Source organism: Tenacibaculum sp. 1B UA (assembly GCF_033978845.1).
Lineage (GTDB): Bacteria > Bacteroidota > Bacteroidia > Flavobacteriales > Flavobacteriaceae > Polaribacter.
Map to the genome: position 1 here is coordinate 1 of NZ_JAKVUA010000023.1, position 47356 is coordinate 47356.

Here is a 47356-nt window from a genome sequence, read left to right on the forward strand (position 1 = left end):
AACTAGAGTTAAATCATCTGTATTTATACGCATAACAAAATATAAGATTTTGTCAACGAATTAGTTAACCTTTACAACTTCGAGTGAAATTTACGAAACGTAGTGAAGGGAATTTTGTATCGAGAAGTATTTGATAACAACAAGGTTCTCGATACTATTTTGTTCCACTTAGTTACACAAAATCACTCGAACTGACACCTTAACGTCATTATGAACGAACACTGAGCACAATCAAAGCGGAAAGTGACGTAATCTCATAAATCTAAAACGGTCATTTCGAAGAAGCGATTTTATGAGCGACTGAGAAATCTCATAAAGCAGAGTTACTCATAACTTTAAGACCTCTCAACTTACTTCGTAAGCTATCTTCGTTCAAAATATATTTTGAACTCGATAATGTTCGAGGTGACGGTAGTAGAGAAAAAGATTACTTCGTCATACCTCCTCGAAATTACGATAATAAAAACGCCCTCAGAAAACAAGTCAAAAATTACACCCTACTGTCACTTCGAGTGAAATTCATTAAACATAATAAAAGGAGTTTTGTATCGAGAAATATTTGATAACAACAAGGTTCTCGATACTATTTTGTTCCACTTAGTTACACAAAATCACTCGAACTGACACCTTAACTTCATTATGAACGAAACGCAGTGAAGTCGAAGTGGAAAGTGGCGTAATCTCATGAATGGGAGTAACTCATAACTTTGAGATTTCTCGCTATCGCTCGAAATGACGGGAAGCGAGAAAAAGATTGCTTAACCAATAATGATTAAAAGTTATCAGCAAATTAGTTAACCTTTACAGTTATAACTTTTTTAAAACAATTTCACCTCAACAACAAACTAACGACTACCAGCTACAAAAACCTCCAACACACAATACGTGTTACTTTGTTTCCTTGGTGCATAGGAATTATTTTAAATTCTTTAACTCCTAGCTTTTTTCCTGAGTTTTGTAAACTTTCTACGTTTTCTTTTTTAGACACTAAACTCGTAAACCATTTACTCGCTTTTGGTAACTGAGAGCTTTCGTACAAGTAGGTGTGTAAAAAAGCTTTTTCTCCACCTATATACCATAATTCATTAGAGTTTCCTGCAAAATTACGTACCGCATTGTTTCCTAAGTTTCTTGATTTTCTTCGGTTGGCTCCTCTCGCCTCTTCTGCCGATTTATAAAATGGCGGATTGCACATCGTTATTGTAAACGCATCCTCTTCTTCTATAATTCCTTGTAAAATGTGCTCTTCTTTAAACTGTTGCCTTAATTCAACCTTATCCGTAAAACCATTATCATCTATAATGTCTTGAGCATAATCTAGTGAATCTAAATCGATATCAGTAGCTACAAAGTTCCAATTATATTCAGCGATTCCTAATAAAGGATAAATACAACTTGCCCCTGTACCAATGTCTAACACTGTTACATTTTCCTCATTCGCAACCAAATCAGCTAAATGATGGATATAGTCTACTCTTCCAGGAATTGGGGGGCATAAATTATTATCAGAAAAATTCCAATGTTCAATATTATAATAAGTAGCCAATAAAGCTTTATTAAACTCTTTTACAGCTATTGGGTCAGAAAAATCGATGGTTTCCTTCTCAAATTTTTCAATAACAAACTCTGCTATTTTTGGATACTTTTCTTTTAAGAGTTTAAAATCGTATCCGTTTTTGTGTTTGTTTTTTCTGTGTAATCCTTTTTTATCTGCCATTAAAGTGTAATAACTGTAAATTCTAGTTGTAACGGATGTAAATTTTCTTTTAGAATTGTAATAAAGTCAGCTCCATATTCTAAATAGAATTCTGAAAAGTTACGTTGACGTTCTTCTAAACTTTGATTAGGTAATAATTCGTTTTGCAAAGCTACGATTCTTTCTACTGTTTCTTTTTGACGTCTTTTTTCTGCACGAAGCCATCTTTTTTCAAGGTTTTCTAATCCTTTAACTTGCTTTCTTTCTTGTGCATTTACTGCTCCTACAAAAGAAACATCGGTTTTTTGAGCTAGTTTACGTAAGTCGTCAAACTGTTCTTGTAAAAATTGTTTCTGTTTGGTAAAGTCTACTTTAGCATCACCATTATCCAACACCTTTCTTGCCAACAAATCATCTTGTTTTAAAAACACTTCTTCTTCTGAAACGTTAAGATTTTCAAGCTTTTTTTGTTGCTTTTCTGAAAGTATTTGAGCCGAATTTCTCAATAACAAAATAGGAAACGGAACATTTACTTTATCAAAATATGCCTTTAACTCTAACCAATACGCTAACTCTCCTCCTCCACCTATGTAACAGAGGTTAGGTAAAATTACCTCTTGGTATAGTGGACGCATAATTACGTTTGGCGAAAAACATTCTGGTTCACTATGTAAATGGTTTAAGATTTCATCCTTTGTCCAAGAAATATCTGTATTATTCACTTTGTATATTCCGTTTTCAAGAATAATACGTTCACGAATCCTATCGGTAATATAAAATAAGTTTATCTCACGCGGATTTACTTGTATTTTATATGACTTTTCTAGTTCTGTAATTGTTTTCGATACTTCTTTATAAGAGGTTTCGTGCAATAAATCGTATTCTACATACGGTGTTAATGCTCTTTTCAACTCTCTTTCATCAGCATCTAAAATTACCAAACCATACTTTCCAAAAAGTTTATCAGCTATGTATCGAGTTGCATCTGCTAATTTTTTGTGTTGCAAATAACCTTTTTCAAATATCTCTTTTATTTGAACAGCATTTTTTGAACTTCCTAAATGCTCTGCAAATACCTCAAAAACATCTTGTAGCCCTTCCGTTGTAAAACGCCCTACTGGTCCTGTTTGATCTGAATTCCATTGTACTTTTTTCCCTTTGAAATTGAAAAAATTGATTTCTTCAAAATCGTGGTCTTCAGTTGCCATCCAATACACAGGTACAAAATTCTCATTCGGAAATTGCATTGACAAGTGCTCGCACATGTTTATAGTTGATATAATCTTGTATAAAAAGTATAACGGCCCTGTAAATAAGTTCAGCTGATGCCCTGTTGTAATTGTAAATGTATTCTCTTCTAGTAAACTTTCTATATTTTTTTGCGTGTCGAACGACAAATCAATGTCTTTGTATTGTTTTCTCAATACTTCAACCAACCTTTTTCTTTGAGTGCTTGAAATAGGATTTTCTTTCTTTTCTTCTAGTTGTTTTTCAAAGTTTCGCAAACTCGGATAACGGTTATAAAAAGGTTGAATATTTTCATCAGCCTTTAAATAATCCTCCATTGTTTTAGAAAAGAATCCTGTGTTTTTATAAGGGATATTGGTTACGTTCATTACTTGTGCGTTCTTTGAAATAAGGTGTAAACATACGGACGTTCTCCTCCGTACGGATTTACAAATGTGTGATTAAAACTATTGACTAAAACAAAATCGTTTCCTAATTTTTCTTGTAGCATTTCCGTATTGTAACGTTGTAATTGCAATCCACAACATTTTTCTGCTCCGTCTAAAGCAAAAACAGCTATAATTACGAATCCGTCAACTTTTACAAGCTTCTTTAATAAATTAAAATAGGCATTTTGTTCTTCGGTTTTTAAAAAGAAGTGTAGTACCGCTCTATCGTTCCAAACATCAACTTCATCAAGCTCATGTAATTTGGTTGGAATCACTAAATCATCAGCTATAAAATTAACTTTTGGGGCATTTTCTCCTAATCGATTTTGTATATCGGTTAGTGCTTTTTCAGATAAATCATTTGCTATTAAACCTGAATATCCATCAGCCACTAGCTCGTCAATTAACATGGATGAACCAACGCCTACATTTAAGATTTTGGCATTTTTTGGCACGTTAGATTCCTTTAATAATTCAATTATTTCTTTCGGATTTTTTTCGAACCATCCTAGTTTTTCTGTTGGATTTTTTACGTAGGCAGCATTCCAGTGTTTTTTATAATTAATTTCTTCCGGAATGTTACACTCACTCTCTTTTGTAGTCATAGTTCAAAAATAGGAAAATTTAATTCTTTGTCGAAAACTTACCAGACTTCTAACAGATTTTTAACTACATTCTTTTTTTTACCATCTATTTAGGTATTTTTACAGTTAGTAAATTATAATTATGCAGTTTAAACATCCTGAGATTTTATATTTCTTAGCTTTTTTACTCATTCCTATTTTGGTACACTTGTTCCAACTACAGCGATTTGTAAAAGTTCCGTTTACCAATGTAGCTTTTTTACAAAAGTTAGTGTTGCAAACACGTAAAAGTTCTCGTATAAAAAAATGGCTAATCTTAGCTACTCGCTTACTGCTACTTGCGGCTCTTATTTTTGCATTTGCTCAGCCTTATTTTAGCAATCACAAAGCAAATGAAGAGCAACATTTCTTTATATATCTTGATAATTCTTTAAGTACAAATGCTATTGGAGAAAAAGGTAATTTACTACAAATTGCTACCCAAGAAATTATTGAAAATTCTACAGAAAAAACAAGTTATTCTTTACTTACAAACGATCATTTTTACGCAAATAAAACAGCTACTGAACTAAAAGAAGAACTGTTGAAAACAACAAATACTGCAAAAAACAGAAACCTTGCTGATGTTTTTTTAAAAATGACTAGTGAGCATAAATCTGCTACTTCTCCTACCAAAAACATTGTGATTTCTGATTTTCAAAACACTAAAAAAGAAGAAATTAACAACGTTCCTAAAAATACTTCTTTTATAAAGTTAGTTCCTGAACAACAAAGTAATATTTCTATTGATAGTGTTTTTGTAGATGACAATGGTGGCTCTAATTTTAACGTACATATTGTTGTAAAAAATCAAGGAAATGCTAAAAATGATATTCCTATTGCTATATACAATAATGACAAGTTATTGAATAAACAAACCTTTAGCATTGGAAAAAACAAGACTTTAGAGGTTACTTTTTCTGTTGTAAAAGCACCTGTATTTTTAGGTAAAGTAATTATTAACTTTAATGACACCTACGGGTTTGATAATTCGTTTTATTTTACTATTAATGCTAACGAAAAAGTTAATGTACTAGCTATTGGAGAGCCTAACAACTTCCTACAGCGAATTTATACGAAAGAAGAGTTTAACTTTACTTCTTCTACCCTACAAAACACCAACTATAATTTGATAGATAAGCAGCATCTTATTGTTTTAAATGAGTTAAAAAATATTCCTGAAACACTCATAAATAGCTTGGCAAGTTATACAACAAAGGGTGGAAACATAGTTGTTATTCCGAGTAATAAAATAACTCTTTCTTCTTATAACAACCTTTTTAGCAAACTAAATACTGGAAAATTATTTCCACTAAAAAGTGACAGCTTAAAAATTACTACGATTAATTATAATCATCCTCTTTTAAAAAATGTTTTCGAAAAGAAAGTTGCTAACTTTCAATATCCGTTTGTAAAAAGCTCATTTAATACCGAGTTTACAAATACTAGTAACCTTGTTTCTTTTGAAAATAAACAAGGTTTTATTAAACAGATTCGCTTACCTAATGCTTCTATGTATTGGGTAGCGGGTTCTTTAAATAAAGACAATAGCAACTTTACGAACTCACCTTTAATTGTTCCTGTTTTTTATAACATTGGAAAACAGAGCTTACAACTTTCTAAGTTGTATTATACGATTGATAAACAGAATACTATTGATATTGATACCCAACTAGGAAAAGATGAAGTTTTAAATATTGCTACTAATAAAAGTTCTTTTATTCCTTTACAACAAACTTTTCAAAACAAAACACGTATTACAACTAAAGATCAACCTTTAGTAGATGGGTTCTATAAAGTACAGCAAGAAAATAATGTACTTAGAAATATTGCTTTTAATTACGACAAAAGTGAAAGTTGTTTAGATTTTTTAATGTTTTCTGAAACTAACGATATGACTATATCTACTTCAGTAAAAAACACCTTGGAAAATATTAATGATGAAAACAAAATTCAATGGCTTTGGAAATGGTTTTTGGGCTTAGCTATTGTATCTTTGCTTTTAGAAATTTTGATTTTAAAATTCTTTAAACCATGACAACGCTGCTTAAATCGGCAACAATAATAGATGCTTCTAGTCCTTATCACCAACAAACTAAAGATATTTTAATTACCGACGGTATTATTACCAAAATTGACAACAACATTGCTAGTGAAGAAACCTATACTGTTGTAGCGTTTGAGAACCTTCATGTATCTTCAGGTTGGTTTGATACAAGTGTTTCTTTTGGAGAACCTGGTTATGAAGAACGCGAAACCTTGCAACATGGTGTACAAGTAGCTGCTAAAAGCGGATTTACTCATGTAGCTATCAACCCTAATACACATCCTATTGTTGATAATAAATCGGCTATTGAATTTTTAATTAATAAAGTAAGTGGAGCTGCAACCAGCATTCATCCTATTGGGGCTTTAACGCAGCAAAGTAAAGGTGTTGAAATGTCTGAAATGTACGACATGCAACAATCGGGAGCTATTGCTTTTGGTGATTATAACAAACCTGTTAGCAACGATAATCTATTAAAAATAGCATTGTTGTATGCTCAAAACTTTAATGGGTTAGTATTAAGCTTTCCTAAAAATAATTTAATTGCTGGTGAAGGTGTTGCTAATGAAGGTAAAAATAGTACGCTTTTAGGCTTGAAAGGAGCTCCTGCACTTGCAGAAGAAATTCAAATTTCTCGCGATTTATTTTTACTAGAATATACTGGAGGAAAACTACATGTTCCTACAATCTCTACAGCTAAATCTGTTCAACTAATTAAAGAAGCAAAAGAGAAAGGATTAGATGTAACGTGTAGTGTTGCTGTACATAATTTAGTATTAACAGATGATGAATTACATGGCTTTGAAGCTAACAAAAAGGTAAATCCTCCCCTACGTACAGAAGAAGACAAGAGAGCTTTAATACAAGGTTTAAAAGAAGGTATTATTGATATAATTACTTCAGATCACAACCCTATTGATGTTGAACATAAAAAAGTAGAGTTTTCTACTGCAAAAGACGGAACCATAGGTTTAGAAAGTGCCTTTGGAGCTTTAAATACAGTATTAGATTTAGAAACTATTATAGGCTGTTTATCTAACAATCCAAGAAAACGTTTTAACGTTAAATTGGCTTCTATAAAAAAAGATGAAAAAGCTAGTTTATCTATTTTTAATCCTGATGGAGAATATACTTTTTCAGAGCAAAACATTGTGTCTACTTCAAAAAACAGTATCTTTCTAGGAAAAAAATTAAAGGGAAAAGTATATGGTATTTACAATAATAATCAACTAATTCTAAACTCATAAATTATGGAAAACCAAACAGTAAACGAAGGAAAAACTCCTGCAATTATCAGTCACTTTACAGTTATAGGACTTATCATTGCTTTTGTTTTAAACATGAACAATAAAAATGCTTTTGCTAGCTTTTATATTAGACAAATGCTTGGTTTAAACATATTGTACATGGCGAATATGTGGATTGTTTATAAATATTTAGGAAGCACAATAGGTTGGGTTGTTGGAGTATTATTATTTGTACTTTGGCTAATTAGCCTTTTAGCTGTTTTAAAAGGAGAAAAAAAACTCGTACCAGTTGTTGGAGAGCAATTTCAAAACTTATTTAAAGGAATTTAATACATGAGTTTACACTACGTTGTAAGAGAACCTAAAGTCTCAAATGCTACTCCTCCATTATTAATTTTATTACACGGGTATGGTAGTAACGAACAAGATTTATTTTCATTTGCTGAAGAATTGCCAGACGATTTATTAATTGTAAGCGCTAGAGCGCCTCATGATATGGGCTATGGTGGTTATGCTTGGTATGCTATAAATTTTGATTCAGTTAACGGTAAGTTTTCTGATTTAAAACAAGCAGCTAAATCTGTTGATAAGATTGCTTCATTTATTGATGAAATTAAAGAAAAATATAACACAAACCCTGATAAAACATTTTTATTAGGGTTTAGCCAAGGTGCTATTTTAAGTTATGCGCTAAGTTTTAAATACCCTAACAAGATAAAACACGTAGTAGCATTAAGCGGCTATATTAATGAAGAGTTATTACCTACTGAAATAGACAAATCTATTACAACAGATTATTATATTTCTCATGGAACAGTAGATCAAGTTCTTCCTATAGATTGGGCACGTAAAGCTCCTATTTTATTGAAAAATTTTAATTTAAATAATGAATATTCTGAATATCCTGTAGGTCATGGTGTAGCCCCTCAGAACTTTTATAGCTTTAAAAACTGGATTGAAGAAAGACTATAAAATTTAACAGTAAAATTGGGTAAAATTGAATATTTTTGTACTCTAAAAAAATAGTATGAGCAACATATTTAATCAAGATATATTATACTACTGGAGTGCTCCTTTTTTCATCTCAGTAATTTTTATCGAAATGTACTTTAGCTATAGAGCTAAAGCAAAAAATTACGATTTTAAAGATACTGCCACTAATGTTTATTTTGCCTTAGTTAATTTTAGCTTAGACCTATTAATGAAGGTAGCTTCATTTGCTATTATGGGCTTTTGTTATCAATACAGAATTATTGACTGGGAAGGTAATATGTCGTGGGCATATTGGTTATTAGCTTTTATTGGTCAAGACTTTTTGTACTATGTACACCATTATGTAGATCATCATTCACGATTTTTTTGGGCAGTACACGTAACTCACCATAATTCGGAGTATTACAATATTTCAACAGGTTTCAGGTCTCCTGTTTTACAACCTTTGTTTAGATACATGTTCTTTTTACCATTAGCTTTTCTTGGAGTTATGCCACTACATATTATGTTTGCATACGCTATGAATCAAAACTACGGAACATTATGTCATACTAATTTTATTAAAAGTAAATTAGGTTGGTGGGGATATATTTTTGTTACCCCATCTCACCATAGAGTTCACCATGCTTCCAACACGAAGTATTTAGATAAAAATATGGGAATGGTGTTGATTATTTGGGATCGTATTTTTGGTACTTTTCAGGCAGAAGAAGATGAAACTGAATATGAAAAGTTACGTTATGGTTTAACGAAACCTTTAGAGGATAAAGGTCCTATTAATATTATATTTCACGAGTGGAAAGAGATTTTTAAAGATTTCTTCAAACGAAAAAAAGAGTTACCGTTGGCAACACGCTTAAAATATGTATTTATGCCTCCCGGATGGAGTCATGATGGAAGTTCTAAAACTAGCAAAGAATTACAAAAAGAACTTAAAACTCCTCCTATAAAAGATTTAAAGTTACAAAAAATAAAAGTCGAGTAAATACTCGACTTTTATTTTTTTACTAGATATATTTAACTACTACTTTAATATCTGGTTAGCGTGTTCTTTAGTTTTTACTTTTGCAATCATATCTTCAATTACGCCATTTTCATCAATTACAAAAGTGGTGCGATGAATTCCGTCATACTCTCTACCCATAAACTTTTTAGGGCCCCAAACACCAAACGCATTGATTACATCTTTACTTTCATCGGCTAATAATGGAAAAGGCAATTCATTTTTATTAATGAAGTTTTGTTGACGTCTTGCTGAGTCTGCACTTACTCCTAAAACATCATACCCTTTTGCTAAAAACGTTTTATAATTATCACGTAAGTCACAGGCTTCCGCTGTACAACCTGGTGTACTCGCTTTAGGGTAAAAGAATAATACTAATTTCTTTCCTGAATAATCAGATAGTTTTACAGCGTTTCCTTTCTCATCTACCGATTCAAAATTTGGTGCTTTATCTCCTATTTTTAGTGTTGTCATATTATATTGTTTCAAAGTTATTATGTCAAAGTTACAAAGTTGATTTTGATTATCCATAAAACATACAAAGCTTCTTTGTACCTTTGATTTTTTCAAATTTTATAAAGCAATGACGAAAGCAGAAAAAGTTCAGTTTGTTATAGATACTTTAGAAGAATTATATCCTGAAACTCCCATCCCTTTAGATCATAAAGACCCATATACCTTGTTGATTGCTGTATTGATGTCTGCTCAAAGTACTGATGCACGTGTAAATACAATTACACCTTTATTATTTGAAAAAGCTGATACCCCGTATGATATGGTAAAACTTACCGTTGATGAAATTCGAGAAATTATCAAACCTGTTGGTTTATCACCTATGAAATCGAAAGGAATTCACGGTTTATCTAAAATCTTAATTGAAAAGCATCATGGTGAAGTTCCTGTTGATATGGAAGCTTTAGAAGAATTACCTGCAGTGGGACATAAAACTGCTAGCGTGGTAATGTCACAAGCTTTTAACATTCCTGCTTTTCCTGTAGACACACATATTCATAGATTGATGTATCGTTGGAACTTAACTAACGGAAAAAATGTTGCTCAAACCGAAAAAGATGCTAAGCGTTTATTTCCAAAAGAATTATGGAATAAACTTCACTTACAAATTATTTATTATGGGCGAGAATTCTCACCTGCGCGTGGTTGGAAGTTAGAGAACGACGTAATTACTAAAACGATTGGAAGAAAATCGATAATAGACGATTATAATAAAAAGAGAGTATAAAAAAAGCCCCAACCTTGTTGAAGCTTTTTCCACTCTTAATTCAAATTCAATTCAATGAGATAGTTTGATTTTGTTTTAACTACTGTTAGCGATTTAGAAAAATTAATCAAATATTGAACTGTTTCTTGTTTAGGTTTCATTTTAAAGTCAGGAGACCTCTTAGAGTAAACTTGCATCATATATTCCCTTATTATTACTTATTATCAATGATTTAACGATGCTTTTTTCTAAATATTGTCTAACTAACTAAGATAATTTTATTTTTCTCAATTATTTTTCTCAAATTAATTAAAGCGTAACGCATTCTACCAAGTGCTGTATTAATACTAACTCCTGTATTTTCTGATATTTCATTGAAGCTCATATCGTTATAAATACGCATTTTTAAAACTTCTCTTTGTTCTTCAGGTAGTTCTTCAACTAACTCTTTAACATCATTTAAAATCTGTTCTTTTATTATTTTTCCCTCTGCATTTAATGCTCCATCACTTAATACCGAAAAAATATCAAATTCTTCTGTATTATTAAATGTAGGCATACGATTATTCTTTCTAAAAAAATCAATAATCAAGTTATGAGCAATACGCATAACCCAAGGTAAAAATTTACCTTCCTCATTATAATTTCCTTTTTTTAGCGTTCGAATAACTTTTATAAAGGTATCTTGAAAAATATCTTCTGTAGTATCTCTATTTTGTACTTTACTATAAATAAAACTATAAAGTCGTTGTTGGTGGCGTTTAATCAATAATTCTATGGAATATTCATTACCATTTATGTAGTTCTTTACTAATACACTATCATCTACAATGTGTTGCATAATAATTACTTTTTTTGAAAACAACTTATTAATTGTCTTCTAGTTAGGGGATATTAAGTTAAAAAAGTAATTTTCTTACTATAAGCTTTTGTTTATTGATTAATAACGAGTTACAAATATGATGTATTTTATTAATAAATACAAAAAAACTATAAAAAAAGAGAAAAACACTAATGTTTGTTCATTAAAACCACTTGAATTTGGTACTTTTATCGCTTATTTTTTCGAGCATATGAAGACTGATATTTCAACTGTTAATCCTAAGGAAAATATTATAATAAAAGGGGCTAAACTGCACAATTTAAAAAACATTGATGTAGTTATTCCTCGTAATAAGTTAGTAGTAATTACCGGGCTTTCTGGATCGGGAAAGTCTTCTTTAGCTTTTGATACCTTGTATGCCGAAGGACAACGACGTTATGTTGAAAGTTTAAGCTCGTATGCACGTCAGTTTTTAGGAAAATTACACAAACCTAAGGTTGATTATATTAAAGGAATTGCTCCAGCCATTGCTATTGAACAAAAAGTAAACTCTACCAACCCACGTTCAACAGTGGGCACCTCCACTGAAATTTACGATTATATCAAGTTACTATTTGCCCGTATTGGTAAGACCTTCTCTCCTATTTCTGGTAATGAAGTAAAAAAACATACCGTTTCTGATGTTATTAAGCATGTAAAAACTTTTGAAGAACGTACGAAGTTATTATTACTCGCTCCAATACATATTAGTAAAGATAGAGACCTAAAAACTGTTTTGCAAGTATTAACTCAGCAAGGATATGCTCGTTTAAAATACCAAGATACTGTATACAGAATTGATGAATTTCCTATAAAAGACTTTAAAGGAAATGAATTACAGTTAGTTGTTGATAGAATTGTTGTAAAAGACGAAGAAGATTTCTACAACCGTTTAGGGGATGCCGTACAAACTGCTTTTTTTGAAGGGAAAGGAATTTGCTGTATTGAGAATTTATCAGATAATAGTATTGCTGGGTTCAGTAATAAATTTGAGTTAGACGGAATTTCTTTTTTAGAACCTAACACACATTTATTCAGTTTTAACAACCCTTACGGAGCTTGCCCTACTTGTGAAGGCTATGGAAATGTAATTGGTATTGATGAAGATTTAGTAATTCCAAACACAGGATTATCTATTTACGAAAATGCTATTTTTCCCTTTAAAACAGATAGTTACAAAAAATATAAAAATGATTTAATTCTGAATGCTGAGGAATTCGGAATTTCTATTCATAAACCATGGTTTGAACTTTCGGAAGAGCAAAAAAACCTAGTTTGGAACGGAACCAAAAAATTCAAAGGAATTAATCATCTATTCAAAAAGTTAGAAGAAAAAAGTTATAAAATTCAAAACCGTGTAATGCTATCTCGCTACCGCGGAAAAACAAAATGTACAGAGTGCAACGGAAAACGTTTACGTAAAGAGGCTAACTACGTTCAAGTATACGGTAAAACTATTGATGCGTTAGTTACCTTACCTTTAGATGAATTAGCAGTATTTTTTAACAGTATTCAATTAAATAAATACGAAGAAAAAATTGGTAAACGTTTACTTACCGAAATTAATAATCGCTTACAATTTTTAACGGATGTTGGTTTAAATTATCTTACGTTAAATAGAACTTCTAACACATTATCAGGCGGAGAAAGTCAACGAATTAATTTGGCTACTTCCTTAGGAAGTTCACTTGTGGGTTCTATGTATATTTTGGATGAACCTAGTATAGGATTGCATCCAAAAGATACAGAAAGACTGATTGGTGTCTTAAAAAATTTACGTGATTTAGGTAACACCGTAATTGTGGTAGAACATGATGAAGACATTATGAAAGAAGCCGATTATATTATTGATATCGGTCCTGAAGCAGGAACTTATGGTGGAAATGTTGTTGCCGAAGGAACTTTTGAAGATATCCTACAATCTGAGTCTCTTACAGCTAAATATTTATCAGAAGAATTAAAAATTGAAATCCCTACAAGTAGAAGAATTTCAAAAAACTCTATTGATATTATTGGAGCGCGTGAGAATAACTTAAAAAACATCGATGTTTCTTTTCCTCTTAATAATTTAACCGTTATTACTGGTGTTTCAGGTAGTGGTAAAAGTACCTTAGTTAAAAAAATCCTGTATCCTGCGATGCAAAAGAAACTAATTGGATATGGTGAAAAATTGGGGCAACATACAGATGTTACAGGTAGTTTTGACTTGTTAAAGCATGTAGAGTTTATCGATCAAAATCCAATTGGTCGTTCCTCACGTTCTAACCCTGTAACGTATATCAAAGCGTATGACGATATTCGTAAGTTACTTTCATCTCAAAAACTATCAAAAATAAGAAACTACCAACCAAAACACTTTTCTTTTAATGTTGATGGTGGTCGTTGTGAAGTTTGTAAAGGTGAAGGAGAGGTTACAATTGAAATGCAGTTTATGGCAGATGTGCATTTAGAATGTGAAACCTGTGGTGGTAAACGCTTTAAAAAAGAGGTACTGGAAGTAACTTTTGAAGGAAAATCTATTGACGATGTTTTAAACTTTACTATTGATGATGCTGTTGCTTTTTTCACAGAGCATCAACAAACCAAAATAGCTCGAAAATTAAAACCTTTACAAGATGTTGGATTAGGGTATGTACAGTTAGGGCAATCGTCCTCAACTCTTTCTGGTGGTGAAGCACAGCGTATAAAATTGGCTTCTTTTTTAGTAAAAGGAAATACAAAAGACAAAGCTTTATTTATTTTTGATGAACCTACTACCGGATTACACTTTCACGATATTAAAAAGTTACTAGCTTCTTTTAATGCACTAATTGAAAGAGGACATTCTATTATTGTTATTGAACACAATATTGAATTAATTAAATGTGCTGATTACATAATCGACCTTGGTTTAGAAGGTGGTAAAAAAGGCGGAAATTTAATTTTTGCGGGTACACCTGAAGAGTTAGCCAAAAATAAAGAATCCTATACATCTAAATATCTGGCAGAGAAACTCATTAACTAAACCTTTTTTCAACTAGAAAAGCCACCCAACCTCTCGGTTAGATAGCCTTTCACAACAAAAATTAACAAAATTTAATAAATAAATCTTTACTTTAATAAGCTATATACAAACTCAGGATAACCTCTTTCTCCTGCATCATTTGTTAATGCTAAAAACTTTAACTTATATAAATTTCCATCAGTATCTTCTATTACATAAAAAACATTGTCTTTACGAGAAGGTAAAGAACTAGGACCTCCTCCTGCTCTCCAACTACTACCGATAGCTGTTTGAGTATTACCAAAATTTTCTACTTTTACATCTGTTAAGGTAAAATCATTATATGTATAACTTTCTTCTTCTGTATCTATCATATATCCTTTTACATTTGATTTTATATTATTTACTACAAAATCTGGAAATACATACGGACCATAACCAGGTAATAAGTTTGTAAAAATTGTAAAGTTTAAGTCCCAGTTTTCTTTCATTGGCTCAACATTTACTTTAGCTTCTGTATTAAAGCTAAAGAATGTAAAGTGATATCCTTCTGTTTTCGTTATTACAATTTCTTTGTGCGTAGTAGCATCTAAATCTGCATACTGTAAAACATAAGCATCTCCTTCTTTTAAAACTCTAATTTTTTTCCAACCTCTTTCATCTCCATTTGCAGAGTAGCTACCTGTAACTGGTGTATTTGTTGCTACTTCATAACCAAGGTTTACTAAATATACTTTATTATTTGCCTCTGTTACTTCAATTTCAGCAATTGCCGTTTTTGTTATATCTCCACTAGGATGATCAACAAAAGGAGCACTTTCATCAGTATATGTATTCGTTCTTACTAAAGGCTGTAAATCTTTTACTTCCTGGGTTGAAGAGCTAACAGCATCTATATCTGTTGTAGATAATTGAGCAGCCACCATAGATATTGAACCATTTATAGCAACTCTAAACTCATTTCCAGAATAAAATCCTAAATCCCAAGAGTCTCTCTTTATCTCTGTTGTTGTATTAGTACTTAAGTCAATATATACTTGGTTTGGCTGATTAGCACCACCTACTTCTGGGCTTACTTCTGCTCCTTCTATTACCACTTTTATTGGTTCAGATGGTAAATCATTATCACTTCCACAACTAATGAACGAGTACATAGTTGTTAATAATATGAGTGTGAAAAATTTGTTTTTCATTGTTATTGATTTTAAAATTTAATATTATATAATAGTTTTAAATAGTATGAACGACCATAGCCTAACAATAGAGAGTTATTGTTTGTTGCATGTCCGCCTGTTGTAGCTGCGTTACTTACATTAACACTGGTAACATCAAATAAATTTCGGGCTCCTATTGTTGCTTGTAATTTTTTATTTAAAAATGATTTTTGCACAGAAGCATCTAACCAATTATAAGCCTGTGTAGTTGTTTTTGTGAAAACTGAATTTTTATTTTCATCTGTACCTGAAGCTATATAGTTTTGTTGTTCTCCGTTATGCTTTAATAATAAAGTTATTACTGTATCCCAATTTTTTATTTCATAGCTAGCACTCGTAGTTAATTGAAATGAATACAAAAAGTCATTTTCTGCATTTATTTCATTGTTAGCTACCTGGGCTATACCTTGTAAATTAGCACCTATATTAAAGGACCAATTATTTGCTTTTATTGTATTTCTTGAAGAAACTCCCCATAGTTTATAAGCATCAATATTTATGTATTGATATTGTAGAGGTGACGAATTAACAATTGCTAAATCTATTTTATCTTCCAGATTTAAATAGTCTATTTTTAAACTATTTAACAATGATATATTAGAATCGTCAAACCAACTTCTTTTCTTTAAATTAATGGAAGCAGAATATCCACTTTCGGGATTTAAATTTTCATTTCCTCTTACGTCATGATTAGAGTCAACAAAATAATAATATAGCTCTTGAAAACTTGGAGTTCTATACGAAGTACCTATATTACCTCTAAGTTCAAATCCGTTTTTAAATAAATAACGAGCACTTAAAGAGCTTTGTAATTTAGAATGAAATAAAGAATTGTATTCATACCTTAAGCCAGGACGAACCATTAAGGCATCTGAAAATTTTATTTCAGAAGAACCAAATAGAGCATAGTTACCCTGAGTACGTGTTTTATCTTGTTGAGTAACTTCTCCAGAAGCCTGTGTATCAAACCCTTCTATATAACGAGCTTCATAACCTAACTGAAAATTGTGACGATTACTTTTTATAAAGTTTGAAATAGTACCTTTTGAAAAGAAAACATTGCTTGATTGATATACTTTATCTTCCTCATTTGTTTTATTTCCAGATAAAATAAAATAAGTAAACTTATTTAAACGTCGTTTTTGTGTTTGATAAGAAGCTGATAAGGAATAAGGACTCCCCGATGCTAAAACCCCATTTAAATTAATATTATTTACAAATCTCTCTGTTTTGAAAACACGATCTAAAGCAAACGGATTGCTAGTTTGTGAGTCTACATCAATATTGTCATCAACTTTTGGATTGTAAAAGTTTACATTATCATTGTAGTAATTGAATTTATAACTCAAATTAAGTTGATCTTTTTTATAATTCAAAAAACCAGTGGCATTTACCTGCTCTTTCGGCAACCAACTATAACCTCTTAATAAATCATTCTTATAATAATCTCTTCCTTTTCTATCATCTAAAAAACCTGTAAAATCTGTTCTATTAAAACTCACTCTACCAAACCAGTTTTCAGAAAAATTATGAGCTACATTAACACTCTGTATATGTTTTCCTTCGTTAAATAAAGCATACTCATTACTTACAGTTTCTTCTTGTATTGCCGCTTGAAGACTCCATTTATTTTGAGATGATTTTTTTGTTATAATATTAATTACTCCCGATACCGAATTAGCTCCGTACTCAACTCCCATGGCTCCTTCAACCAATTCTATACGCTCAACATCATCTAAATTTATTTGAGTTAAATCAATGTTATTTCCAATTCCGTTATCACTAACTAACGGAACATTATCTATTAAAATATTAAAGTATTGAGAATCTAGACCAAACATTGAGATAGTTGATTTACCTGATTGAGAGTTTGGAACAACTGTTAAGTTTAGTTTAAAATTTAATACATCCGCTAAATTATTAGCTGCTTGACTTTCTATTTGTTTTTTATCTATAATAGTTACATTATATACCGATTTTTTAATCGATTTAGGATTGTACTGCCCTGTTATAACAACCTCATCCAATTTATTATAATGAATACTGTCACGTCTTACCTCTTCTTTTTCTTGTGAAAAGACTTGACACGCTAAAAGCATCAACAAAAAAACAATTCTATTATTTAGAAACATTCTTAATAATTTTTCTGCAAATATATTCTTTATTTTTAACCAATCTAAATAAAAGTTATATTTTTGTCAGAAAATAAATTCAAACAAAACTCACGATGAAAAAAATACTATTAGGTAGTTTATTAATACTATCTGCACTTACAGTTAACGCTCAAAACAAAAAGAAAAAAGATAGAGCTGCTATAAAAAAAATGTGTGGCTGTTATGAAGTTACTTTCAACTTTGCTGAAACATTTAATAACAGTAAAGACTCTCTTTATAAACCTTCCAAAACAAAAACTGATAAAGCTTTAGAGTGGGCTGAATTAATTGTTGATGAAAATGATAAAATTTCAATTCAACACTTACTACAGGTAGGAAATCCTGCAAATCCTCATATTGTAAAACATTGGAGACAAGATTGGCTGTACGAAAACACTGATTTTTATATGTTCAATGGCAATAACAATTGGTTATATGAAAACAAACCAAAATCAGAAGTAAAAAAACAATGGACTCAAAAGGTATATCAAGTAGATGATAGTCCACGATACGAAGGTTCTGCCACTTGGGTTCATGTAGACGGAAAAAGCTATTGGGAAAATACTACAGATGCACCTTTACCAAGAAGAGAATACACAAAAAGGAGCGATTATAATGTAACTGAAAGAGGTAACCGTCATGAAATCACAAACTACGGTTGGTTACATGATCAAGATAACAAAAAAATTATAAGAGAAGAAGGTAAAAAAGATATTGTTATAGCTCATGAAAAAGGATATAACACGTACGTAAAAGTAGCTGATAGCAAATGTAAAGCTGCAAAAGATTGGTGGAAAAAAAACAGTACGAAATGGCAAAAAGTTAGAAATAAATGGGATGAGGTTTATGGAAGAAATACTAACCTTTCTTTAGAAACTAAAGTAAATAACAAACCTTTATATAAACATTTATTTTCAGAAAAAACTTCAGAAGAGCAACAAATAAATGAAACAATAGAATCTTTTGTAAAAAAATAAAAGTGCTTCAAAGCATTTTATAGTTATACCTAAACGAAAAAATTAAATATTTTAAAAACAAATCTCTCAAAGAGGAAAAAAATGAGAATTATTGCAACCGTACTACTTTTATGTAGTTGTATTCAAACAATGTATAGTCAAGCAACTCTACAAGGAGTTGTAAAATCAGAAAACAATGAAACTATTCCTTATGCGAATGTATTTATTAAAGGAACTAAATTAGGAGCCGAAACCAATGAAAATGGTCTTTTTACTATAACAAATGTTCCAAACTCTAATCATAAACTTATTGTAAGCGCTGTAGGGTTTAATCAATCATCACAAAAAATTGTGGTAAAAGAAGACATTAAAAATTTAGTTTTTATTTTAAAATCAGACACTCAACTTGATGAAGTTGAACTTTTTGGAGCAAGAGACAAAAGAGCTGAGAAACTAGAAACGCTTACAAGATTACCCTTAGCTCCTAATGAGCAATTACAAAGTATTTCAGTATTATCACACAAACTTATCGATCAACAAAATGCCTTAAGCCTTAGTGATGTTACCAAAAATGTAGCTGGTGTGTATACCTTTGCTACTTACGGAAACACCAAAGAAAGTATGTCATTAAGAGGTTTTAGAGGGATTCCGTTACTTAAAAATGGTGTTCGTATTAATTCTGATTTTAGAGGAACTGGAGTTATTACCGATATGGCTGGTGTTGACAACATTCAAGTATTAAAAGGAATTTCTGCCATTAGCCAAGGTTTAGGTGGTGATTTAGGTTCTGCCGGTGGAGTGATTAATGTAGTTACCAAAACTCCTAAATTTTATACAGGTGGTGAGGTTACTTTTAGAGCAGGAAGCTTCGGAAAACTACGTCCTACTTTTGATGTTTATGGACCTATTGATACTAATAAAAAACACGCCTTCAGAATTGCTGGTTCTTATGATAAAGCAGATAGTTTTAGAGACCACGTTGGTTCTGAACGTTTTTACGTAAACCCTTCATACGCTTGGAGACCAGACGAAAAAACTACTATTACATTAGAAATGGATTATATGCATGATAGCAGAACTCCAGATCAAGGAACTCTTAACTTAGGAGCTTACGATGTAAACAATATTTATAAATTACCTAACAGTAACTTTATGGGATATGATTCTGATAATGCTACAACCAAAAACTTAACCTATGCCATTAGAGCAGATAGAAAACTAACTGACAAAATAAGCATAAAAGCAGGATATTTTGTTTCTGATTTAGATATTGATACTGAAACTTCTTACGCTTTTCAAGGAGACTCTAGAAATGGTTTACCTATTTTACCAGACAACCAACGTTACAGAGAATACTATGCTTCTGGAAGAAAAGATAATAACAGTGTATTACAATTAGATTTGGTAGGAAAAGATGTAGAAACAGGTTTCTTAAAACATACTTTCCAAATTGGTGCAGATTTTAGAACCTCTGAATTTGACAACATAGCCTATGCTACACAGTATGCCTCAAACAATCAATACGCAGATATTATAGATGTATTACAACCTATAGATAACACACTTCCTAACGGAATTAACATTACACGAAACCCTGTAAAAGACTCAGGATCAAGAACAGAGTCTTACGGAATTACCATTCAAGATAAAATAAGCCTTACTAATTGGGCTGATGTTTTCTTAGGACTGCGTTATACCACTATGAAAAGAACTAGAGGTAGTTTTGCTGGAAAACCCATAACCGAACCTAAAAGCGATGATGCTTTTAATCCACTCATAGGTTTTAACCTAAAACCTAATGAAAATATTATCATTTTTGGTTCATATGCTAGCAGCTCAGACCCTAGAACCTCTTTTTATACGGATGTTGACGGTAACGAATTAGGTACAGAGCGTTGGGATCAAATAGAAACAGGGATTAAATCTACATGGTTCAACAATGCTTTACGTTTTAATGTTACTACATTTTATACCTCAAGTAAAAATTTAAACTTACCTGTTTATGACAATGCTGGTAATAGTTTAGGTTATTATACACAAGGAGGTGATGATGTAAGAAATGGTGTAGAAGTAGAAGTAATAGGTCGCTTACTTCCTAATTTAGAAATTATTGGAGGTTACTCTTATTTAGATGCTAAATACAAAGATCATGCATCATATTATTACAACTCTCGTCCAATGAACACGCCAAAGCATACAGCTAACTTTTGGGCACGTTATGCATTTAAAAAATCTTTAGATGGTTTATCTATCGGTGCCGGAGCTTATTATTTAGGAGAACGTCCGCACAATGTATGGTCTAGAAACTATACACATACAGGGGTTATTCCTGATACAAAGCCTTTCGATTTAAATTCATACACTACAGTTAATGTACAAGCTTCTTACAAATTCAATGAGAACTTAAGTATTGATATATTTGGAAATAATATCTTTGACGAGGTAGGCTACAACGCTTACCGTACAAGTTATATTAATAGAATAGAGCCTGCTAGTTTTGGTTCAACATTACGTTATAAATTTTAATTTATTATGAAAAAACAACATATAATATTTGCCTTTGTACTTTTTATGAGTACAATTCAAGCACAGACAAAAAATATATTTTTTGAAAGATCTTTTTGGCAAGAAAAACCTACTATTCAACTCGTTGAAGAAAAAATAAAAGAAGGAAATAGCGCAACAGCATTAAACCCAAACGGGTTTGATGCTGTTACCTACGCTATCTTAGCCAGTGCTCCAAATAAAGTAATCAAACATTTACTTACTAAAAAAGGAAATGATGTTAACAAGATAACACACGATAAAAGAACTTATGTTTTTTGGGCTGCCTATAAAAACAATGTTGAAATTATGAAGCATTTGATAGCTAATAATGCTCGTATGGATTTAAAAGACTCTCATCAATTATCTCCATTAACTTTTGCGGCGAATGCAGGGCAAACAAATAAAGAAATTTATGAACTTTGTATTCAAAACGGAATTGATATAAAAACAGATGTTGACGAGCACGGAGCTAATGCTTTATTATTAGTACTACCAAGTTTAAAAGATTTATCGTTTGTGGACTACCTTACTTCAAAAGGGTTGAGCTTACATAATGTTGACAAAGATGGTAATGGTGCTTTTAACTACGCTGCTAAAAAAGGTAATAAAGAAATTTTAACTCTTTTAATAAAAAAAATATTGCCTTATAAAAACCTAAATAAAAAAGGAGGTAATGCTATGTTATTAGCTACTCAAGGTTCTCGTAGTGGTTATAACTCTTTAGAGTTTTTTAAATATTTAGAAAATTTAGGTATCAACCCTAATATTACTAATAAAGACGGAAAAACACCGCTTCATAACTTAGCTCGTGGAAACAAAGACCTCAATACTATTAACTATTTTCTTAGCAAAAGTGTAAATGCTAATCAAGTTGATGAGAACGGAAATACTCCTTTAATTATCGCAGCTAGTAGAAACTCTTTAGAGGTTATTAAGTTATTATCAGAAAAAACAAAGAATATTAACCATACTAATAAAAGAGGACATTCAGCACTTACGTACGCTGTTGAATACAACTCAGAAGCTGTTGTAGATTATTTAGTAAAAAACAAGGCAGATATTCAAGTAAAAGATGACAAAGGAAACTCTTTAGCTTATTATTTAGTTAAAAGTTATCATCCTAAGAAGGTAAACGATTTTAATGAAAAAATGAGTCTTTTAGCGAATAACGGATTAAACTTAACACAACTTCAAGCCAATAAAAATACGTTGTTTCATATTGCTGTAGAAAAAAACAACATCGATTTACTTAAAAAAATCAATACTTTAAAAATTGATGTGAATGCAAAAAATAGCGAAGGCTTAACTCCACTACATTTAGCTGTAATGCAGGCTAATAATACTGCTATAATAAAGTATTTACTAAGTATTGGAGCTAACAAATCAATAACTACTGATTTTGATGAAACAGTACACGATTTAGCTAAAGAAAATGAAATCTTAAACAAGAAAAAAATAGATATTAGCTTTTTAAAATAAATCAATATAAAATGAAAAAAATCATAGCTCTTTTTATAACTGTATTAACATTAATGGCTTTTAATACAAATGATAGCGCCACATACAAATGTATGATTCAGATGAAGAATTATACTGGTGAAGGTGCTTACATTGCTATTTCATTATTAAATCCTAATGGAGAATACGAACAAACATTGTACGTTCAAGGTGACGATGAAGAATGGTACTCTGACATTACCGAATGGTGGAAATTTCAAGGAAAGGTTCGTACTGATATTGACGCTATAACTGGCGCAACAATTAGTGGAGGTAACAGAGCGATTACCGTATTAAAAATTGACAACGATAAAATTGATAAGGGATATAAAATTAGATTTGAATCAGCTGTAGAAGATCAAGAATATTACAAAGACGATGTAGAATTTGAATTAACTACCGATAATCTTAAAGGTAAATTTGAAGGAAATGGGTTTATTCGTTACATCCGCTTAATGCCTCAATAATTTTACTAAATAGAAATAGCTAACAAAAATGACCACTTCTATATGGAGATATAGCCACTTAACTTTGGCTATATCTTCTTTCCTTTTTTTACTTATTGCTTCATTAACAGGTATTATTTTAGCTTTTGAACCTATTTCAAAACAGCTTTCAGACTATAATATTTCTAACACAGAAGAAATTACACTTGCTCAAACAATTTCTGTACTGCAAAAACAATACGACGAAGTAATTTCTATCTCTGTTGACGAAAATGATTTTGTATCAGCTTCGGTAGTTACCAAAGAAGGAAAAAGTGACACATTTTATGTAAACCCAACCACAGGTGAAAAATTAGGTGATATCGAAAAAAAGAAACCAATTTTTCAATTCGCCACTAGCCTACACAGATCTTTATTTTTAAAATCTACAGGAAGGTTTATTGTTGGCTTTATTTCTTTTTTACTTTGCTTAATTGCTACCACAGGGCTCATTCTAATTGCCAAACGACAAGGAGGCTTTAAAAAGCTTTTTTCTAAAGTTGTAAAAGAGAATTTTGAACAATATTACCACATTATTATTGGTCGTTACACGCTTATCCCTCTTATTATCATCACGCTAACAGGGGTATATTTATCGTTAGATAGATTTTCTGTTTTACCTGTGGAAAAAATCAATCACTCTTATGATTTTTCTTTAGCTTCTTCAAAAGAAAAAATAACACTTCTTGAATTTCCAGTATTTAAAAACACTACTTTGAATGAAGTAAAAAGTGTTGAGTTTCCTTTTTCTGAAGATGAGGAAGATTACTTTTTTGTAAAACTAATCGATAGTGAATTAATCGTTCATCAGTATACAGGAACTATCATTAGTAAAGAAAACCTTTCATTAACCAGCATCCTTTTAAACTGGAGTTTGTTATTACACACAGGAAACGGAACTATTGTTTGGTCAATTGTATTGTTACTTTCTTCAATATCTATCCTATTTTTTATCTATTCAGGGTTTACTATGACCTTAAAAAGAACACCGAAAAACTCACTTCCTAAAAATAATATTAGTAAAGACAATGCAGAAATTATCATTTTAATAGGTTCAGAAACAAACAACACCTACCCTTTTGCTTCATCTTTGTACAATGCTTTAATTAAAAACGATAAAACTGTTTTCGTCGACATCTTAAACAATTATACTTCGTATAAAAATGCGAAACATCTAATCATATTAACTTCAACTTACGGAGAAGGTGAAGCTCCTTCTAACGCTACAAAATTCTTACAATTAGTTCAACAAACAACTATTCAAAACAACATCAGCTATTCGGTAGTTGGTTTTGGCTCAAGAGCATACCCTCATTTTTGTCAATTTGCTATTGATATAGATATTACACTACAGCAACTTCCTAAGTTTAAAACTCTTGTATCTGTTTATAAAATCAATAATCAATCATTTCAAGATTTTAAAACTTGGGGACATTTATGGAGTGAAAAAACTAGCATACAGTTTGAACTAACACAAGAGGTAAAAAAGCATAAAAAACAACAAACTTTTATCACAGTTTCTAAAACTAATTTAAATAATGATGATTCCTTCTTAGTTCGCTTACAGCCAACTAAAAAAATTCGTTTTAACTCTGGTGATTTGTTAGCTATTACTCCTAAAAAAGACAATATTGAACGCTTGTACTCTATTGGAAAAATAGATAATGATATTATACTAAGTATTAAGAAACATGAACTTGGAATATGTTCTAACATACTTTATCAACTACAGGAAAACGAAATAATTCAAGCAAATATTCAACAAAATAAAGATTTTTATTTTCCTAAAAAAAATAAAGAAGTAGTATTAATTGCTAACGGAACAGGCATCGCTCCTTTTTTAGGAATGCTGCAACATAAAAACGGTACTAAAGCACATCTATTCTGGGGTGGTAGAACTAAAGAGTCGCTAAGAATGTACGCTCCTTTGTTAAAAAACATAGAACAAAACAATATTCACATTGCTTATTCTCGAGAAAAAGAGAAAGAATATATACAAGATTTGTTATTAAAAAAAGAAAGTATAATTACTACTGTTTTACAAAACGGAGGAACCATTATGATTTGTGGTTCTATCAAAATGCTAAAAGGTGTTGAGAAGGTATTAGAACAGATAACTTCAAATAAACTAAATACTTCTTTAGACTACTTTAAAAAGAATAATCAAATTAAAACGGATTGTTATTAGAAGTCTGTTGGCTAAAACTATTATTTTCTAATTTCAAATCACCTTTCCCATCAACCAACTACTGACTACTGACTACTGACTACTGACTACTGACTTATAAAACAACGAATTCTAATTTATCTACTACGAATTCTAATTTACTCCAAATTAGCCTCTACATCTGTGGTAATTTTGATCATATAAAAACAACAATTATGTGGTCAAACAACAATTATTCATCAGTATTAAAAATGTATTTGGAGAAATACACAAGTTTAAAATTACAAATAAACACAAGCGGATTAATCGCTTCTGTTGAAAAACAAGAAAACGGTCAGTGGATTAACGACCGAAACCTTCCTAACATTTTAAATAAACTATCATCTAGTATGAACTTAGGAAAGGATGTAACCATCATTTTACAACAATAATTATATTAACCTTAAAACAAAAAACTATGAAACAAAACATTTTAAAAGTAGGTACAGTAATGGGATTACTACTACTAATCGGAGTATTTTCAAGTTGCAACAACACAAAAAGCGACAATAAAAATCAAGAACTGGGAAACATTGCTACCACTGAAGAAACAATTGAAAAACCAGCTGTAGAATACAGAAAACCTGTAGTATTTATTACAGGGAACGACAAAGGAAATAATCATTTTTATGACAGTGCCAGAGTATATTTTAAAGAAAAAAACTACGAAATAATTAATGGTAAGTATTCAGTAGAAGAAATTATTTCTTGGATGAACAACAATGCTACTGAAAATCCTTACGGAGAAGTTCATATCGTAAATAACAACAATCCTTTCCGAGCAATGAATTTAGAAACTGTAGTTAATGGAGATAAAGTAACCGCTGAAACGTTGCAAAAAACAATTACTAAAGGTGCATTACCCTCAGTAAAAAATAAAGCTATTACAGATGATACTAGAATTATTTTTCACACCAATCAATTGGCTGAAAACACTGATTTAGTAAACACTTTAAAAAGTGCTTTTATAACTGAGAATAAAGTTCCTCAAATAGTTGCATCACCATACTACAATGTTTTTGGAGGTGAATTTTCAAATCATTATTTAGCACAACCGTACTATGTATTTTATCCAACAGCTAATTCACCTGGAAAAGTAGATTTATCAAAAGAAATTGCCAAAAAATATCCAGAAGAAAAGGAAATTTCTTGGTACGATGCTTTAAACAATGAAAGAGAGCGTTATGTAGGTGAACCTTATACAATTCATTATACTATTCCTGTAAATCTAGAATTAGATTATCATAACTCTGACAACGAAATTCCTCACTTTGTAATGCAAGAAGAAATCATGGATTTTATTGCTAGCGAAGAAGATTTAATGAAAGAAGTTGAAAAAACAAACATTCCTGTAGAGAAGTTTAGATGGAGCTATACTGTAAAAAACAGTCAGTTAATTATAAAAGGTAAATCTTCTGCTTTATGTGTTTTAAAACCATTAACGAAACCTTACGGAGAGTTAGAGCATGTAAAACCAGATACTAATAATAAACGTTTATATGCTATGAAGTAACTAATAATTGTTGAACAAACTTCATTATAAATAGAAGAAAGTTGAAATAATTACTTCTATTTATAATGAAGTTTAATTTAAGTATTTTTGCTATAATGAAAACCCAATATCATATTACAAAAACAGCTATAAGCAACAGCTTTGTATTGAGTACTCAAAAACACTCTATACAAGATTTTGTTTTTTTATTACTAGGCTATTTTTTTTATGGACTGATAAGTGTTTCTGCTCAAAACCAACCTTTAAAAACTTACACCAAAAATAATGGGTTACCTAGTTTATATATAAAAAGTGGTACTCAAGATAAAACTGGTTATATATGGTTAGCTTCCAATAACGGACTAATTCAATTTAATGGAAATGAGTTTACAACTTTTACTACAAAAAATGGATTAATTTCTAACAACGTTAATACCATTTCTTCAAAAGAGAATACCATATTTATAGGTACTGATAAAGGTTTAAGCATAAAAAGTCATCATGGATTTACTAATTTTGAAGGCAACAATGTTAACTGCATTTTAACCGTTAAAAACCGTACTTTTTTAGGTACTAATAAAGGAATTGTTAGAGTTCGTGAAGACTACCTCTCACCTCTTCGTACCAATTTTCAAATTGATTTAAATCAGGTAAACGATATGGTGTTTGATGGAAAGTTTTACTGGATAGCTACCAATAAATCTTTGTGGAAACTCGATAAACTCATCAACCCAAAAACTTTAAAAAGAATTGATGTAAATAACTACACTTCTCTTTTAATTGACGAAAAAACTGTAATTGCAACCACTTACAATAAAGGTCTTAAGTTTATTAGAAACAACGAAGTAGAAACACAAACCATCACTGCGCAAAATGTTATTGAAATTAAAAAAATCAATAATCAATTTTGGGTTATCTCTGAGGATAATGGTATTGAAGTACTAGATGCTAATTTTAATTTCGTTAAAAACATTAATAAATATAACACCTTAACCACCAATGAAATTACTAGTGCTTTTCAAGATAATGAAAATAACACATGGGTTTCTACAAAAGATAAAGGAGTTTACTTTATTAAAAGTGATAAATCAGTACAAAAAAAGCCAACTATTTCTTTTGAAAACATCCAGGTTGTTTTTACAACCTTAGATAGTATTAACATTAATAACTACAACAAAACCCTTCAGCTTCCTGCTAATAAAAACCATATTTCTTTTTCTTACAAAACTATAAACATTAATAACTCAAATAAATTAGAGTATCGCTATACACTCAACGATAAAAAAAGCCCTTGGAGTACTAAAAGTGCCATTGATTTAGCTTATTTAGCTCCAGGAAACTACACCTTTTTAGCCCAATCAAGAATAGGAAAAACAAAAAGTGATCCTATTGAGTTTAGTTTTTTTATCGACACACCTATCTATAAGAAAAGCTGGGTCATTTGGTCTAGCGTTGGATTAGCCTGTTTAATTTTAACTCTCATTATTTGGTCATACATTCGAAGAATTCAAGCTAAGAATAAAACTAAAGTAGCCAAGCTAGAGCTGGAAAACTATTTAATATCACTAGAGCAAAAAGCATTACAATTACAGATGAATCCGCATTTTATTTTCAATGTTTTAAACGGAATTAAGGCATTAGGTAATTCGGGTAAGTCGGCAGAATTAAATACTACCATTAGTAAGTTTGCCACACTTTTACGTGGTGTTTTACACAACTCTAGACAAGAAGAAATTAGTTTAGCAGAAGAAATTACAACGTTGAAAAACTATATTGAACTGGAACAACAGATGAACTCAAACACCTTTGAGTATTCTATAATTACAAACCTTACCATAGATTCTGAAGAAATTTTAATTCCGCCAATGCTTATACAACCTTTTGTTGAGAATAGTATAAAACATGGAATTTCTTCTGTAGAAAATGGAAAAATTGAGATTAATTTCTCTGCAAAGAAAGACCTTTTACATTGTGAAATAGTAGATAACGGGATTGGAGTTCATCAATCGAAAGAACTAAAAAAAGTAAGCTCACATAAATCAGTAGCATTAAAAGTTACACAAGAGCGTATTCAAAACCTCTCAAAAAAGAGTACTATTTCTATTAATGAAATATATAATGAAGAGAAAATAATAGGGACTAAAGTACTTTTTAAAATTCCTTTAAAAACTGATTTTTAAAACATGACAAAACTTACTGCAATTTTAGTAGATGACATGCCTACTGCTTTAAATATGTTGCAAAACGACCTTACTCAGTTTCATCCAGAAATTGAAATTATTGGCACTGCTAAAAGTGTGGTTGAGGCTTCAAAAGTTTTACGTAAACAACAACCAGATATTTTATTTTTAGATATCATGTTGGGTGACGGTACAGGTTTCGATGTTTTAGAAATTCACCCAAACCTATCTTCAAAAATTATTTTTGTTACAGCTAGTGACGAGTATGCTATTAAAGCTTTTAAGTTTGCTGCTATTGATTATGTACTAAAACCATATTCAAATGAAGACTTAACAAATGCCATTAGTAAAGCAAAAAATCAAATTAAACCCGATAAAGAACAGTTAACAGTACTTCAACAATCCATTACAAAACCGAGTCAACGTCCTAAAAAGATATCATTAAACACTGCTAATAAGATAATGGTGGTAAATTTAGATGATATTGTCCGTTGTCAGTCAGATAATAATTACACTGAGTTTTTTATGAATGATGGACAAAAAATATTGGTTGGAAAAACTCTAAAATACTTTGCTGACATGTTAAAAGAATTAGATTTCTTAAGAGTTCACCAAAGTCATCTAATTAATATTCAGTTTATTAAAGAATTTATAAAATCTGATGGTGGTTATTTAGTTTTAAAAAACAAAACAACGGTTCCTGTTTCAGTTCGTAAAAAAAATGAAGTTATTAGCGTTTTAGAAAAAATGTAATTACCGTTTTTTTCCTATTTCCTCAGGTTTTTTAACACTTTTGTTAAAGTTTTATTAATTTTTTATTTACCTTAGTGTTTATAAACTAAAAAAATATGGTTGCATTTAAACCGGAAAAAGGTAGGTTATTAATTGCTGAACCAGCAATTTTAAATGATAGTTCTTTTAAAAGAGCTATTGTTTTACTTACTGAGCATAATGAAAAAAGTTCAGTGGGTTTTATTTTAAACAGACCTTTAGACCACGTACTTAGCGATTTAGTTCCTGAGATAGACTGTGATTTTACAGTATATCAAGGCGGACCAGTAGAACAGGATAATTTATATTTTATTCATAAAGTTCCACACTTGCTTCCTAATAGTATTGAAGTTGCAAACGGTATTTACTGGGGGGGAGATTTTGAGCTTTTAAAAGAGTTATTAAACAATAAACAGTTAAAGGCTGGTGATATTCGTTTCTTTTTAGGATATTCTGGCTGGGGAACAAGCCAACTGGAAGAAGAATTATTAATGAATTCTTGGTTTATTGCGGAAAACGACTACGAAAATATTTTAACCGCCAATGATCAAAATTTTTGGAAAGACAAGTTACTCCAACGAGGTGGAAAGTATAAAATTTGGGCTAATGCTCCTAGCGATATTCAAATGAACTAGCCCTAGCTAGCTAGTTACTATTGCAAGCTTTAAGCTACTTTTTATTTTATTTGTTATCTCTGTTGAAAACTCTTTTTTACGATAATTGGTAACTGATTGAATTCCAACAATAGCGTTAGTTATAAAAACTTCATCTGCTTTTTGAATTTCAAAAGGAGAAATAGTTGTTTCTTCTATTGTATATTCTGGATGTTTTTCTATAATTTCAATTACTTTTTTTCTGATAATTCCTTTAATACAGCCTTCAGTTAAAGCGGGAGTTTTTATAACAGCTCCTTTTATAATAAAAATATTACCATTAATAGTTTCAACAACACCTTTACGTTCATTTAGTAAAATACAATTATCTAAATCATTCTCTCCAGCAAAAACAGCAGCCAATGTATTTAACATTCTGTTTGTTGTTTTAATTGTTGAAAGTAACCCTGAATAATTATAAAAATCTTTAAACACATCCATTCTATACACCTTTTTTTCAGTGTATTCTAATGGAGCTCCTTCAATTATATAGTCTATCTCATTTGTAACGGGTGTATATAAACCACCATCTTTTCTAAAAACAGTTAATCGCACTCTATAAGTAGAAGATTTAGGTAATTCTTTTACTACTTTAAGAATTTCTTCTTGTAAAAATTCAAGGGTAAACTCCATAGGTATCTTCATACGAAGCATTCGCATTGATGCCATTAACCTAAAATAGTGGTCTTCAACAAAAACAACTTTACCATTTAATACTTTAATTGTTTCAAAAACAGCATCGCCATACTTAAACGCTCTATTCTTTGTTGAAATCTGTACTTCGTTATCAGAAATTAAAGTTCCATTAAAGTTTACCATTTCTTAAAATTTTAATTGCAAACTTACAATTTAGGTGAATATTAGCCACAAAAAAACTCGACAAAATTGTCGAGTTTATCTTTTAGCCTTTTTTCCTTATATGTTAAGCCCCTATTGTATGTTTCAATTCTTCTATTTGGTTTTGCCAAAGCATTTTTGCTTCTTCCGCATCATCTTCATCATCGGCAAAATCTGTAACAATAACAGCAACATCTTTTGTTAATGGATCTACCTGTATTTTAAATTCAAAATAACTATCATCGCCTTCACTTTCAGTCCATTTAAACTTAATGCGTTCATCTGTTTTCTTGGTAATAATCTTTGCCTCTTCTTCAGAATCATCCCAAATAAAAGTAATAAGCTTTCCTCGTGAATTTACTCTGTCTGCAAACCATTCTTCTAAACCTGCTGGTGTTGCAAAATATTGATATAACATGCTTGGAGAAGCATGAATAGGAAACTCTAACTCAAATTTAACTTTGCTCATTTATTTTTTTCTTTAAGTGCCAATATATATAATTATTTTTTAAAAAAAAATTTAAATGTTTGTTGCCTAAAACTAAAAAGTAATTATATTTGCACCCGCAATCAGGCGAGGTAGCTCAGTTGGTTAGAGCGCAGGATTCATAACCCTGAGGTCGGCAGTTCAAATCTGCTCCTCGCTACAAAACCCAATTCATTCGATTTGGGTTTTTTTTTATGCCTATATTTCCATATACATTTTAAAATGAGACCCTACTTTTTGTACCTCAAACTCCTCTCCTATTATTGTAAAGCCCAAACTTTCATAAAACCCTACTGCTTCTTTTCTTGCATTACACCATAAAATAGTAATATCCTTACCCTTTAAAACACTTTTAGCTTTTTCTACTAACATTCTTCCGGCTCCCATCCCTCTGACCTCTGGTAATGTTGCCATTCCTCTTAATTGATATTGCTCTCCTTTAATAACATCAATTCTATTCTGTATAAAAGATGCTATACCTACCAATTTATTATTGTGAAAAGCTCCTAAATGAAAGCTCCTTTCATACTTATCTTCTTTAAACTTATAAGGTAGGTCAATGTTATTTCGTAAAACAGTTAATCGAATATTATAGGTTTCTTGAGCTGATATATTTTTTATTTTTATCATCTTAAATTTCTTTAATCCAAAAATACAGAATGAATATAAGTTTTAACCTAATTAGTAAAGAAGATATTCTTGCAATCCTTCCCCTTTTGCGTAAAGCAAATACTACTACACCGCAAGATATTTTAGAATCTCGAGTTTTGGAAATGGCTGAATTTTCTAATTATGAATGTGTAGGTGTTTTTGATGATGATAAGCTTATAGGTGTTTGTGGACTTTGGTATAGCACTAGACATTATATCGGTAAAAGTGTAGAACCAGACCATGTAATTATTGATGAAATTTATAGAGGCAACAATATTGGCAAACAACTTTTTAAATGGGTGTATAACTATACGAAATCTAAAGGTTGTGAAGCTGTTGAATTAAACACTTATACTGCTAACAGAAAGTCTCATAAATTTTATTATAACGAAGGCTTTGAAATATATGGTTTCCATTTTCTAAAAATTATAAGAGATGAACAATCTTTCTTTTAAGAGACTGAAAGAAAGTTTAAAATAAATAATATAAAACCTTACCTATATTACGGTTTTTTTTCTAGTATTATATTTTAAACACCCTAAATTTGAGAAACTTAAAACTTTTATTATGATAAAGAATATCTCAAACTTAGGAACTAATTTAAACAAAAAGGAACAACGATCTATTAACGGTGGTAAAGCACAATGTTTATTACCTGACAATACCTGTTCTCGAATTTGGTTTGGTTGTGCTGAACCGCAATGCCAGCCTCAACCTTTTTAAAAAACTAAGCGGGTTCTCCCGCTTTTTTCTCCTCCTTTAATACTTCAACCGTAAAATTTATACTTTTTATTAGAGCTACAAATCAAAAAAAATATTTTTTTGGCTTATCCTTACTTTTTTTACGTCTTTTTATTCTTTTATTAATTAAATTATAAGTAAATTTGTAGTACTTAAGAGACGTCTTAAGTTCTTTTTCATAGCAATTTTCCCACTCAATCTTTTTGAGTGGGTTCTTTTTATTCCTCATACTATAATTAAATTATACTCTTTGATATCAGGTAAACAAAATCTTTGATTATAAAAAAGTAATTTAATTAAGGTACTTGTGGTAATATTGTTAAATTATACTAATAAAATAGTTTGAATAAATAAGTTGAGTTATTACCGTATTCTGAAGCTTCTGATATATGTATTTTTATTGGTTCATTTTTTTTAATGATTTTTCCCAACTTACTCTTCTTTCTTATATTTATACCTCCTGATTTTAATATTGGCACACCTTTTCTAATAATTGTGCCATATCTATCTTGAATACTGACTAACACAAAATTGTAACTACCACTTCTAAATATAACTCCAGGTTTTCTATTATATTCAAATAAACTGAAATGGAAATATTTTTTATAATCTGTTATTCTAATTGTTAAATCACTATTATTAGTTGCACTATTACTAAACTTACCTGTTGTATAGTATCTTTTCCCTTTTTTATCAGTCTCATTTCCAAACTCATCAACAAAATTTATCTCATGCCATTGATTATATCCTATAGAGTTACTTGTTTGTGATTTTACATTATGAAAAGCTAAAGTCAAGATAATAATAACAAATTTAGTTTTTAACTTTATTTTTTTTCTTTTATTTTTCATAGTATATTTTTGTAGAATATTTTTGTAGAATATTTTTGTAGAATATTTTTGTAGAATATTTTTGTAGAATATTTTTGTAGAATATAAATATAAGAAAAAATTACCTCAAATTTTGTCAAAGAAATTTTTCAGTTTTTAGAGCTTCTTAAAACCTATAATAAAAAAACACAACATGCAACCAATATTTCTTTTATTACTCTTGAGTTCTGAGTTTGGATTACCTTTTATTTCAAAAGGTGATTCGCTTAAAAATTGAACATAAAAAAAGGCCATCTTTTCAGATAGCCTTTTCTATATAGTTATGTATAGGTTATAAACTAACCACAACTTTAATCTACAATTTCTACATTAAAAGCGTTTAAGCCTTTTTTACCTTGTTCGGTATCGTAACGTACTTTGTCATTCTCTCTAACATCGTCAATTAACCCTGAGTTGTGTACAAAAATATCTTCTCCTGATTCTGATGATGTAATAAACCCAAATCCTTTTGAGCTGTTAAAAAATTTTACTGTGCCTTCTTGCATCTTACTTAAATTTTAAATTATTATATAATGTTGTGTAAAAGAAGAACCTTTATATAACTATTTTATAATGTTGTTACACAGTTACAAAAAGCTATTATGCTATAAACACTTAAAAGAAATAAAGGAATAATGAAATAAAAAAGGCAAGAAGAGAATAAACTCAAAAAACTAATTACTATATACTACTTTGAAATAATTAAGGTGTTCTACTTGAACGTGACAAAGATAGTCTTTTTTTATTGATTATTTAGATATTAGTTCCTTTTTAAATTTTTAAATCATGTTCAGCATCATAACTTATGATAAACTACAAGAATATTGAAACAGGTTTTAGTGCATTTTATTACATAAAAAAATAGATTTTATACTCATCTCTATAAATACTCTTACAGCATATAAAATATTTAAAACCTTATATTATTCACTTTCTGAAAGTTATGTCTAAAAGGTAAATTCTTTGTTAATTTTTTTCAAAAAAGTCTTTGCAGATATTAGAAACAGTCTTATATTTGCAACCGCTTTACTGCGGGAGTAGCTCAGTTGGTAGAGCGTCAGCCTTCCAAGCTGAATGTCGCCAGTTCGAACCTGGTCTCCCGCTCTAATTAAAACACAGCAAGTAATTGCAAAAACTTTACCAATGCGAGAGTAGCTCAGTTGGTAGAGCGTCAGCCTTCCAAGCTGAATGTCGCCAGTTCGAACCTGGTCTCTCGCTCAAAAAAACCGAAACATTAGTTTCGGTTTTTTTATTTATTCATTTTTAGTTTATCTCCAAAGAAAAATAACCCCGCAATAATTAATGCCATAACACCAATCATTACCGTGTGATTTGTTATCACACTTGGTCGCAACAATAATGTTATTAAATACCCACCTATCGCTCCGCCTAAATGTGCTGAATGACCAATATTTCCCACTTGATTTTTCATTCCGTAAATAGAGTACAACAAATACCCAACACCAAAAACATATCCTGGAATTGGAACTGGTATTGGCAACATAATTAACTCCATACCTGGGTACAACATTATAGAAGAAAATATGACTCCTGATACTGCTCCCGATGCTCCAACCGCACTATAGTAAGGTACTCTTTTGTGTTGATACAACGAATACATACTTCCTGCTATTAAACTTGCAAAATAAATTAGTATAAAGTTTAATGTTCCAAAACTTGAATCAACCACTTTTCCAAATAAATACAAAGCATACATGTTAAACCCCAAATGCAACCAATCTACATGTAAAAAACCAGAGGTTAGCATGCGTATTTTCTCTCCGTCCAATATTTTTTGAACCTGAAATTTATAGCGATCAAAAAAAGCAGCATCGTTAAACCCTTTAAGAGATACTAATACATTAGCTACAATTAGTATAATAATAATTTGACTCATAGTTTTATATATATCCACAAACATAAACAAAAGTTAATAAAGTAAATCATTCATTAATTAATACGATATTTGCCTAAAATTAAAACTTAATGAAACTACTCATATTTATTATTGTGTATCCACTTATATGGATATTATCAATTTTACCAATGAGATTATTATATATAATTTCTGATTTTTTTCGCTTTATTGTTTTCGACCTTGTAGGCTACCGTAAAAAAGTTGTTATTGAAAACCTAAAAATGGCTTTTCCAGATAAAAGTGATAAGGAAATAAAAAACATTGCAAGAAAGTTTTATAAACACTTTGTCGATTTAATTTTTGAAAGCATTAAGTCTTTTACCATTAGTGAAAAAGAAATACTTAAACGCTATAAATACAAAAACCCCGAACTTGTTAACAAACTTGCAAAAGAAGGCAAAAGTATTGCTTTAGTAGGAGCGCATCAAGCTAACTGGGAATGGTCTATAAACACTCCTTTAGTTTTAGATATACCTGTTTTTGGAGCATATACTAGACTGGCTAATAAATATTTTGAAAAAGTAGTAAAAACATCAAGATCCAAGTTTGGTGTTACTGGTTTTAAAACTTCTGAAACCATAAAGGGAATTCACAAAAATTACAAAAACAACACACAAGGACTCTACATACTACTTAGTGACCAGTCTCCTCAAGTGCACAAAACTCACTATTGGTCTGAATTTTTAGGAGTAAAAGTTCCCATACATACAGGAGCTGAAATACTTTCAAAAAAATATGATTTTGTAGTAGTTAATTATGCTGCAAGAAAAATTAAGAGAGGTTATTTTGAAGTTGAGTTTGAACTGATAACAGATTCACCAAAAGACTTTGAAAACTATCAAATAACAAACAAATATTTAGAAATTACCGAACGAAATATTAGGAAACAGCCTGAGTTTTATTTATGGACACATAAGCGTTTTAAACATAAGGACAAATATGAGCAATGGCTAAAAAACAGAAAAGCTTCTCAGAAATAACTGAGAAGCTTTTTTTATTGCTTATCTAAATAAGTTTACCCCACAAAAAAAGCCTTTCTACTTAGAAAGGCTTTTGCTTTTTGGGTGAAAGACCGGGTTCGAACCGGCGACCTCCGGAACCACAATCCGGCGCTCTAACCAGCTGAGCTACAATCACCATGTAACTTGCGGGTGCAAATATACAAGCTTTTCATATTTTGGCAAAATTTTTTATTAAATTAATTTACTTAAATTTTCTACTGCCACATAACGCTCTGACGTAAAACCTTCTGCAAAATCAACTCCAATTAATCTTCCTAAATCTCTTGCTCTATACTCAATACTATCAGTAAAGTTTACACTAGTTATTGGTGTTTCTGGTTCGTTACTCTTAGGATCAAAAAACTGCGATGAGTACGCCATAACCGAACCTATCTTTTTATCCATAAAACCTGTAACATCTACTACAAAATCAGGTTCTATATTTTTCCATTGTATATAATGATATACTTGCTTTGGTCGCCACTTTTCTTGTTTAACTCCATCTAACGCTGTTTCTATTTTAAGTAAACCACTTAAAAAGCATGCATCAGACACTAACTTACTTCCTTTTGGGTGATCAATATGACGATCGTCAATAGCATTACACAATACTATTTCTGGTTGATACTTACGTATCATTTTAATAACTTCTAATTGATGCTCTCTATCATTCTTAAAAAAGCCATCTGCAAAGCCTAAATTTTCACGTACTGATATTCCTAAGATTTCACCAGCTATTCTTGCTTCATTATCTCTTAACTCAGCGGAACCTCGTGTTCCTAATTCTCCTCGGGTTAAATCGACTATACCTACTTTATTTCCTAACGAAATTTCTTTGGCTATTGTAGCAGCACACCCTAATTCAACATCATCTGGATGCGCTCCAAAAGCTAATATATCTAGTTTCATTTATTGTATTGTTTTATATAATACTTCCTTTAAAATAATTATAGCTAATTTACTAAATGAAGTTTACACTTTAACTGTTTTCCATTTTCCTTTTTTAAACATCCAAATACCGACAATGGCAATTAAAATTTCTGCTAAGGTTATTGCTAAAAAGACCCCAATAGGACCAAAACCTAACGTAATTGCCATAAGGTATGCAAACGGTAATTGGAATAACCAAAAACACACAAAATTGATATAGGTCGGTGTTTTCGTATCACCTGAACCATTGAATGATTGAATTACAACCATTCCGTATGCATACGCTATATATCCTGCCGCCATAATTTGTAAACACAATGCTCCATTTTCAACAACTTCAGAATTTTCAGAAAACCATCCTAAAAAAGTTGGGGCAAAAACTATATAAATCAATGATACTATTCCCATAAAAATAGCACAGTATTTACTGGTAATCCAAACAGATTTCTCTGCCCTTTCCGGTTGTTGTGCTCCTAAGTTTTGGCCTACCAATGTTGCTGCTGCATTACTCATTCCCCAAGCAGGCATTAAAGTAAACATCATTATTCGAATAGCAATTGTATATCCAGCAAGTACTTCGCTTCCAAATTCAGACATAATTCGCATTAAAAATACCCAGCTTGAAGTTCCAATAATAAACTGCCCTATTCCACCTAATGACACTTTAATTAAGTTTATCATTACTGAAGCTCTTATCACTAGATCTTTAACAACTAATTTTACTTTACCTGCCCCAAAGAACAATACTAGCAATTGTGCCACAACTGCTGTTCCTCTACCTATTGTTGTTGCTATAGCTGCTCCTTCTACTCCGTATGCAGGTATAGGTCCTAATCCGAAGATAAAAATAGGATCAAGGATAATATTTAATCCGTTTGATAAAATCAACGTCCACATTGCTATAGATGCATTTCCTGCTCCTCTAAAAATAGCATTGATTAAAAACAGTAACATTACAGTAATGTTTCCTCCTAACAATACTTGGGTATAACCAAAACCTTCAGCTATTAAGTCTGGCTCCCCTCCCATGAGTGCTAGTATTTCTTTTGGATATAAAATTCCTACAACACTAATAAGTATTGAAATAAATACTCCTAGAAAGATAACTTGTACTGCTGTTTGGTTTGCTCCTTCAGCATCTTTTTCTCCTGTCCTACGAGCAACTAAAGCGGTTGCCGCCATACTCAACCCTATCGCTACTGCATATACTAATGTTAGTACCGACTCAGTTAATCCTACAGTAGCTACTGCGTTTACACTTACCCTCGATACATAAATAATATCTACCAAAGCAAAAATAGATTCCATCAGCATTTCCAAAATCATCGGAATAGCCAATACAAAAATTGCCTTACGAATACTTCCTGTCGTAAAATCTTGCTGTCTTCCTAAAACAGCATCTTTAAAAAGTGAAAATATGGTTTGTTTTGATGTTTGATTGTAATCAGTCACTATAAAGTTTTATAAATACATAAAATTGTCTTAAAAAGAGTAAGACATAACTATTTGTTGCTGAGGCAACACCACTATTTGAGGCGACTTATACAATCATAATGGTACAAATATGCGAAAATATTTTTAATTAATTTCAATATCTTCGTGCTATGATTAAGGTTACCATTATAGGAGGCGGTAATGTAGCTACACATTTAGCCAATGCTTTTAGTAAAACAAACGAAGTATCGTTAGTACAAGTTTATGCTCGAAATATTAAACAAGTTCAACATTTAAAAGGAGTTACTTCTATTACAAATAGCATAGAGCTTTTAACAAAAGCTGATGTATATATCATTGCTGTTTCTGATGATGCTATTGGTGATGTTTCTCATAAAATTGAACAAAAAAACGGTTTAGTAGTGCACACTTCTGGAAGTGTGGCTATACAATCGTTACAAAACACAGGTCGCAAAGGTATTTTTTACTTATTGCAAAGTTTTTCAAAAAACAAGGAAGTTAATTTTGATGAAATTCCGTTTTGTTTAGAAGCTGAAAATGAAGAAGACTTGCAGTTATTAGAAGATCTAGCAAAATCAATCGGAAAAAAGATATACCGTATCAATTCTGAACAACGTAAACGATTACACGTCGCAGCCGTTTTTGTAAATAACTTTACCAACCACATGTATAAGATTGGTGCTGATATTTGTAATGAATACCAAGTTCCTTTTGAAGTATTACAACCGTTGGTTAAAGAAACAGCTCAAAAAATAACCAAGCTGAGTCCTGAGGCAGCACAAACAGGTCCTGCCAAAAGAAATGACCAAAAAACTATTCAAAATCATTTAGCATTATTAAATGCTGAACAACAAGAAATTTATAAACTTATTACAAAATCAATCCAAAAAAATGGAAAAGAGTTATAAAGAATACTTACCTCAAATAGATACTTTTATTTTTGATGTAGATGGTGTGTTGACTAACGGAATTGTAACCGTTTTTCCTGATGGGCAACTCTTACGTCAAATGAATATTAAAGATGGGTACGCTTTAAAAGCTGCTGTAAAAGCAGGCTACAGAGTTTGTATCATCTCAGGAGGAAAAAATGAAGGTGTACGTACACGCTTAGAAGGCTTAGGTATTACCGATATTTATTTAGGTGCTCATAACAAAATTAAACAGTTTAATGAATTGGTTGAAAAGCACAAATTGAATCCTGAAAATGTGATGTACATGGGAGATGACATTCCTGATTATCCTGTAATGAAACTCGTTGGAATGCCTTCTTGCCCTAACGATGCCGCTCGTGAAATACAACAAGTTTCAAAATACATTTCTGATAAAACAGGCGGTAACGGTTGTGCTCGTGATATTATTGAACAAGTGTTACGTGTACAAGGAAAATGGGATAGCAATTTTGACGCACAATACGATTAATTGGAATACTTTTTGAAAACGATATATTATTAAAACTTATACATAATGAAAAAAATACTTTTTACTTTAGTACTTACTACCATTAGCTTTTCAATGAGCGCACAAACTATTTTCGGAAAATGGGAAAACCGCGATGAAGAAACTAACAAAGTTGATTCTGTAATTGAAGTATATAAAAAAGGCGGAAAAGCATACGCTAAAATTGTTGAGATTACAAACGAAAAACGTCAAGAAGCTGTTTGTGATAAATGTAGCGGGAAGCGTAAAAACACCCCTATTTTAGGAATGAATATTTTAACAGGACTAAAAAAAGATGGTGACGAATGGAGCGGTGGGAAAATTTTAGATCCTAAAAACGGAAAAGAATATAAATGTTATATTAAACTTGAAAACGACAACAAATTAAAAATTAGAGGCTACATAGGTTTTGCTGCCTTTGGTAGAACCGCTTACTGGTACCGAAAAAACTAAGTCTTAAAAACATTCAAAAGCATCATTTTTTAATGATGCTTTTTTTATAAAAAAATAAAAGACTTTAGTGTCTTTTATAAAGAAAACTAATATCTTTGTAGCATATTATTTTATATGTTTTCAAAATCTTGTGAATACGGTTTAAGAGCAACTATTTTTGTTGCAGAGCAATCTAGCTTAGATAACAAAGTTGGTGTAAAAGCCATTGCTGCTGCTATTGATTCACCAGAAGCTTTTACAGGGAAAATACTCCAAATTTTAACGAAGAATAATATTATTGATTCTATTAAAGGACCTTATGGTGGATTTGTAATTAACAAAGCTGACCTTAAAAAAATTCGTTTAAGTGATGTGGTTCGTGTATTAGATGGTGATAGTATTTACACAGGTTGCGGATTGGGTTTAAAGCAATGTGACGATAGCTCTCCCTGCCCTCTTCACTTTAAATTTATAGAAATTAGAGACAACTTAAGAAAAATGTTAGAAAGGAATACCCTTCATGATATATTATACACAAATGATAAGAAAAATACTTTCTGGCTAAAACGAGAATAAAAAAATTTACAATAATAAAAGATAAAAAGATCTTTTTATTATCTATAAAAACATAAACTAAAACAAAATGGAAATAAATAACAACTCAATAGTAGCTAACATAGTTGCAAACAACTATAAAACAGCTACAATTTTTAAACTATATGGAATTGATTTTTGTTGCAATGGTAATAGAACTATTCAAGAAGTTTCAATGAAAAAAAATATTATTCCAGATACGTTAATCAATAAACTAATTCGTATTGATAAGGGTTCAAAATCAAATAACGATTATCAAAACTGGTCGTTAGATTTTTTGTGTGATTACATCTACCAAAATCACCATGTATATGTAGAAAAACAAATTCCTGAAGTTTTAGAATACCTAACTAAAATAGCTAAGGTACATGGTAACAATCATACTGAGCTACATGAAGTTTTACAGCTTTTTAAAAAAAGTGCAGGTGAACTAACAACTCACATGAAAAAAGAGGAACTTATTTTATTTCCTTTTATTAAAAAGTTAGTCACAGCTAGTAATACGAACACTCCTCTTTCTCCTCCCCCATTTGGCACGGTAGAAAACCCTATTAATATGATGCATACTGAGCATGATAATGAAGGGGATAGATTTAGAATCATTTCAAAACTTACTAATAACTACACTCCTCCTGCTGATGCCTGCAACACTTATAAAGTTGCTTTAGCTATGTTACAAGAGTTTGAAGAAGATTTACACAAACACATTCATTTAGAAAACAACATTCTATTTAAAAAAGCAATCAAATTAGAAAATCAATTAAATAACTAACAATGAGAAAAATTTGGACTGGATTTATTGCAGTAGTCGTATTATCATTTATTGCATTAATATGGGTAGGTACAGAAGTTTACCAAACCCAACCCCCTATACCTGAAACAGTAAAAGTTAACGGAAGTAACGAAACTATATACACTAAAAAAGATATTCAAGATGGACAAAATATATGGGAATCTATTGGAGGAATGGAAGTGGGTTCTATTTGGGGACACGGAAGTTATGTAGCTCCAGACTGGACAGCCGATTGGATTCATAAAGAAGCAGTTTACTTATTAAACTATTGGTCAAAAAGAGATTTTAATATTGATTATGACGCTTTAGATGAAGAAAATAAAGCTGCTCTAAAAGCTCGATTGGTAAAAGATATTAGAACCAATACGTTTAATGAAAAAGACCAATCAATAACTATTTCAAAAGAACGAAAAGAAGCTATTGTCGCAAACTCAGCACATTACACAAACATCTTTTCGAAAGGTCATGAAAAATATGCCATTCCAGAAGGCGCCTTAACCGATATTGAAAAACTACGAAAACTAAATGCTTTCTTATTCTGGACCTCTTGGGCAGCAAGTACAGAAAGACCTGGAAAAGATTACACCTATACTTCTAACTGGCCACATGAGCCGTTAATTAATAATACGATTACTCCCGATTCACAACTTTGGTCAGGGTTCTCGATAATTTTATTACTACTATTTATTGGAGTGTTAACTTATTATTACATCCGAAACCATGAAAAAGGAGAAGCAGTAACAAACCCAAACAAAGATCCTTTACTCGACTTAAAGCTATTTAGGTCTCAAAAAGCAGTATTGAAGTACTTTTTAGTTATTTCCCTACTTATTGTATTACAAGTTGTTTTGGGAATTGTTACTGTACATTACACAGTAGAAGGGCATGCATTCTTCGGATTTAATTTATCTGAATATCTTCCGTATTCAATCTCAAGAACATGGCATACGCAACTTGCTGTATTTTGGATTGCTGCTACTTGGTTAGCTACAGGATTATTCTTAGCGCCAATAATCAGTGGTAAAGAAATGAAGTACCAAGTTTTCGGTATCAACTTCTTATTTGTAGCCTTATTAATAATTGTCTTAGGTTCAATGTTAGGAGAATGGTTAGGTGTACATCAGTTTTTAGATTTAACTACCAACTTCTTCTTTGGCCACCAGGGATACGAATACATGGATTTAGGTAGATTCTGGCAAATATTCTTAGGTATTGGTTTAATATTATGGGTAGTTATGGTTGGTAGACATGTGTGGTATGGTATCCGTAAAAAAGACGATTCTAAACATTTACTTTCTATCCTATTAATAGCTGTAATTGCTATTGGTATGTTCTTTTTCTCAGGATTAATGTATGGAGAAAACAGCTCATTACCAGTAATTAATTATTGGAGGTGGTGGCTCGTACACTTATGGGTAGAAGGTTTCTTTGAGGTATTTGCTACCGTAGTTATTGCTTATATCTTTTCTCGAATGAAAGTTATTTCAACCAAAACAGCAGGAAAAACAGCGATAGCCTCAGCAACAATTTTCTTAGCAGGTGGTATCATTGGTACCTTACACCACTTATATTATTCAGGAACACCGGTGCAAGCCATTGCCTTAGGAGCTACGTTTAGTGCTTTGGAAGTGGTACCGCTTACCTTAATGGGATTTGAAATTAGAGAAAACTGGAATTTGTTGAAAAAGAATGCTTGGATTCAACGTTATAAATGGCCTATCTTTTTCTTTATTGCTGTTGCTTTTTGGAACATGGTAGGGGCTGGTGTATTCGGGTTCTTAATCAACCCTCCTATTGCACTATACTACATTCAAGGGTTAAATACTACTGCAGTACATGCACACACTGCCTTGTTTGGAGTATATGGAATGTTAGGTATGGGCTTTATTTTAATTTGTTTACGTCTATATTCAAACATTGCTTGGAACGAAAAATTGGTAAAAAATGCATTTTGGTTCTTAAATATTGGATTGATATTAATGGTCGTATTAAGCTTATTACCAGTTGGTATAATTCAAGCATACACCTCAATAACCAAAGGGTATTCTTTTGCTAGAGATCCAGAGTTATTATACAATCCTACAGTACAAACCTTAAAATGGATGCGAATGATAGGAGATATTGTATTCTCTTTAGGTATTGTATGTTTCTGCTGGTTTGTGGTAAAAACAACGATTAATGCTATAAAGCAAAAATCGTAACCCCTCCTTATTTTTTATAAAAAGTCTGTGTAATTATTTTTACACAGGCTTTTTATCTTCACAAAGATGTTATCTAAAATATCTTTAAAAAACAATCCGTTAAGTTAATACCAAACTGTCATTACAAATGGATACTGAGCAAAGTCAAAGTGGAATCCGTCGATTAGTAAATGGCTTCACTAATGTTTCCACTCTACCCTATTTTTATATATTTGAAAAAAATTACTGGTTGTCGCAACTCTATTTTAAATGACTTATCTATAATTATAATCGTAGGTATTTTTCTTGTATTCAAAAAAAATATCTCAGCACCTCAATGGAAACAACCTACAACTCACTTTCCTAACAAATGGAAAATTATTTTAACTAAAAAAGTTGCTTTTTACAACGCACTTACTCCTGATAAAAAAGAATTGTTCGAGTTCAAGGTTTTTGAATTTTTGTTAAATCATGACGTTGTTGGTGTTGACGTTACGATTACAATTACGGACAAACTACTTATAGCTTCCAGTGCTGTAATTCCTATTTTTAATTTTCCTGAATGGCGCTACCCCAACATCAAAGAAATCATTCTATATCCTGCCATGTTTAACGAACATTTTGAAACAGAAGGAAACAACCGAAGAATTTTAGGAATGGTAGGTAACGGGTATTTAGAAGGAAAAATGATTTTATCTAAACCTGCTTTACAGCTAGGTTTTGAAAATGAAACCGATAAAAAGAATACTGCCATTCACGAATTTGTGCATTTAATTGATAAACTAGATGGAAATATTGACGGAATTCCACATGTATTATTAGAAAAACAATACAGCATTCCTTGGGTAGACTTAATCAACAAAAAGATTGAAGAAATATACAACGATGCTTCTGATATCAATCCGTATGGAGGAACTAACAAAGCGGAGTTTTTCTCGGTAGCAAGCGAATACTTTTTTGAACGCCCAAAGTTATTAGCTAGAAAACACCCTGACCTTTATGAATTGCTAGAACAAATTTTTAAGCAAGATATGGATGACATGAATCTACATTTAAAACGTCTTGATATTTACAGAAACGATCCTTGTCCTTGTGATAGCGGAGTGAAATACAAAAAGTGTTGTGGGGTGAACTAACCCTCTCCTATACTTTTCATTTCGAAGAAGGTACGAGTGAGAAATTGTAAGGTTCAGCGTAGTTAAATCTCACAAAGTGAGTAACTCCTGTTCTTACTATTTTTTAGTCTCATACTCCTTCAATTCGACAGAGACCAATAAACACCTCTTCGGAAATCCACATTTTTTTCTGCATATATCTCCTTTTAAATCATTGTTCTAATAGATAATTTTGCCTGTATAAAACATGAATTATGGAAGAAGTAGTTTTTAAAGCCTTATTAACTGAAACTAAATTTAATAGAATAGACAATTTTATTCAAGAAATAATTAACAACAATCAAAATAACGGAGCTACCTACGAGTCAGTGAGAGAATCTATTATAAAATTGGTTTTATATCGATTTATTAAAATAGACACAACTGCTTCTACAGATTGTATTTTACGAGAGAATAATTTTTATCAAGCTCGTGAACTAGGTAGTGTGAGTTCTTGGTTAGAAAAAAGACGTACTTACGAGTATTCTTAATAAGATTACTTACATACACTAAAGTCGAATTGGATAACAACCTAATCCAATTAATCTAAAACGGTCATTTCGAAGAAGCGATTTTATGAGCGACTGAGAAATCTCATGAAGCAGAGTTACTCACAAACAACTACTTTCATTTTGTCTTGATACAAAACGAAACAAAAAATCAAGACTTATTTTTCTTTTTTTGAATTCTACGTTGTATTCCGTATTCGAATCCAGACTGTAAACTCTTTGGATTCTCTTGTACTCCATAACCTTGAATTCTAGCAAAATAAAAATAGGTCGACGTTTATTCATACTCTTCTCTACCTCCTCGCAATTACGGTAAAAACCATCCTTAGAAAACAAGCCAAAAATTACATCTAACTGTCACTTCGAGTGAAATTCACGAAACACAGTGAAGGAAATTTTGTATCGAGAAATATTTGGTAGTAACAAGGTTCTCGATACTATTTTGTTCCACTTAGTTACACAAAATTACTCGAACTGACATTTCAACGTCTTTATGAATGAAACACAGTAAAGTGACGTAATCTCATGAATCTAAAACGGTCATTTCGAAGAAGCGATTTTATGAGCGACTGAGAAATCTCATAAAGCAGAGTTACTCACAAACATATACTTTCATTTTGTCTTGATATAAAACGTCCTTAGAAAGCAAGCCAAAAATTACATCTAACTGTCACTTCGAGTGAAATTTACGAAACACAGTGAAGTGAATTTTGTATCGAGAAGTATTTGGTAGTAACAAGGTTCTCGATACTATTTTGTTTCACTTGGTTACACAAAATCACTCGAACTTGTAAAGGTTAACTAATTCGTTGACAAAATCTTATATTTTGTTATGCGTATAAATACAGATGATTTAACTCTAGTT

General features: G+C 31.0%; 43 protein-coding genes and 4 tRNA genes. 31 read left to right on the forward strand and 16 right to left on the reverse strand.

Going from position 1 to position 47356, the window contains the following annotated elements:
• Positions 1-859: 859 nt before the first annotated feature.
• The 3 genes from rlmF to MK851_RS14035 are packed head-to-tail and all read right to left on the reverse strand — an operon-like array spanning position 860 to position 3977.
• Positions 860-1717: a 23S rRNA (adenine(1618)-N(6))-methyltransferase RlmF gene (rlmF, locus tag MK851_RS14025; protein ID WP_320244455.1), complete on the reverse strand. Its 858-nt coding sequence runs from the start codon at positions 1715-1717 to the stop codon at positions 860-862.
• Entirely contained in the window at positions 1717-3312 is a 1596-nt protein-coding gene (gene bshC / locus MK851_RS14030; RefSeq protein WP_320244457.1) for a bacillithiol biosynthesis cysteine-adding enzyme BshC, read from the reverse strand. Before bshC ends, rlmF begins: the two co-directional genes overlap by 1 nt.
• Positions 3312-3977 carry a class I SAM-dependent methyltransferase gene (locus tag MK851_RS14035; protein ID WP_320244459.1) on the reverse strand — a complete coding sequence of 222 codons (666 nt, stop codon included), beginning with the start codon at positions 3975-3977 and terminating at the stop codon, positions 3312-3314. Before MK851_RS14035 ends, bshC begins: the two co-directional genes overlap by 1 nt.
• 121 nt (positions 3978-4098) lie before the next feature.
• Here MK851_RS14035 and MK851_RS14040 point away from each other — a divergent pair, with 121 nt between their 5' ends.
• From MK851_RS14040 to MK851_RS14060, 5 genes are read left to right on the forward strand one after another with little or no spacing between them, the layout of a single operon-like run.
• On the forward strand, positions 4099-6033 hold the full coding sequence (locus MK851_RS14040; protein WP_320244461.1) for a BatA domain-containing protein: 1935 nt from the start codon (positions 4099-4101) through the stop codon (positions 6031-6033).
• On the forward strand, positions 6030-7289 hold the full coding sequence (locus MK851_RS14045) for a dihydroorotase (protein ID WP_303507025.1): 1260 nt from the start codon (positions 6030-6032) through the stop codon (positions 7287-7289). Before MK851_RS14040 ends, MK851_RS14045 begins: the two co-directional genes overlap by 4 nt.
• A 3-nt stretch (positions 7290-7292) precedes the next feature.
• Positions 7293-7619: a hypothetical protein gene (locus MK851_RS14050; RefSeq protein WP_115900931.1), complete on the forward strand. Its 327-nt coding sequence runs from the start codon at positions 7293-7295 to the stop codon at positions 7617-7619.
• 3 nt (positions 7620-7622) lie between these two features.
• A complete protein-coding gene (locus tag MK851_RS14055; RefSeq protein ID WP_303507029.1) occupies positions 7623-8261 on the forward strand; it encodes an alpha/beta hydrolase in 639 nt (212 codons plus the stop codon).
• Positions 8262-8316: 55 nt separating this feature from the next.
• Positions 8317-9267, forward strand: coding sequence for a sterol desaturase family protein (locus MK851_RS14060; protein ID WP_303507032.1), 951 nt, complete (start codon positions 8317-8319; stop codon positions 9265-9267).
• A 39-nt stretch (positions 9268-9306) separates the two neighbouring features.
• Here MK851_RS14060 and bcp read toward each other — a convergent pair whose 3' ends face one another.
• Complete coding sequence (gene bcp, locus MK851_RS14065; RefSeq protein ID WP_320244465.1) at positions 9307-9759, reverse strand: thioredoxin-dependent thiol peroxidase; 453 nt, start codon at positions 9757-9759, stop codon at positions 9307-9309.
• A gap of 109 nt (positions 9760-9868) precedes the next feature.
• On the opposite strand from bcp, the gene MK851_RS14070 reads away from it, so the two are divergent.
• On the forward strand, positions 9869-10525 hold the full coding sequence (locus MK851_RS14070) for an endonuclease III (protein ID WP_320244467.1): 657 nt from the start codon (positions 9869-9871) through the stop codon (positions 10523-10525).
• Positions 10526-10763: 238 nt separating this feature from the next.
• Here the strand turns inward: MK851_RS14070 and MK851_RS14075 are convergent, their stop codons facing one another.
• Positions 10764-11345 carry an RNA polymerase sigma factor gene (locus MK851_RS14075; RefSeq protein ID WP_320244468.1) on the reverse strand — a complete coding sequence of 194 codons (582 nt, stop codon included), beginning with the start codon at positions 11343-11345 and terminating at the stop codon, positions 10764-10766.
• A gap of 232 nt (positions 11346-11577) precedes the next feature.
• On the opposite strand from MK851_RS14075, the gene uvrA reads away from it, so the two are divergent.
• The gene (gene uvrA, locus MK851_RS14080; RefSeq protein ID WP_320244517.1) at positions 11578-14370 is read left to right on the forward strand and encodes an excinuclease ABC subunit UvrA; all 2793 of its coding nucleotides are present in this window, start codon (positions 11578-11580) and stop codon (positions 14368-14370) included.
• A gap of 86 nt (positions 14371-14456) precedes the next feature.
• On the opposite strand, the gene MK851_RS14085 is transcribed toward uvrA, so the two are convergent.
• Both MK851_RS14085 and MK851_RS14090 read right to left on the reverse strand, forming a co-directional pair.
• On the reverse strand, positions 14457-15542 hold the full coding sequence (locus MK851_RS14085; protein ID WP_320244470.1) for an HmuY family protein: 1086 nt from the start codon (positions 15540-15542) through the stop codon (positions 14457-14459).
• 11 nt (positions 15543-15553) lie between these two features.
• Positions 15554-17695: a TonB-dependent receptor plug domain-containing protein gene (locus MK851_RS14090; protein ID WP_320244472.1), complete on the reverse strand. Its 2142-nt coding sequence runs from the start codon at positions 17693-17695 to the stop codon at positions 15554-15556.
• Positions 17696-17790: 95 nt separating this feature from the next.
• Between MK851_RS14090 and MK851_RS14095 the strand changes: the two genes are divergently transcribed.
• The 10 genes from MK851_RS14095 (at position 17791) to MK851_RS14140 (ending at position 30485) form a co-directional block, all read left to right on the forward strand.
• On the forward strand, positions 17791-18693 hold the full coding sequence (locus MK851_RS14095; RefSeq protein ID WP_115900944.1) for a DUF6607 family protein: 903 nt from the start codon (positions 17791-17793) through the stop codon (positions 18691-18693).
• Positions 18694-18774: 81 nt separating this feature from the next.
• Entirely contained in the window at positions 18775-21198 is a 2424-nt protein-coding gene (locus MK851_RS14100) for a TonB-dependent receptor (RefSeq protein WP_320244474.1), read from the forward strand.
• Between the two features lie 6 nt (positions 21199-21204).
• Positions 21205-22698, forward strand: coding sequence for an ankyrin repeat domain-containing protein (locus MK851_RS14105; RefSeq protein WP_320244476.1), 1494 nt, complete (start codon positions 21205-21207; stop codon positions 22696-22698).
• An 11-nt stretch (positions 22699-22709) separates the two neighbouring features.
• Positions 22710-23183, forward strand: a complete 474-nt coding sequence (locus MK851_RS14110; RefSeq protein WP_320244477.1) for a DUF2271 domain-containing protein — start codon at positions 22710-22712, stop codon at positions 23181-23183.
• Positions 23184-23211: 28 nt separating this feature from the next.
• A complete protein-coding gene (locus MK851_RS14115; RefSeq protein WP_320244479.1) occupies positions 23212-25389 on the forward strand; it encodes a PepSY domain-containing protein in 2178 nt (725 codons plus the stop codon).
• 194 nt (positions 25390-25583) lie between these two features.
• Positions 25584-25799 carry a hypothetical protein gene (locus tag MK851_RS14120; RefSeq protein WP_099213850.1) on the forward strand — a complete coding sequence of 72 codons (216 nt, stop codon included), beginning with the start codon at positions 25584-25586 and terminating at the stop codon, positions 25797-25799.
• A gap of 26 nt (positions 25800-25825) precedes the next feature.
• Positions 25826-26920, forward strand: a complete 1095-nt coding sequence (locus tag MK851_RS14125; RefSeq protein WP_320244482.1) for a hypothetical protein — start codon at positions 25826-25828, stop codon at positions 26918-26920.
• Positions 26921-26985: 65 nt separating this feature from the next.
• A complete protein-coding gene (locus MK851_RS14130; protein ID WP_320244483.1) occupies positions 26986-29079 on the forward strand; it encodes a histidine kinase in 2094 nt (697 codons plus the stop codon).
• Between the two features lie 3 nt (positions 29080-29082).
• Positions 29083-29832, forward strand: a complete 750-nt coding sequence (locus MK851_RS14135) for a LytR/AlgR family response regulator transcription factor (RefSeq protein WP_303507064.1) — start codon at positions 29083-29085, stop codon at positions 29830-29832.
• Positions 29833-29927: 95 nt separating this feature from the next.
• The gene (locus MK851_RS14140; protein ID WP_320244485.1) at positions 29928-30485 is read left to right on the forward strand and encodes a YqgE/AlgH family protein; all 558 of its coding nucleotides are present in this window, start codon (positions 29928-29930) and stop codon (positions 30483-30485) included.
• A gap of 6 nt (positions 30486-30491) precedes the next feature.
• Here MK851_RS14140 and MK851_RS14145 read toward each other — a convergent pair whose 3' ends face one another.
• Both MK851_RS14145 and MK851_RS14150 read right to left on the reverse strand, forming a co-directional pair.
• Positions 30492-31322, reverse strand: coding sequence for an aminotransferase class IV (locus tag MK851_RS14145; RefSeq protein ID WP_320244487.1), 831 nt, complete (start codon positions 31320-31322; stop codon positions 30492-30494).
• A 103-nt stretch (positions 31323-31425) separates the two neighbouring features.
• A complete protein-coding gene (locus MK851_RS14150; RefSeq protein WP_303507071.1) occupies positions 31426-31809 on the reverse strand; it encodes an START-like domain-containing protein in 384 nt (127 codons plus the stop codon).
• A 104-nt stretch (positions 31810-31913) separates the two neighbouring features.
• Here MK851_RS14150 and MK851_RS14155 point away from each other — a divergent pair.
• A tRNA-Met gene (locus tag MK851_RS14155) sits at positions 31914-31987 on the forward strand.
• A gap of 38 nt (positions 31988-32025) precedes the next feature.
• On the opposite strand, the gene MK851_RS14160 is transcribed toward MK851_RS14155, so the two are convergent.
• Complete coding sequence (locus tag MK851_RS14160) at positions 32026-32457, reverse strand: GNAT family N-acetyltransferase (RefSeq protein WP_320244490.1); 432 nt, start codon at positions 32455-32457, stop codon at positions 32026-32028.
• 86 nt (positions 32458-32543) lie between these two features.
• Between MK851_RS14160 and MK851_RS14165 the strand changes: the two genes are divergently transcribed.
• Entirely contained in the window at positions 32544-32933 is a 390-nt protein-coding gene (locus tag MK851_RS14165) for a GNAT family N-acetyltransferase (protein ID WP_320244493.1), read from the forward strand.
• Between the two features lie 112 nt (positions 32934-33045).
• The gene (locus tag MK851_RS14170) at positions 33046-33201 is read left to right on the forward strand and encodes a hypothetical protein (protein WP_320244496.1); all 156 of its coding nucleotides are present in this window, start codon (positions 33046-33048) and stop codon (positions 33199-33201) included.
• Positions 33202-33548: 347 nt separating this feature from the next.
• Here MK851_RS14170 and MK851_RS14175 read toward each other — a convergent pair whose 3' ends face one another.
• A complete protein-coding gene (locus MK851_RS14175; protein WP_320244497.1) occupies positions 33549-34070 on the reverse strand; it encodes a hypothetical protein in 522 nt (173 codons plus the stop codon).
• Positions 34071-34399: 329 nt separating this feature from the next.
• On the reverse strand, positions 34400-34594 hold the full coding sequence (locus tag MK851_RS14180; protein WP_303507078.1) for a cold-shock protein: 195 nt from the start codon (positions 34592-34594) through the stop codon (positions 34400-34402).
• Between the two features lie 525 nt (positions 34595-35119).
• Between MK851_RS14180 and MK851_RS14185 the strand changes: the two genes are divergently transcribed.
• Together MK851_RS14185 and MK851_RS14190 are read left to right on the forward strand one after the other, a co-directional pair.
• A tRNA-Gly gene (locus MK851_RS14185) sits at positions 35120-35192 on the forward strand.
• 41 nt (positions 35193-35233) lie between these two features.
• A tRNA-Gly gene (locus tag MK851_RS14190) sits at positions 35234-35306 on the forward strand.
• A gap of 31 nt (positions 35307-35337) precedes the next feature.
• Here MK851_RS14190 and MK851_RS14195 read toward each other — a convergent pair.
• A complete protein-coding gene (locus MK851_RS14195; RefSeq protein ID WP_320244499.1) occupies positions 35338-35985 on the reverse strand; it encodes a rhomboid family intramembrane serine protease in 648 nt (215 codons plus the stop codon).
• 89 nt (positions 35986-36074) lie between these two features.
• On the opposite strand from MK851_RS14195, the gene MK851_RS14200 reads away from it, so the two are divergent.
• Positions 36075-36986 carry a lysophospholipid acyltransferase family protein gene (locus MK851_RS14200; protein ID WP_320244501.1) on the forward strand — a complete coding sequence of 304 codons (912 nt, stop codon included), beginning with the start codon at positions 36075-36077 and terminating at the stop codon, positions 36984-36986.
• Between the two features lie 82 nt (positions 36987-37068).
• On the opposite strand, the gene MK851_RS14205 is transcribed toward MK851_RS14200, so the two are convergent.
• From MK851_RS14205 to MK851_RS14215, 3 genes are all read right to left on the reverse strand, one after another.
• A tRNA-His gene (locus tag MK851_RS14205) sits at positions 37069-37144 on the reverse strand.
• 55 nt (positions 37145-37199) lie between these two features.
• A complete protein-coding gene (bshB1, locus tag MK851_RS14210; RefSeq protein ID WP_320244502.1) occupies positions 37200-37916 on the reverse strand; it encodes a bacillithiol biosynthesis deacetylase BshB1 in 717 nt (238 codons plus the stop codon).
• 63 nt (positions 37917-37979) lie between these two features.
• Positions 37980-39389, reverse strand: a complete 1410-nt coding sequence (locus MK851_RS14215; protein WP_320244504.1) for an MATE family efflux transporter — start codon at positions 39387-39389, stop codon at positions 37980-37982.
• Positions 39390-39541: 152 nt separating this feature from the next.
• On the opposite strand from MK851_RS14215, the gene MK851_RS14220 reads away from it, so the two are divergent.
• From MK851_RS14220 to MK851_RS14255, 8 genes are all read left to right on the forward strand, one after another.
• Complete coding sequence (locus MK851_RS14220) at positions 39542-40300, forward strand: Rossmann-like and DUF2520 domain-containing protein (RefSeq protein ID WP_320244506.1); 759 nt, start codon at positions 39542-39544, stop codon at positions 40298-40300.
• Positions 40284-40811 (forward strand): HAD-IIIA family hydrolase, encoded by a 528-nt coding sequence (locus MK851_RS14225; RefSeq protein ID WP_320244508.1) that lies wholly within the window; start codon positions 40284-40286, stop codon positions 40809-40811. Before MK851_RS14220 ends, MK851_RS14225 begins: the two co-directional genes overlap by 17 nt.
• Before the next feature lie 45 nt (positions 40812-40856).
• On the forward strand, positions 40857-41282 hold the full coding sequence (locus tag MK851_RS14230) for a DUF2147 domain-containing protein (RefSeq protein ID WP_320244509.1): 426 nt from the start codon (positions 40857-40859) through the stop codon (positions 41280-41282).
• 114 nt (positions 41283-41396) lie between these two features.
• Complete coding sequence (locus tag MK851_RS14235) at positions 41397-41837, forward strand: Rrf2 family transcriptional regulator (RefSeq protein WP_320244511.1); 441 nt, start codon at positions 41397-41399, stop codon at positions 41835-41837.
• A gap of 67 nt (positions 41838-41904) precedes the next feature.
• A complete protein-coding gene (gene ric, locus MK851_RS14240) occupies positions 41905-42627 on the forward strand; it encodes an iron-sulfur cluster repair di-iron protein (protein WP_320244512.1) in 723 nt (240 codons plus the stop codon).
• Positions 42628-42629: 2 nt separating this feature from the next.
• The gene (locus tag MK851_RS14245; RefSeq protein WP_303507104.1) at positions 42630-44849 is read left to right on the forward strand and encodes a nitric-oxide reductase large subunit; all 2220 of its coding nucleotides are present in this window, start codon (positions 42630-42632) and stop codon (positions 44847-44849) included.
• Positions 44850-45061: 212 nt separating this feature from the next.
• On the forward strand, positions 45062-45964 hold the full coding sequence (locus MK851_RS14250; RefSeq protein ID WP_320244515.1) for a zinc-dependent peptidase: 903 nt from the start codon (positions 45062-45064) through the stop codon (positions 45962-45964).
• Positions 45965-46197: 233 nt separating this feature from the next.
• Positions 46198-46473 carry a hypothetical protein gene (locus tag MK851_RS14255; protein WP_303507109.1) on the forward strand — a complete coding sequence of 92 codons (276 nt, stop codon included), beginning with the start codon at positions 46198-46200 and terminating at the stop codon, positions 46471-46473.
• Positions 46474-47356 lie beyond the last annotated feature (883 nt).

Coding starts and splice junctions, on each gene's coding strand:
- rlmF (WP_320244455.1), bottom strand. CDS start 1,717: ATGGCAGATAAAAAAGGATTACACAGAAAAAACAAACACAAAAACGGA.
- bshC (WP_320244457.1), bottom strand. CDS start 3,312: ATGAACGTAACCAATATCCCTTATAAAAACACAGGATTCTTTTCTAAA.
- MK851_RS14035 (WP_320244459.1), bottom strand. CDS start 3,977: ATGACTACAAAAGAGAGTGAGTGTAACATTCCGGAAGAAATTAATTAT.
- MK851_RS14040 (WP_320244461.1), top strand. CDS start 4,099: ATGCAGTTTAAACATCCTGAGATTTTATATTTCTTAGCTTTTTTACTC.
- MK851_RS14045 (WP_303507025.1), top strand. CDS start 6,030: ATGACAACGCTGCTTAAATCGGCAACAATAATAGATGCTTCTAGTCCT.
- MK851_RS14050 (WP_115900931.1), top strand. CDS start 7,293: ATGGAAAACCAAACAGTAAACGAAGGAAAAACTCCTGCAATTATCAGT.
- MK851_RS14055 (WP_303507029.1), top strand. CDS start 7,623: ATGAGTTTACACTACGTTGTAAGAGAACCTAAAGTCTCAAATGCTACT.
- MK851_RS14060 (WP_303507032.1), top strand. CDS start 8,317: ATGAGCAACATATTTAATCAAGATATATTATACTACTGGAGTGCTCCT.
- bcp (WP_320244465.1), bottom strand. CDS start 9,759: ATGACAACACTAAAAATAGGAGATAAAGCACCAAATTTTGAATCGGTA.
- MK851_RS14070 (WP_320244467.1), top strand. CDS start 9,869: ATGACGAAAGCAGAAAAAGTTCAGTTTGTTATAGATACTTTAGAAGAA.
- MK851_RS14075 (WP_320244468.1), bottom strand. CDS start 11,345: ATGCAACACATTGTAGATGATAGTGTATTAGTAAAGAACTACATAAAT.
- uvrA (WP_320244517.1), top strand. CDS start 11,578: ATGAAGACTGATATTTCAACTGTTAATCCTAAGGAAAATATTATAATA.
- MK851_RS14085 (WP_320244470.1), bottom strand. CDS start 15,542: ATGAAAAACAAATTTTTCACACTCATATTATTAACAACTATGTACTCG.
- MK851_RS14090 (WP_320244472.1), bottom strand. CDS start 17,695: ATGTTTCTAAATAATAGAATTGTTTTTTTGTTGATGCTTTTAGCGTGT.
- MK851_RS14095 (WP_115900944.1), top strand. CDS start 17,791: ATGAAAAAAATACTATTAGGTAGTTTATTAATACTATCTGCACTTACA.
- MK851_RS14100 (WP_320244474.1), top strand. CDS start 18,775: ATGAGAATTATTGCAACCGTACTACTTTTATGTAGTTGTATTCAAACA.
- MK851_RS14105 (WP_320244476.1), top strand. CDS start 21,205: ATGAAAAAACAACATATAATATTTGCCTTTGTACTTTTTATGAGTACA.
- MK851_RS14110 (WP_320244477.1), top strand. CDS start 22,710: ATGAAAAAAATCATAGCTCTTTTTATAACTGTATTAACATTAATGGCT.
- MK851_RS14115 (WP_320244479.1), top strand. CDS start 23,212: ATGACCACTTCTATATGGAGATATAGCCACTTAACTTTGGCTATATCT.
- MK851_RS14120 (WP_099213850.1), top strand. CDS start 25,584: ATGTGGTCAAACAACAATTATTCATCAGTATTAAAAATGTATTTGGAG.
- MK851_RS14125 (WP_320244482.1), top strand. CDS start 25,826: ATGAAACAAAACATTTTAAAAGTAGGTACAGTAATGGGATTACTACTA.
- MK851_RS14130 (WP_320244483.1), top strand. CDS start 26,986: ATGAAGTTTAATTTAAGTATTTTTGCTATAATGAAAACCCAATATCAT.
- MK851_RS14135 (WP_303507064.1), top strand. CDS start 29,083: ATGACAAAACTTACTGCAATTTTAGTAGATGACATGCCTACTGCTTTA.
- MK851_RS14140 (WP_320244485.1), top strand. CDS start 29,928: ATGGTTGCATTTAAACCGGAAAAAGGTAGGTTATTAATTGCTGAACCA.
- MK851_RS14145 (WP_320244487.1), bottom strand. CDS start 31,322: ATGGTAAACTTTAATGGAACTTTAATTTCTGATAACGAAGTACAGATT.
- MK851_RS14150 (WP_303507071.1), bottom strand. CDS start 31,809: ATGAGCAAAGTTAAATTTGAGTTAGAGTTTCCTATTCATGCTTCTCCA.
- MK851_RS14160 (WP_320244490.1), bottom strand. CDS start 32,457: ATGATAAAAATAAAAAATATATCAGCTCAAGAAACCTATAATATTCGA.
- MK851_RS14170 (WP_320244496.1), top strand. CDS start 33,046: ATGATAAAGAATATCTCAAACTTAGGAACTAATTTAAACAAAAAGGAA.
- MK851_RS14175 (WP_320244497.1), bottom strand. CDS start 34,070: ATGAAAAATAAAAGAAAAAAAATAAAGTTAAAAACTAAATTTGTTATT.
- MK851_RS14180 (WP_303507078.1), bottom strand. CDS start 34,594: ATGCAAGAAGGCACAGTAAAATTTTTTAACAGCTCAAAAGGATTTGGG.
- MK851_RS14195 (WP_320244499.1), bottom strand. CDS start 35,985: ATGAGTCAAATTATTATTATACTAATTGTAGCTAATGTATTAGTATCT.
- MK851_RS14200 (WP_320244501.1), top strand. CDS start 36,075: ATGAAACTACTCATATTTATTATTGTGTATCCACTTATATGGATATTA.
- bshB1 (WP_320244502.1), bottom strand. CDS start 37,916: ATGAAACTAGATATATTAGCTTTTGGAGCGCATCCAGATGATGTTGAA.
- MK851_RS14220 (WP_320244506.1), top strand. CDS start 39,542: ATGATTAAGGTTACCATTATAGGAGGCGGTAATGTAGCTACACATTTA.
- MK851_RS14225 (WP_320244508.1), top strand. CDS start 40,284: ATGGAAAAGAGTTATAAAGAATACTTACCTCAAATAGATACTTTTATT.
- MK851_RS14230 (WP_320244509.1), top strand. CDS start 40,857: ATGAAAAAAATACTTTTTACTTTAGTACTTACTACCATTAGCTTTTCA.
- MK851_RS14235 (WP_320244511.1), top strand. CDS start 41,397: ATGTTTTCAAAATCTTGTGAATACGGTTTAAGAGCAACTATTTTTGTT.
- ric (WP_320244512.1), top strand. CDS start 41,905: ATGGAAATAAATAACAACTCAATAGTAGCTAACATAGTTGCAAACAAC.
- MK851_RS14245 (WP_303507104.1), top strand. CDS start 42,630: ATGAGAAAAATTTGGACTGGATTTATTGCAGTAGTCGTATTATCATTT.
- MK851_RS14255 (WP_303507109.1), top strand. CDS start 46,198: ATGGAAGAAGTAGTTTTTAAAGCCTTATTAACTGAAACTAAATTTAAT.